This window comes from Oceanobacillus arenosus, assembly GCF_003369575.1.
GTDB classification, from domain to species: domain Bacteria; phylum Bacillota; class Bacilli; order Bacillales; family Amphibacillaceae; genus Oceanobacillus; species Oceanobacillus arenosus.
The window spans coordinates 328,718-386,388 of record NZ_PIOC01000010.1; the positions used below are offsets into that span (position 1 = coordinate 328,718).

Below are 57,671 nucleotides of genomic sequence, written 5' to 3' on the forward strand. Positions count from 1 at the left end.
ATTGATAGAATTCCCTTCGTACAAACAACAGCGATTGTTACCTGTTTATGGAGTGGAAGAAATTTATATCACGAATGATCTAGCATCGACCATTCCATTTGAATTTATTGTCGATGTAAGGTCATATTTGAAAGTGGATCAATCTATCTACTGGGATACTCCACTTAATGAACCGTTTGAAAGAATAGGGATAAATTTGATAGAAAATGTAACTGTGGCACAAGCATTTTCTAATGAACCGAGCCCTGACTCATTACTTATAACAGAGCAGGAGAAAGAAAAGTGCATAATCGCCGTCAAAGATTTTCTACGTCAAGGGTATGCGGATGACTCTGGGAAATGGAAACTAAAAACGTTACATCGAAGTAATAGCTATATTCATGCCACGCTGAGAACTAATCATCAAGATAACCATGTATTTCAAAGAAAGTTATCTGTCATGATTGATGCAAAGCGCTTTGAAGTTTTGAATTATATCGATAATAAACCGATGTTGGCGCTGTTTGACAAATTTGAAGCAACTGAGAAAGTGGAAATAATAAAAGAAGAGGCATATAAGAAAATTCAACATTTACTCGAGTTAAAGCCATATTATGTCTATGATTTTGAACAAAAACAATATATATTATGCGGGAAATTAGATTGTCAATTTGGGGTGGATGCTACTAACGGAGAGATTGTTTTATTAGAGAATCTATAGTTCTATAGCACATAAGTTAGGTAAGGATTAATATGAAATGGTTCTGATATTACTATAAAATGAGATACTAAAAGAGGGGTATTATACTTTTCATTTAGGAGGAAAGCACTATGGAATTCGCTTTCATTTGGCTAGCTGCAGGAATTGCTATTGCAGGATATTTTATTGGAGAGGGATTGAAGAATTTTAAGAATTCAGATGCGAAAACTTTCATTGATTCGTTAGATGATGATGACGAGCATGAACTAATTAAAGAAAATGACGTACATTATTTTATGGGAATATCGAAAGAGGATGCAAAATCTCTAATCGAGGAACATTCAGACATCCCTCACATAATGATTAACGGTAAGGTTAACTATCCAAAATCCAAATTGCGTAAATGGTTATTGAAGTTAGGAGATTAAATTTCCTGAAGTCACTGCATTTGTACATAGAAGTTATTATTAGGTGACAAAGATCCATTAAAGGATAAACGTAAATATTTTATGATTGATAATTTAAAAACAGGGGTACGGAATCAATAAGATCCGTATCCCTGTTTTCTTATCGTGATGTATAACCTGCATCAGCATGAATTGTTGTTCCTGTGACATAGGAAGATGCATCAGATGCTAACCATAGACTTGCTTGTGCGATTTCCTTTGGAGCGCCAAAGCGGTTTAATAAGCTTAACTGTGGAGCATATTCTTCTTCATTTAAACCAAATTGTTCTAATGCACCGCGGAGCATTGGCGTGTCAATTGCACCAGGAGCTACCGAGTTTACACGAATATTTTTTGGACCATATTCCATTGCTGCAACTTTTGTCATACCGACCACGCCATGTTTTGCTGCAACATATGCAATATTATTGGGCTGCGGACGGAATCCGCTTACAGACGAAATATTAATAATGGAACCACCATTTCCTTGCTTTTCTAATTGTTTGATCTCGTATTTCAAGCAAAGAGCAGTACCGGTTAAGTCTACAGACATTAAGCGGTTCCAGTAATCCTCATCAAATTCTGCAACCGGCTTATCATCTGGAGTTAATGCAGCATTATTTACTGCAACATCCAATCTGCCGAATGTATCAACAGCGAATTTAACCATTGCTTGCACGTCTTCCGATTTTGAGATATCTACTTTGACAAAAGCAGCTTGTCCACCTGCAGCTTTTATTGATTCTGCTACTTCATTTCCTTTTTCTTCATTAAAATCTGCAATGACAACCTTTGCTTTAGCTTCTGCAAATAGTCTAGCAGTCGCTTCACCCATACCCATTGCTGCACCTGTTACGATTGCAACCTTGTCTTCTAATACTGGAAATGTCATTATTTTACCTCCTGTGTAATTAAAGATACAATATAAGATAGGCTTACATATTCATTATATTAATAATAGCAGCACTTCTTCAATCATCAAAGATATCAAAATGTTTATTACTAAACAAAAGACCTTGTTTTGTTCAGTAAAATTGTGGAAGCATGTATGATGGGGTGAACGTACAGATGGAAGCATTTTATGATAAAAGAATTCAACGCTCTAAGACAGCTATAAAACAAACGTTTTTAACATTGCTTTATCAAAAATCGTTTGATCATATTACAATATCAGAAATTGCTGAACAGGCAAATTATAATCGTGGCACATTTTATGCTAATTTTGAAACCAAGGAAAATTTACTAGACGAGATTATCCAAGACGTTTTGAATGACATGATTATCCAAATTCGAAATCCTTACAAAGCAATGGAAAAGGTGAATATGGAGGAGCTCCAGACAGAAAATATTACACTATTTACCTATTTTATAGAAAATGCAGCACTTTTTAAATTAATGTTAAGTGATCATATCCGAGTAGATTTTCGCTATAAGATGGCTAAAGCAATTGAGGAATTATTTATAACAGAATATGAATATGAGCTAGAGGAAGGCAGTACACTTGATCCAAAATGGTTATATATTTATCGTTCCCATGGGATTGCGGGATTAATCATCCGGTGGATTGAGGAGGGGTTCTCTGCATCGCCAGAATATATGGCAAAGCAGATTGTAGAATTGATGACGACATCGACGAAGGTTTTTACTGTTAAGGGGAAGTAGGAAGCGTAATGAAGAATATTATAGAAAAATGAAGTTTCAGTTTATCTTAAATCAATTATTATCGGATTTAATTAGATAGCTGGATACTCGACAAAATTTGACAAAACTCTAGTAGTGACAGGCACCCCATCATTGCATTTTTCTGAATAAATATTATTATAGTATATGAGTGACTATGTTGAAAGCGGTGAATTTGATATTTTGAAGGGGTCAGTAAAGGAGATATAACAATTGGAAATGCTTGCCTGTGATTTAAATCGGAATAGTGATGTGCCTTTATATGAACAATTGTATCGATATATTAAACAAGAGATAGCGGAGGGGCGTTTAGCATATAATGCAAAGCTACCATCGAAGCGGAGGCTATCCGAGTATTTAAAAATTAGCCAGAATACGGTGGAAACTGCCTATGAACAACTGATTGCAGAAGGATATATTGAAGGGGTCGCACGGAAGGGTTATTTCGTGCTTGCATATGAAGATTTAGAATACGTGCAAACGACCGATACTATCTCGAAACAGCAGCATGAAAATGATGAGGCGTTTACATATAATTTTCATCCAAGCAGAATTGACACAGAAAGTTTTCCATTTGCGAAATGGCGTAAGTATGCAAAAAATGCGATTGATCTGGAAAATCATCGTTTATTATTGCTAGGTGATATGCAAGGGGAATACGAGTTACGGCAAGAAATTGCACATTATTTATATCATGCAAGAGGAGTGCGCTGCACGCCAGATGAAATCATCATTGGTGCTGGAATTGAAATTCTCCTGCAGCAGCTCGTGCTATTATTCGGTAATGAAACAATTTACGGTGTAGAAGATCCAGGGTATCATGTGATTTCGCAGATACTCAAAAGCCATCCGAATAAGGTGTTTCCACTTGAAGTGGACGAAGAGGGAGTGAAGGTGGAGCAGATAGAGAAGTCGGCAATAGATATCGTCTATGCTACACCATCTCACCATTTTCCATATGGTTCAGTGCTTTCTGTCAATCGTCGTGTCAAACTATTAAACTGGGCATTAGGTGCAGATAACCGGTATATTATAGAGGATGATTATGATAGTGAATTCCGTTATAGTGGAAAAACAATTCCGTCTCTGCAAAGTATGGATAAGGCAGAGAAAGTGATTTACTTAGGGAGTTTTTCGAAATCGCTCATCCCGTCACTACGTATCAGCTATATGGTGTTGCCGAACCGCTTACTTCAAAATTATAAAGAGAAGCTATCCTTTAATAATTGTTCAGTCTCTAGAATTGATCAGCACATCTTAAGCACCTTTATGAAAGAAGGAGATTTTGAACGACATTTGAACCGAATGCGAAAAATTTACCGGCGAAAATTAGAGCGAACCATTGAATTACTAAAGTCTTATCAGGAGAAGGTTGCAGTAATTGGGGGGCATTCTGGTTTACATATCGTTTTAATTGTTCGAAACGGCATGACCGAGCAGGAACTAGTAGTAAATGCTGCAAGTGCTAATATTAAAATATATCCACTATCCTCCTACTCAATCGAGAAAAAGGCTGAAACTCCGCCGAAAATAATTTTAGGCTTTGCTGGAATACCTGAGAGAGAGTTAGAAATTGCAATTGAGCTATTATTAAGATGTTGGAATATCATTTGATAGATTAAAAGAAACATTGTAAGTACATGTTAAAACTTGGAGAAGTTTGCAGTAAAAAAACAATTGACGTAGCATACAAAATAAATTATTATTGATTTCGGTATAATAAATATCTCTTATTAATAACCGTTGAGACGAGGGGTCGAAGATACGGTGGCAAACCAATCAAGCGTAATTTTACTTGATACTGGGTGCCGAACCTGAGCGCAAAATTCATTTGATTTTGTGAGCAATAAGAGGATAAGCAGCTGATATTAATCGAAGCTTTCCTTGGGTGGAGAGCTTTTTTTTATGCCTAATATTTTTCGTTAGGAGTGTTTAATAATGGCTGAGAAAATTTTATTTACATCTGAATCTGTTTCAGAAGGACATCCAGATAAAATAGCGGATCAAATTTCTGACGCGGTTCTGGATGCAGCATTGGCACAAGATCCTTTCTCAAGGGTAGCGTGCGAAGTATTTACAACAACAAATACAGTGATTGTTGGTGGTGAAATTAGCACTACAGCTGTATTAGATATTGAAAAGATTGCACGGGAAACGCTGATTGAAATCGGTTACGTTGACGATGCTTATGGAATTGATGGGCATACATGTGATGTAAATGTATTGGTGCACACACAATCACCTGATATTGCAAAAGGTGTTGATGCATCAAGCGACACACAGGATATTGGGGCAGGGGACCAAGGGATAATGTTCGGCTATGCTACGAACGAGACTCGCAATTTAATGCCTCTTCCAATTGAAATGGCGCATACGCTTGTTAAAAAGGCCACACGCTTACGCAAGTCTGGGGCGTTTAGATGGGCTAGACCAGATATGAAATCACAAGTTACAATTGATTATACAGATAGATTAAATCCAAAGATTGATACGATATTAATGTCTATTCAACATGATGGCGACTATATACAAGAAGAATTTGAAACGTATGTTAGAGAGGCGATTATGAAGGATACGGCTAGAGCATTTGAATTGGACGAAGATTTTCGAATGTTGATTAATCCAACCGGGCGTTTTGTTATTGGTGGTCCACATGGAGATACTGGATTGACGGGACGTAAGATTATCGTCGACACATATGGTGGCGCTGCACGACATGGCGGAGGTGCATTTTCTGGTAAAGATTACACAAAAGTGGACCGTTCCGCAGCTTATGCAGCACGCTATGTTGCGAAAAACATTGTTGCAGCTGGAATTGCGGATAAATGTGAAATCCAATTGTCATATGCCATTGGGGTCAGTGAACCAATAAGTATCGCAGTAGAAACATTTGGAACTTCACCGTACGCAACGGAAGAACTTCTACAGGCAATTCGGCAGACATTCGATCTAAAACCAGCTGGTATTGTTGACATGTTGAACTTAAGCAGACCGCAATATAAACAGGTAGCAGCATATGGTCATTTCGGCCGGGATGATGTGAATGTAAATTGGGAAAAAATCGATAAAGTTCCCGAATTACTAGCGGTATTAGGAAAAAAGGAACTTGCAGGGGTTGAACAATAATGCAGGGGGTCCAAAAGAGTTACGTGCAAGAATTGGCGAAGCACACTTTAACTCAGGAATCTACACCCTTATTTGACGCGTTAGTAAACTATGCAAAGCAAGATGTGACACCATTTGATGTACCTGGCCACAAAATGGGCGCAAAATTAACTCCTTTAAAAAAGGTATTAGGCGAAATGGTATTGCGAATGGACGTTAACTCGATGAAAGAGCTAGATTTGCTGAGTCATCCCCAATCAGTGATAAAAGATGCACAACGGTTAGCCGCAGAGGCCTTTGGCGCAGATCTGGCTTACTTTTTAATTAATGGTACAACGGTTGGGATTCAAGCTATGATAATGGCCACTTGTGCACCAGGCGATAAACTAATAGTGCCGAGAAATTGTCATAAGTCAGTAATGAACGCTCTAATTTTAAGTGGTGCTAATCCCGTATTTGTTCAACCTGAGATTGATTTTATATTTGGAATTTCGCATGGTGTATCGCTTGAGGAAATCAAAAGAAGTTTGATTGAACATCCAGAGGCTAGGGCATTATTAGTAACTTACCCGACGTACTTTGGCTCAATGAACAATCTAAAGGAAATTTGCCGTTTAGCACATCAATATGATATGGCTGTCATTGTCGACAGTGCACATGGGGCACATTTGCGTTATTTAGAACAGGAAATAATTGATCCGATTGCAGCTGGCGCAGATGCCGCGACGTTGAGCATCCATAAAACCGGAGGCTCTTTAACACAGAGTTCATTATTGTTATTGAATGAGGGTCGTATTTCCCCTTCGAAAATTCAGAAAATGCTAAACATGCTGCAAACAACGAGTGCAAACTATTTATTAATGGGTTCATTGGATGTAGCAAGAAGCGAATTAGCATTACATGGACACAGACTTTACCATAATCTCAAGCCATTGGTAACGGAAGCAATTAGATTAATTGAAAATAATTCTAACTATGAGGTATTAAAAGCGGAATATGTAGCTAATAATTTCCAACAGGCATATGATTGGACAAAGCTAGTTATTCGTGTGAACGGCATTGGCTTAACGGGATTTGAAGTATATACACTTTTAAAAGAAGAATATGGCATTCAGATGGAGCTAGCGGAAGGTTATGTAGTTATGGCTGTACTTTCCACAGCTGACTCGGAAGCATCAATTAATAAACTAGTATGTGCGTTAAAGGAAATTGAATTACTGTATGGCAAAGAAGAGGAGCATTTTGATGGTGACGTTATGTCATACAAAATGAATCGTTTGATTTGCACTCCGCGGGAAGCATTTTATGCGGATACTGAAGTTGTTGCAATTGATCAGGCAGCTGGAAGAGTTAGTGCAGATTCCTTGATGATATATCCACCAGGGATCCCGCTGGTTATTCCAGGCGAAGAAATTTCGGCCGCAACGATCCAACAATATCATTATTACTGTGAGACAATGGGGAACGTTCTAACAGAAGAAAAAGAAGTAAATCAAATAAAAGTATTGAAGGAGATGAAGTAATGGGTTTAGAGATAACGGCGCTAGGTAGGCATGTATTAATAGAATATTACGGTTGTTCAAAGGAAATTATTGAAAATAATGAGTTAATCGAGCAGTATATGAGGGAAGCAGCCGATTACTCCGGTGCGACGATTGTTGAATCAGTATTTCATCACTTCAATCCTTATGGTGTTTCAGGTGCTGTTATTATTGCAGAATCCCATTTGACAATTCATACATGGCCTGAATATGATTTTGCTTCAGTGGATGTGTATACATGTGGGGATTCCGTTAATCCGTGGAAAGCTGCTAATTACTTATCTGAAAAATTACAAGCTAAGAAAACCGAATCATTTGAAATCCCACGTGGAATGGCAGATAGGATTAAGGCATATGCAGAACGAGAAATTGATCAAATTCAAGTAAAAATAGAAGCAGAAATAGAGGGTGTAAAATGATGAATTGGTATACGGAACAATGGAGTACGGAATGCAAGTTTTCAATTAAGTACGATGAAAAATTATATAGTGAAAAAACACCTTTTCAGCAAATCGATTTTTATAAAGGAAAGGAATTCGGAACCTTCTTCACTTTGGATGGTCTCATGATGGTAAACGAGAAGGATGAGTTTATTTACCATGACATGATTGTCCATCCTGCCTTCGCGACGAATCCGAATATAAAGAAAGTCTTAATCATTGGTGGTGGAGATGGTGGAACTGCTCGTGAAGTACTAAGGTATTCATCTGTTGAAGAAGTGATAATGGCTGAAATAGACGAGCGTGTTTTTAGGCTTTGCCAGCAATATTTACCAATCACAGCAGAGACGGTTGAACAAGATTCGCGAATGACATTGCTGTTTGATGACGGCCTTAACTTTGTGAAGAATGCATCAGATGCCTCTTTTGATTTAATTTTAGTAGATTCTACAGATCCAATTTCGGTTGGAGAGGGGCTATTCACTACAGCATTTTATGAGGAATGCTATCGTGTTCTCAATAAGGATGGAATATTAATCAATCAGCATGAGTCTCCATACTTTGCAGAATATGCACAAAACATGAAAAAAGCACATAAGAAGATTAAAGATATTTTTCCGATTACGCATGTATACCAGTATCATATGCCAACATATCCTTCAGGACATTGGCTATTCGGTTTCGCATCTAAATCATATGATCCAATCAAGGACATTGATATAAACAAATGGGAATCTTTCGGATTAAAAACAAAATACTATAATACAAGTTTACACATTGGAGCCTTCAGCCTGCCTACCTATGTTAAAGAGGGGTTGGACGCAGATGAATAAAGCATTAAATATTCATACATTCATCGGCTGCGAGGCGCGATTCGATGAAGCAAATTTAGTTTTGTTCGGTGCACCATTCGATGGTACTACCAGCTTTCGACCTGGAACCCGTTTTGCAATGCAGGCTATTCGCCAAGATTCTTATGGACTTGAAAGCTATTCACCTTATCTTGATATGGATTTGGAGGAGGTTGCCATTTTTGATGGTGGTGATCTTGAACTACCTTTGGGTAATACGGTTCGAGCAATCGAGCAAATCCATGAATATTGTGAGGAAGTATTGGCAAATGACAAAAAGTTTCTAATGGTGGGAGGGGAACATTTAGTGAGCCTGCCAAGTATTAAGGCAGCATACGAAAAGTACCCCAACTTACATGTTATTCATATCGATGCGCATACAGATTTGCGGGAAGATTATCTAGGTGAATCATTGTCACACGCATCGGTTATTAGGCGCTGCCATGACTTTCTTGGTGATGGACGAATTTATCAATTTGGAATTCGATCAGGATTAAAAGAAGAGTTTGAATGGGCGAAAGAGCATACGTATATGGAGCGTTTTTCAATCGACACATTAAAGGAGAAGGTATCTGATCTGAAAGATGTTCCAGTCTATATTACGATTGACCTGGATGTACTTGACCCAGGTATTTTTCCTGGAACTGGCACACCTGAACCAGGTGGAATAACGTACCGTGAATTGTTACACGCAATCGAGGAATTTCAGGGACTTGATCATATTGTCTCAGCAGATATTGTTGAATTATCGCCATCATATGATGTATCGGGTGCTTCGACTGCGATTGCCTGCAAGACTGTTAGAGAAATGCTTTTAACATTATTAAAATAAATAGATATGAAATAAAGCCTGAACAATTAGTGTAATTTATTCCACTGATTGCTCAGGCTTTTAACTAAAAAAAATTTCTCGCCACATCAATACGGCTATGTGAGGCTATCATCTATAAACCTGATTGGCTAGGTTAGTTTTCTAAGTAAATGTTAGAAATTAATGATAGATGTAGGATGATATTAATATAATCGTAAATTTTTAAATATACCAAATTTTAATATAAAATTCTATGACTAATGTAAATTTCCTGTAAATATAATGTGAAATTTTTATTAATATTTTTGTAGATTCCTATTCTTTTCTATTCTACTATTCGATATAATAACTAAGGTATTGATATACATAGATTGCACTATGCGGTTAATGATAGTAATAAGAGTATAGTTATAGGAGGATACACATGGCTTTTAAATCAAAAAAAGATAAATTTTCTGTTGCACTTCATGAAATGTCGGAGAATCTAAAAGAGAGTGCTGATTATTTTGCAGAATATAAAATTAGAGAGATTAGTGACCTCAGGATTTTCGCAGAGCAAATGAAGGTATATGAACATAGAGGGGATGATATTGTTCACGGTATTACAACTGAATTAAACAATACGTTTATCACCCCGATTGAGCGTGAAGATATCATGTTCTTAACGAATAGCATGGATGATGTGTTAGATGGACTTGAAGAATGTGCAGCATTATTTGAAATGTACTCCATCGTGAATATTGATAAATATATGCTGGAATTTGTAAAGAATATCCGTGAATGTACATATGAAATTACAAGAGCAGTAGAGCTGCTGACATTGAAAAAGTTAAAAGATATGCGTGATCATACGATAAACATTAAACGGATAGAATCGAACTGTGATTTGCTTGAACGCCAATCAATTAAAACACTATTTGAAATTGAAAAGGACCCGATTCGCATAATCCAATACAAGGAAATATATGAAAGCTTTGAAGATATTGCCGATCATTGTGAGAGGGTAGCAAACACACTTGAAGCAATTATCATGAAAAATGCGTAAGGAGTCCTCTACGAATGGATAGTTTATTAATCATTACAATACTTATTGTCTTCTGTGCATTAGCATTTGATTTTATCAATGGTTTTCATGATACAGCAAATGCAATTGCAACGTCTGTATCAACAAAAGCGCTAAAGCCACGTCACGCAATTATTCTAGCAGCGACAATGAACTTTGTCGGTGCGATGACGTTTACAGGTGTAGCGAAAACTATTACAAAGGATATTGTTGATCCATTTACATTACCAAATGGTTCGATGGTAATACTTGCTGCACTGCTCGCTGCAATCGCTTGGAATTTAATTACCTGGTACTTCGGTATTCCGAGTAGCTCTTCCCATGCTTTAATTGGTTCCATTGCGGGGGCTGCAATTGCTGCAGCAGGATTTGCTGAAATAAAATGGAGTGGTTTCTTAAATATTCTTACAGCTTTACTTGTTTCACCTGTCCTTGCTTTTACAGTAGGATATATTGTTTATACAATAATAAAAATTATCTTTAGAAATCATAACTTAGCAAAAACAAATAAACAGTTTCGGCTTATCCAAATTGCCACAGCGGCATTACAATCCTATTCACATGGAACAAATGACGCGCAAAAGGCAATGGGGATCATTACGATGGCACTAATGACCAATGGTTATGTAATGACAGATGATGTTCCGTTTTGGGTTCAATTGGCCTGTGCGACTGCAATGGGAATTGGTACTTCTGTTGGCGGTTGGAAAATTATTAAAACCGTTGGTGGAAAAATCATGAAAATCCGTCCAGTTAACGGAGTAGCAGCAGATTTAACTGGAGCGGCAATTATTTTTGGTGCGACACTGATTCATTTACCAGTTAGTACAACACATGTTATCTCATCCTCCATCATGGGGGTTGGCTCAGCACACCGCGTTAGAGGCGTGCAATGGGGAACGGCACAGCGGATGATTATTACTTGGGTTATCACATTGCCAATATCGGCAACACTTTCTGGGCTAATATACTTGGTCTTAAATATATTTGCAGGGTAAAGAATTCCTGTTGAACTTAAAAAGAAACGCAGTAAGGCTCTACTGCGTTTCTTTTTATATTGTTTTTAATAATAGTTTTTTCAGAAGCGGGGCGAAGTGTTCTGGTAGTTCCGAGACACTTGGTATCATGAGACGCTCTTTTCCATAGATGTTTTTCATCGTCATGTCTTCCCGTTCCTTTACTTCACCATCTGCAAGGAACATACCGATGACATCAATATTTTTCTTACGTGCCTCCGATACGGCTAGATGTGTATCGATGATTCCATTTTGATCATAATTTGCTGCCGCTGGTTCCCCGTCCGAGAACACGAGGAGAAATTTATATTTCTCTCTTCTTGCAGCTAAATCCTCCGTAATGACACGAATACTAAAGCCGTCGCGATTATCTTCCTGTGGCTCTAATTGCATAATCCTCGCGCCATTATTTTGATAGAAGGAATCCTTGTGGGCATTAACGATATGGAAGTAATTCGGTTGATATCCATCCTTCACATCGTTTGCATCCTCCCAAAAACCAATAATCGAATGGGCTATCTTTAAATAGTTGAGTACCTCATGGAATAGGATAATCCCCTTTTTGGTTTCCTCCATTTTGCCGTGCATGGAAGCAGAGCAATCTACTAATAGCGTAAATACGGCATCAATCTCTTTGGATTCTTGGTTCTTTTTATAAAAGATTCGTGGGTTCTCATCGATAAATACAGGGAGCAACTTTTTCGATAAGCGACCAAATATTAAATCCTTCCTTGGAGTATTTCGTTTATGTTCCAATGTTTTTTCAATTGTGTTTGAGAGCTTACGCTTATATGCTTCGATTTCTTGTACATATTCCTGATACATTTTTTCATCTTCAACTGTTGGTGTTTCTGCATATTTTATGATCTTGACGGCATCATTATTTTCTTCGCCGTATTTACTTTCGCCATGATTCCCTTGATTCGTATCCTTTTTTGATAAGGATTCAACCTTCGAATAGTCATTTTGCTTACTTTCACCCGAAGTACCTTGAATTTGGGCCATTGCTTGGTCTGCATCCTGCGCTTCTCTTGCTCCATCCCCAATTAGACTTGTCTTCGTCCCTTGATCTAATTCAAATTGTAAGAAGGTTTGATTCGACTCGCCGTCGTTTTTATTCTCGCGATGCCAGGTAGAAAATTTCTCATCAATATATTCACCTTGATCATCTGGAACATCTTCTTCATCATCATTCACTAGATCATCTTTACGGATTAGCTCATCGAATAATGTATTACGAGTAAAATGCTCGATATTTGCGACTGGAAAAATAAAATATTCGTTCATCGAGTCCTTGTAATATCTGCTTACTTGAAAGACGATTTGCTCACAAATATTCGTAATGTCTCTTGTACTTTCCGCCTCATATAACGTATATAGAAGCGATTTGATTCGTTCTAATTGATTTAGCTGTCGGTCATTTGCCCTTGGAAAAAATGGATCTGGACTACTCGACTGCAGCTGTAAATAAATGAGGCAAAATAACTCATCTGTCGCAAAGCTTCTTGTGACATTTGTATCTAATTGCGTTTCAAAATAATGCTTAAGATAGTCTCTTCGGATTGCAAATAGCTTCGTTGTGCCAGGGCGATCTAGCTTTACCTTCTCTTCAAGCCGGATATCCTCGAGCAGCGTAAATAATTGTGCTGCAAACTTAGGGATGCCTGCCTCATCTATGCTATCTAAATACTGCTGCATCGTTTGTACATTGGAATAATGTAATGTCCCAATCGTTCGCAGGTATAAATCCGATTTATGCCCAGCTTCCTTTGCTGGTTCAATTGCAGTGTCCCAGAAGCGACTTGCAGTAACTTTATGATTGATAATATCAATAAACGATCCAAAATTATATTCGAAATTTATTTCAGGATCGCCTGACAATACAGTTGATAAATCCTGCAGCTGTAAGAAAATATTCGTATCTACTCGTGAATTATCATGAAAACGATACATCTAGCATCCTCCTACCCTAGAATAGCGTTTCTGTCAAATTCATGACAAATTCTCTTTCTCTCTCTTCGTCTAATTTATCGACAATAGAGCGGAGAATTGCTCGTTTTGCTGGGATAATGGAGCTCAAATCACATGCATCAAGTAACGCACGAATCGATGCTGCATCCTCAGAAAGCTTTCCTTGTGAAACTGCTGTTACGAGATCATTTGATAATTTGACAAATAATTCAATTGTTTTTTCATTGGTTAGTTTCGTATTGGTCTGGATTAAATTCCGTAATTGTTCGCCCTCAATGTATGGAACTTCAATCACGATAAATCGATTCTTTAATGCTTCGTTAAGTGGTACAGTTCCAATATATCCTTCATTGATTGCTGCAATCACACCAAATCCTTCTTCAGCGGTAATCACTTCGTTTGTATATGGGTTTGTTATCGTTCTTCGGTAATCAAGCACACCATTAATTAGTGGCAATGTTTCTGGTTTTGCCATATTAATTTCATCAATATATAATAAAGTTCCACTCGTCATTGCATTGATAACGGGACCTGGAACAAATTCAATTACTTGTTTTTCACCTTCATATGCTAAGGTTTTAAATCCCAGTAGGCTTTCTGCATCCAAGTCTACTGAACAGTTGACACTGAACATTGGTTGATTGAACAGGTAGGATAATGTTTCGGCGAACTTGGTTTTACCAGCGCCAGTTGGTCCTTTTAATAGGATGTTTTTTCCCATACTTAAAATCGAAATTGCATCGATTAGTAAATCCATATGTGGTGGAACATAGCCACCTTGACGGATTAATTCTGCAAATCCTGGTTTTATTTCGTTTCGTTTTGTATTTAATAGTTCTTCAATATTCTCTGGTAGTTGATAATTTATGTGCATGGTAACGCTCCTTCCATGTCATATTGTAAGCTTTTTTGACGGAAATAACAAAGAATGTTTATTGCTGCGTATTGCTTCCTGGCTAGCCGCTGCGGAAATACACTACGCTGGGTTTGTGCATAATCTATCGATATTAAATCGAAATACGCTCCCAGCATTGTCGTTAACATTCATCATAGAAAGCGACTGTTCACAGTAGAATCAACATTCTTGTAGAAAAAATTCACTCTAAACGTGCATTGAACATTGTGACGAATAGAATAAAAGTGTAGTATGATAATACAAAAGCAACAACATGGAGGGATAAGATTGAGTGAGCAAATTAGAATAGGAATTGTTGGATTCGGTAACCTTGGTAGAGGTACAGTCGAAGCAATTAAGAAATCAGCAGATATGGAGCTTATCGCTATTTTTACAAGAAGAGCGCCTGAGAGCTTAAAAATCGATGAGCCAAATGTTGAAGTTGTACATATATCGAATGTGGAAGATTATCAAGATAAAATTGATGTGATGATCTTATGTGGAGGGTCTGCGACTGATCTTCCTGAACAAGGACCGGAACTTGCGAAGCTATTTAACACGATTGACAGCTATGACACACATGCGAAAATTCCTGAATATTTCAGTTCGGTTGATGCTGTTGCAAAAGAAAGTGGCAAGGTCAGCATTATTTCCGTTGGTTGGGATCCAGGTTTATTCTCAATTAATCGTTTAATGGCAGAAGCGATTATTCCACAAGGTGAAAATTACACATTCTGGGGCAAGGGTTTAAGTCAAGGACATTCGGATGCAGTACGAAGAGTGGACGGTGTGAAGGACGGCGTGCAATACACAATCCCAGCTGATGCGGCAATTGAGAAAGTGCGCAGTGGGGTGAATCCAGAATTAACGACAGCTGAAAAGCATCGCCGTGTATGCTATATCGTTGCTGAAGAAGGTGCGGATAAGGCAAAAATCGAAAATGAGATTAAGACAATGCCGAACTATTTTGCTGACTATGATACAGAAGTAAACTTCATCACTGAAGAGGTATTAAAGGCGGAGCATTCTGCAGCGCCACATGGTGGATTCGTTATTCGCGGTGGGGAAACAGGCGCAGATCAAAATAAACAAATCATCGAATTTTCACTTAAGCTAGACAGTAATCCAGAGTTTACTGCTAGTGTCCTTGTAGCATATGCTAGAGCAGCATATCGCATGTATAACGAGGGACAAGCTGGAGCGAAAACCGTATTCGATGTGCCACCGATCTATTTATCACCACGATCTGCAGAGGATTTGAGAAGGGATTTATTATAGGATTATAGGGGGAGAAACGATTGCCTAGACCAAAGACAAAATCTGAACTCAAAGAAGTAAATAATGAGAAGTTCACAGAGTTAATGGCTTTAGTAAGCTCTATTCCAGCAAATCACCTAGAATCCGATTTTTCATTTGAAGACCGTGATCGTAATATTCGCGACGTTTTAACACATCTGCATGAATGGCATCTGATGATGGAGAAGTGGTATATCGAGGGGATGGCAGGGGAGAAGCCAATCATGCCTGCCCCTGGATATACGTGGAGAACATTACCTGCACTGAATAACGTTATTTGGGAAAAGTATCAATCAATAAATTTAAATGATGCGATGAGAAAATTAAATGATAGCCATTTACAAATGATGCAATTGATTAACAAGCATAATAATGACGAACTATTCACGAAAAAATATTATCGCTGGACGAAGACTACATCCTTAGGTACATATTTCATTGCGAATACTTCTAGTCATTATGAATGGGCGATGGAAAAGATTAAACGCTTTAAAAAAGAAATAGCAAAAGAGAAAATAGTAAAGATCTAAGCTAATGGGATAAGAAGGAAGATTTTTAGTCTATTAGTAAGCCTGAAATGAAGAAGAGACCCAATCTATAGGATGTTTGGGTCTCTTCTTATATCTAAAAGGAGCGATAATACAAATGGAAAACTATATTTTCGATTTTGACGGCACACTGGCAGATTCTAAGCTTTGCAGTGTTATTGCAACGCAGGAAGCATTTAGGGAATTCGGATTAAGTGTGCCAACCTCTGAGCAAATTGAACATTTTATGGGAATTCCAATTGAGGTATCATTTAAAGAAATGGCAGATCACGAATTCACAGCTAGTGCCTTTGATACACTTTTACAGCTATTTCGTAAATGTTATAAAGAAAATGAAAGTAAATCGCTTGCTGCTTTTCCAAAGATTCCTGAAGTATTGGAGGCATTACAATCAGCGAATAAGCAGTTGTTTGTCGTATCAAGAAAAAATCAGATGTGTTATTACGAAATTTAGAACATCTTAAGATTGGAGACTATTTCAAAGATATTATTGGTTCAGATAAAGTAAACCATTATAAACCGCATCCGGATGGAATTCTGAAATTGGTGGAGCAATACGATTTGGCAAAAGAGGAAACTGTAATGATTGGCGATGCAATTTTCGATTTGCAAATGGCCAAATCATCAGGAGTAGCGGCCTGTGGTGTGACTTGGGGTAGCCATAAGCGAGAACAGTTGTTGATGGAGAAACCGGAATACATATTAGATAGTGTGAACGACTTATTAAACCTTAAAGATTATGCCTTGATCAATTAGTTCGTATTCTAAATGTGAAAATTTAGGAGGAATATATGAAACTACATGAATATAAACCAAGCTTCAAAAGCAAAATTGAGAATTACACTTTAACTGAAGAACAGCTTCGATATACAGGGACACCGGTTGAAAATGTCGCACTAGCTGAAATTGATGCTGACAGACATGCTATTTTAGCAATTGAGGAAAATGAACTTGTTACATTTTTCGTTCTTCATGAAAATGAAGGAGTAAAACCGTATTCGGAAAATCCGAAAGCAATATTATTGCGGGCTTTTTCAACAGACTTTAATCATCAGGGAAAAGGAAATGCAAAGAAAGCATTAATGTTACTGCCACAATATGTATGTACTGAATTTCCTTATGCTGATGAGATTGTTCTAGCAGCTAATTTGAATAATTATGCCGCACAATTACTCTATAAAAAGTGCGGTTATATTGATGAAGGTCTTCGGAAAATGGGAAGAAAAGGGGAGCTAATCATCATGAGCTATTATTTAAATTAGCAAGCTCTCAAGGACTTATTGTGAATAAGACAAAAAATAACGCTAAGGTTAGGTCCTTAGCGTTATTTAGTATCACTTCAACCAATAGCAGTTTCTTCTGCTTTATTATTGTCAACCAATGCATATTTCTCCCACTTCTTACTCCGCCACCTGAAGAACATGATAACCGCCCGCGTCCATTCGTCTGCAGCAATTGCCAGCCAAATACCAGCAAGCCCCAGATCTAAATAGAAAATAAGGAAATATCCAAGTGGCAGACTCATCGCCACCATTGAGAATGCGCCAATTAATACTGGGAACTTCGCATCACCTGCAGCCCGCAGTGAGTTAATTAAGACGATATTAATTGTTCTGCCTGTCTCTAGTAGAAAACTAAGTAATAAAACGTCTGCACCTAATTTAACGATTTCTGGATTATCCGTGAATAATTCCAATATGGGTACCCTGAAGAGCACAACAAGGATAACGACAACCAATGTCGCACCGCTTGCCCAGCGAACACTTCTCCAAACGCTGCCATATGCTTCAGAGCTGCGATTTGCACCTACTAATCTACCAACAATAATCGCCGTACCCAACCCAATCGCCAGTGCGAAGAGATAGATAAACATCGAAATGTTCGTTGCATATTGCCGTGCCGCTAAAGAACTTGGACCAAGGAAGGTCGCATAGTAGAGAAAAACAATTTGGCAGGATTGGTACATTACTTGCTCAAAAGCAGATGGAATCCCAATCTTGAGGATCTTATTAATATAATCCTTTGATAATGAAAAATAATAGTTTAGCTTTACTTTTACCTCTGAAATTTTATAAAAGAGCCAGAAGAACACGAGTAGTGCAAGAAAGCGACTAAAAATTGTAGAAATTGCAGCACCTTCGACTCCAAGTTCTGGAAACCCAAAATTACCAAAGATAAGTAAATAGTTTCCGCCTACATGGATAATGTTCATACCGAGGGATACGAACATCGTAGCTTGAGTAAATCCGTGTACACGGATAATTGCCGATAACGAGTTGATTAATGCCTGTAAGAATATTGCTCCACCAACAATCCCTAAATAGCTTTTCGCATATTCAAACACATTTCCTTGTAAATTAAGAGCTTGAAGCATATAACTGCCGAATAAAAGAAAAATGATACTAATTATTATTCCGATTACTAGATTTAACGTAATTGCGGTTGCTGCAATTTTGGAAACATCTTTAAACCTTCTAGAGCCAATATATTGTGCTACAACGATGGAAGCTCCACTGCCAATAACCTGTAAAATTAATATGGCGATTTGCAGAAATTGATTGGAAGCACCAACACCAGAAACCGCATCATCGGAAACAGCGCTAAGCATGAATGTATCCGCAAGCCCCATCAGCATAAATAAAAAAATCTCAATGAAGATTGGCCATGTAAGGATAAATAAGTTTAAATCTTTCTTTGTATTATTTGTTGTCAAAAATTCACCTTCTCAACGATATTCGGTTATATTCAGATTGTATCTTACCATCTTTTGACTAATATGGATATACATAATCGATTGAAAATTATTTAATATTGAAAGCGCTGTTATTGAATTTGGAATAAAATGATAATTGACACTATATGAAATTTGCTCTATTATTATGGCAATACATTCAGTAAAGAGGGAAGAGCAACAAGGGGTATAATAAATTTCCTGATCTGAATAATCAGATTATTATTAACTTATTATGCTATGAACTGAGATATTTTCTATTCAAATGAATTTATACTGAGCCCTCATTGCGTTCATTAAAAAAGAGGCGTTCAAGTATAATGAAGTTTAGCGCCATCCATCAAGGAAGGCTTTTTATTTCTTTATAATAGACAGAAAAATATTATTCTTATAACAGTGGAGGAAAGATAATGAAACAATCAACGAAGAGATACATAATCGATCGAATGCATAAAGCGTCAATAGGACTAGCTAACGCAGTACTAGTAACATTAGGCATTGGTCTTCTAATCGAGACATTTTCTACTTTTACTGGCTGGGAAGGATTTGCAACAGTTGGTTTGGCGGCACAATTAATGCTGGCGCCAGCTATTGGTGCAGGAATGGCATATCAGCTCGGAGGAAATACGCTCGTTATTTTCAGTGCAATGGCCGCGAGTACAGTTGGTGCGAATGCCTTAACAATGAATGCAGAAGGGGCGATGGTACTTACAACGGGACAACCTATAAGTGCGGTATTAGCGGCAATTATTGCGATTTGGGTTGGAAAGCGTGTTACAGGGAAAACCAAACTGGATATGCTCGCTATCCCGTTTTCTGCAATTTTAGTCGGCGGAGTTGCAGGAGTAGGCCTAGCAGCTGTTACAACACCTTTATTAGAATCATTAAGTGCGTTAATTGCCAATTCTGTTTCCGGATCACCTTTAATCGGTTCAATCGTGATTGCACTTATTTGGAGTATCTTCCTTATGTCACCTGCATCATCAGCAGCAATCGCAATTGCGCTTCAGCTTGATCCTGTCTCAAGTGCTGCGGCATTAATCGGTTGTACAGCACAGTTTGCTGGCTGGACGGCAATGTCGTTTAGACAGAATGATTTAGGAGCAAATATTGCGCAGTCATTTTTAACGCCTAAAGTACAAGTACCGAACCTGGTAAAAAATCCGCAACTGGTTGTGGGACCATTCTTATCTTCAGTGATTTGTGCACCAATTGCAATTTTAGTATTTGATTTTGAGGTTCCATACCAGCTTGCCGGACTTGGGCTAAACTCATTTATCGCACCATTAAATATTCTTGCAAACCAAGGTGTTGGTGTATTAATTATGTATCTTGTTATTGGTGTTGTTCTTCCGGCGATTATCTCTGTTGTTGTGTACCATTCCTTCATTACAAAGGGCTGGGCTAAAACTGGCGATTTACGAATGGAAGTACAATAAGGACGGAATTTTAACAATAGTATAGAATGCTTTGTTAATCCATGTAATTCAAAATAAAGCTTGCTGAAAAATTCTACTTAACTGGAGTTTTTCAGCAAGCTTTTTGCATTGTTAGGAAATCAGAATTTAATTCTTTTTGAAAATAATCACTGCATGTTTTGCATTGCATTGTAAATAATAAAGGAAATTATCTAGAACAGGGTGAGACCATGGAGCAAATGCCGTTAGCAAAAGAAATGATTACAATCGGAAATGTTAAGATTTATTGTGAATACGTAATGAACGGCAAACCACCAATCGTATTAATTCATGGATTTGTCTCGTCAACCTACACTTTTTATCGGCTCATTCGACTATTAGAAAAACATTATTCGATCATCGCAATTGATCTGCCAGGATTTGGAAGAAGTGAAAAATCAACTGCCTTTATCTATTCCTATTCGAATTATGCAGCGATCGTTGCAGAATGTATTCAGTATTTTAAACTGGATGAGGTTTGTATTATTGGGCATTCGATGGGTGGTCAAATTGCCTTAAACACTGCAAGAATAATTCCAAACAAAATAAAAAAATTAATATTATTATGTAGTTCCGGTTATTTAAAAAGCGCCAATAGACTGCTAATATATAGCTCCTATCTGCCATTATTTTATCTTGCTGTTGAACTGCATATAAAACGAAAGAATGTAAAGGAAAACCTGCAAAATGTATTTTATAATCATGCCTTAATAACGGATGATCATATTCGTGAATTTGGCAGACCCTTAAAGGAGAAGAATTTCTATAAATCCATGGTTCGATTATTAAGGTATCGCGAAGGTGATTTAACGACAGCACAATTACAAGCGATTAAGACGCCGACATTACTTATTTGGGGGGAAGAGGATCGTGTAGTCCCAGTAAATATTGGCAAGCGCTTGGCGAAGGATTTACCAAATGCAAACCTAGTGATTTATAAAGAAACGGGGCATTTAGTATCTGACGAAAGAACGGCAGAGGTGTATGAACAAATTTTGAGTTATTTCGGATGATGATACTTTGTTCAAAAATGATAAAAGCAATTGGGGCTGATATAATAGGAATAGATATAAGAGTATAACTCTTCAGTAATCAGTGAAATGGTACTAAGAGGTTTTAATAAGCTCTGTACTACTAATCAATTGTAAGAGTTCAAATTAAATAGAGGGGAAATTATTCATGTGAAATTAATCACAAGTACATTTGTTACATTATATCATATATGGGCAAAATGACTGAAAGGAGTGTTTGAATATGAAAGAAGTAAAGTCGCCAAAGAGGCCGATGATCTTTTATTACTTCGTTGCTTTAATTTTTATCTTAGCAATCAATGCGATTATCGTCCCGTTTATTCAACAACAACAGATAGAAAAGGTTGATTATGGTACATTTTTGACGATGATTGATCAGGGAGAAATTGATCAAGTAGAGATTAAGGAGACCTATATATCGTTTACTACTAAAGAGGAGGGTGCTCCAATATATGAAACAGGAAGAGTGGAGGATTATGAGTTAGTTGACCGTCTTTATAATGCGGATGTTGAATTTACTCAGGAAATACCGAAGCAAACTTCTCCATTAATGAGTTTCTTCTTATTTTGGATCCTACCGATTATTATCTTTATCGTGATCGGGCAAATGCTGATGCGTAATCTACAGAAGAAAATGGGTGGTGGCGGAAATGCCATGACATTTGGTAAGAGCAAATCTAAGATTTATGTGGAAGCAGAATCAGGTGTAACATTTGCGGATGTAGCTGGACAAGATGAGGCGAAGGAAGCGTTGACAGAAATCGTTGACTTTCTCCACAGCCCTGACAGATATAGGAAAATAGGAGCAAAGCTGCCAAAGGGTGCATTATTAGTTGGTCCTCCAGGTACAGGGAAAACTTTACTTGCCAGAGCAGTTGCTGGGGAAGCAAAGGTACCGTTTTTCTCCATTTCTGGTTCTGAATTCGTGGAAATGTTTGTTGGGATGGGTGCTTCGAGAGTTCGTGATTTGTTCAAGCAGGCACAGGAGAAAGCACCATGTATTGTCTTTATTGATGAAATTGACGCAATCGGTAAGAGGCGTGATAGTTCTGGGATGCAAGGAAATGATGAAAGAGAACAAACGCTTAACCAGCTCTTAACCGAGATGGATGGCTTTGACAGCAGTAAAGGGGTCATTATCCTCGGTGCAACTAACCGTCCAGAGGTATTGGATAAGGCATTGCTTCGTCCAGGACGATTTGACAGAAGAATTCCAGCAGAGCTTCCTGACTTAAAGGGTCGTGAAGAGATTCTGAAAGTACATTCAAAGAATTTACTAATTGATACAGAAATCGATTTCAATGCAATTGCAAGAGCAACTGCAGGCGCATCTGGTGCAGAGCTCGCGAATATTGCCAATGAAGCAGCATTACGTGCTGTAAGATTTAATCGCACGAAAGTAAACCAATCGGATTTTGAAGAATCAGTAGAAACGATTATTGCTGGTTACCAACGAAAGGGTGCTGTTATCTCGACACATGAGAAACTAATTATTTCCTATCATGAAATTGGCCATGCACTTGTTGCCGCAAAACAGAAGAATTCAGCACCAGTGCATAAGATAACGATTATCCCTAGAACGTCGGGTGCACTTGGTTACACAATGCAGGTGGAAGAAGGGGAGAAGGTACTCTATTCGAAAGAAGATCTGTTTAATAAGATTGTTACACTTACAGGTGGTCGTGCAGCAGAAGAAATCATCTTTAAGTCGATTACAACAGGCGCATCGAATGATATTGAACAGGCGACTAAACTTGCAAGAGGAATGATTACGCGTTATGGGATGAGCGATAATTTCGATATGATGGGCCTTGAAACGGTAGCAAATCCTTATTTAGGCGGGGATACATCGTTAACAGCTTCCGCTGAAACATCTGCAAAAGTAGATGAAGAGGTGCGTAGTCTAATTCACGAAGCACATCAAAAAGCGCTGGACATTCTTAATGGAAATATCGACAAACTACATGAACTATCGAAATATTTACTGGAGCATGAGACGATTACAGGGGAAGAATTTATGCAGATCCTGGAAAGCAAAGAAATCAAAACCTTTACGAATGATGAAATTTAGTTGTAAAAAGGCAAAAAAGAAGCCCACCATCCTTTAAATATGGAATGTGGCTTCTTTTTGGTTTTATTCTACATGAAATTTCTTCGTTATTGCGGATAGGGATTTTGATAGGCCGGTAAGCTTAAGCCCGATTTCATGTGTGTTCTCCATTTGTTTATGTTGATGCTCACTACTTGCAAGCATTTCTTCCGCACTTGCTAAGGTTTCTTGGGAAATAGATGCGAACTCCTCAGCTGTTACTTCTAAATTAGGAAGAAGCTCACGGAAATCATGCAATTCGCCTTGCATGCCTTCTAGTTTTACCGTTACTTCGGTAATCTCCCTCATCAATTCATCAAATGATTCCTTGGATAGATTTGCCATCGAAATATTGTTATTGCTTTTCTTGAGCATCTGTTCAAATTCATTTGTTGCATTTGCTGTAATTTCTTCCATATGAGAAATCGAGTTCGTAATATCGTTTGCAGCAGCCGAGGATTGTTCTGCAAGCTTTCCAACCTCATTTGCAACGACTGAGAACCCTTTTCCAGCATCACCAGCACGTGCTGCTTCGATTGCTGCGTTCAGTGATAATAACTTCGTTTGTTCTGCTATTCCTTGGATCAATCCAACAAGTTTAGAAATCGACATTGAATAATCATTTACCTGCTTGATTGTCTTCGTTAAGTGTTTAAAATCCTTTTCAAATGAACGGATTGTTGAGATTAATTCAGAGATACTCTTTTCGCCATCCACAGCAGAATTCCCCATACTATCTGAACTTGTAAATACGATGTTCATATTATTCAACATTTTTTCGATACGATGCTTCATCACCATGGAATTATTAACACTATTTTCCGAGCTTGTCGCTGTTTGCTCTGCGCCAATTTTAACGACATTAATCGATTCAATTAAATCATGACTTGATTGAAGCGCATTGTCTGAGGATTGTTTCAAATCTGTTCCGGTTTGGTCTAACTCAATGGTCGTACTGTTTAGTTGATTAAGCATTGTTCGCATATGGGTTATCATCGCAGTATAGCTCTTATGGAGCGAAGTGAATTCAGGAATCGTCGTCTTAATCGATACGCTCGAATTAAGATTTCCTTCACGTACCTCACGCATTGCTTTACTCAGGCTTGAGAGTGGCTTGGTTAAAGATCTAACAAATATAATAATCAAGATAGTAGAGATTATTATACTCACCGCGCCAATTCCAATTGAGAGATATCCCATATCATTGATTGGTCCCATAAATGAATTTGTCGGAACGATTATAGTATAAATTCCATTAATCTCCTTCATCTCCTGGAAGGAAATGGAGTAGCTTTTCCCATCTATCGTTTGCAGTGTTTGTCCGTTCTTCGCTTCGGTAATATGTTTTACTAAGGAATCTGGTATCTTCGGCAATGTCTTCTCACTTATAGGAAAGGGCGTAACCGAAGAATCCGTAATATAGAAAAAGTCGGATTTCATTCCATCTTTTTCAAGTTGCTTTTTTTGGGAACGGATATTTGCGTTCAATTGTTGCATGAAATAATCATCTTGTCCAACATATGTAAAATGTAAGCTTTCGGCAATATAACCAATTAATTCTGCTTCACGAGCGAGTCTGTCTTCGATTGTCGTCATCGTGATATTCCTTGCTTGTATGTAAGAAGTAGCACCAACAGCAACAACTGCGATTACCATCAAGGTTACAAATGGTATCAATAGTCTTTTGCGCAATGATGTCTTCCCTAGTAACCTATTAAAAATAAGCCTCATGTTATTAAACTACTCCTTTATCATATGTATGCATAGGATGCAAATAGTACTTTTGGACTGGTTCTGAATAATTATAGCAGAAAAATATTAATTTATTGTAAAGAAATCATGAATTAGTAGAGAAATAATCCTAGAATTCGTAAAAAAATGAGGTATACTATTAAAAGTAGGCTTTATTTAATAGGAGGAGCGATTATGACTGCAATAAATAAAGGGGAAAATAAATTTTACATTGGAGACGATATCCGGAATCCAATCGCAGAAATGACGTTTGTGCAATCAGGAGTAAAAAGAATCGTCATTGATCATACCTATGTAACGGAGGAACTCCGTGGTCAGGGAGTAGCAAGTGAATTACTTGAGCAAGTAGTGCTATTCGCTAGAGAAGAAAAGTTGAGAATCCTTCCACTTTGCCCCTATGCTAAACATAAGCTAGAAAATAATGAGGCATACTTGGACATACTAAGTGTGTAAGGCGAGAGGTGCGATGTGATGTACCTAACGATCAAGGAAACTGCCGAGTATTTATCAACGAGTGTAGAGAAAGTAACTTCATTAGTAATGGAAGGAAAAATTCGAGCCGTTCATGACGGAACGGATTACCTTATATATAAAGAACAATTTACCACTCATTTTGAGCAGGTTGAAAAATACCAACGGATGCTTCAAGACTACTTAAATGAGCCGATCCCTGAAGATATTGATGTCAAGGATGAGGATTAAAATTTGCATATAAATATCATTATCTGTAATGTTAAGCTAAACTACATGTAGAAGTGGTTTATCTTAACTTTTTTTTCAATTAAAAGGAGTATTCAAATGCCAAATAAATATCGTCACGATGCGAAATCATTCGTATACAAAGTTGAGGAAGAAGCGGAATTATTAGCCTTCCTATTAAAAGTAATGTCTAATCGAAGCAGGAATTCGGTCAAATCCATCCTTGCACGTGGACAAGTCACTGTGGATGACCATTTAGAAACAAAATATAATTATTCCCTCTATCCAGGGCAAACGGTCAAAATCCTAAAAAACAAAGCAGCGATTCAAGAAAGTGTCTTAATCGGCATGTCTATTTTGTATGAGGATGATGACATCATCGTAATCAATAAAGAAGCGGGATTATTATCTATTGCAACCGCAAAGGAAAAGAAATCAACTGCACATCATCAATTGATGGAGTATGTTAAGAAAGAAGATCCAGAGAATCGAATCTTTGTCGTGCATCGTTTGGACAAGGATACTTCCGGTGTCATGCTATTTGCCAAAAATGAGCAGGCTAAGAAGAACTTACAACATAATTGGAATGACGTGGTCAAAGAACGTACGTACGTCGCATTAGTTGAAGGAAAGGTTACCGAGGAAAAAGGCTATATGAAGTCATGGCTTAGAGAAAGCAAGACACATCTCGTTTATTCAAGTCATACTCCAAATGACGGTTTACTTGCTGTTACGCGCTATCGACTAATCCAGGCAAATAAAGATTTTTCATTGCTAGAGCTTCAGCTTGAAACTGGTAGAAAGAATCAAATCCGCGTGCATATGCAGGATTTAGGACATCCTGTCGTTGGCGATAAGAAATACGGATCAAAGGAAAATCCAATTCGCAGACTTGGACTACATGCGAAGGTTTTGGCATTTACTCATCCGACAACAGGAAAAGTATTGTCATTTGAAGCGGAAGTGCCTGAATCGTTTTTTACGAAGTCAAAGTGATCTAGGGATATGTTTTGAAGGGTGGACTGCCCCAATTGTCGGACACAATCTAACAATTGGGGCAGTCCAATTTAATGTATGAACGCCTGATACTCATAGGAATTCCGATCAACATCTCATCGTTTAAAGAGGTGCTTTCTCCACAATCCTTCCTTTTCGACCTTTTGTCGTTTCGGAGAATTTTAATGAACGAATCACTGCTTCTTCTGTTGCCTCAATTACTGCTTGAAATAATTGATTCATCATTGGGTGATCATCACGAATGAATTTAATGGATTCTATCGGCTCAGCAGCATGATGATCAAATGTATTAGCAGTAGAAAATGCGATAGCAATATCGCCACTGCCGTTATCGATATTGCTTCCTGTTCGACCGATTCCGACTGCAGAACGTTTGGCAAGCCGTTTTAGCTGTCTATCATAAAGTGGTGCATCTGTTGCGATAATCATCATGATAGAGCCATCTGGTGTATCTAGATTTTTTAAATTTAAATTAGCAAAGAGTGCTTGCTCTTTTTTTCCAAAATTACTTAGTACTAGACAACCAACAGTATAATGATGCCCTTCAACTTCCACCATTCGGGATGCAGTTCCAATTCCGCCTTTATGCCCGAAACAGACCATCCCTTTTCCAGCGCCGATCGCACCCTCTTTAACAGGAGATGTTGTTGCGGTACGAATAGCCTCTATGGCGTGTTCAGGTTTTACCGCTTGCAGGCGTATCGAATTTAAATAGCCATCATTGCATTCGCCAATAAGAAGATTAATCGTACTCGTCGTGTCACCAATTTCTTCCGTTTGTTCGAGCATATATTGCAATGTCCCCTGCATAACAGCACCGACACTAAATGTATTGGTCAGCATAATTGGCGATTCCAATATTCCGAGCTCTTCAAGTTGGACGAGCCCTGCAGTTTTTCCGAACCCATTGATCACCGCACTTCCTGCATATATTTTTTTTCGGAATAGATTATCCGCGTGTGGGAGAATTGCTGTCACACCTGTGCAGATAGTATCCACATCATCGATTTCCTCGTATAAAGTGACATGCCCAACCTTAACTCCATCAACATCGGTAATGCAATTTTCTTTTCCCTTTTGTAATCCCATCATTTTACCTCCTATATATAAGAATTTTTTTGGTAGATAAGAAAGTAAAAAACTTTCTTAACGAATAAGTGCAACTAAGTCTGTCACCTAAAGGCATGGTTAAACCTTAGTTTTCTGAAATTAGCTAAACAGAGTATACCAACGATTGATCTAGAGATTCAATAAAATCCGCTGCATGAATAGAAATAGAGATGGACAAACTATGTTAACCAAGGCTAGTGGAGGATTATATCATGATAAAAAAACTGATATTAATGGTCATTGTTTCGACATTCATTTTATGGTTTGGGTTTGCGGATTTGTCAAAAGCTGATAATACAGTTGGAACGGAAATTGGCAATATTGCGCCGGATTTTGAAATACAGACTATAAGTGGAGAAACAATAAAACTTAAGGATCTTAGCGGGAAACGTGTAATGTTGAATTTCTGGGCAAGTTGGTGTCCTCCTTGTCGGGTGGAAATGCCGGATATGCAGAAACTCCATGAAAATGAGGATATAATAGTGCTCGCAGTTAATTTAACAGATTCGGAAATGAGCCAAAAGGACGTTACTTCATTTGTAAATGAGTTTGGATTAACATTTCCAATAGGACTAGATAAGTCTGGACAAATATCGAAATTATATAAAATTAACCCAATTCCGACGACCTTTATGATTGATTCCGATGGCAAGATCCGTTTTAAACTATTCGGTGCGATGAGTTATAAAATGATGACTGAAGAGCTTGAAAAGATGGATTAAAGCGGTATAGGGAAAGCCCTTATAGCGCTTTTTTTAAGATAACTAGGATAGGCTAGACTTGCTGGGAATAGGTGGAGGAGCACGAATCTATGATTGCAATGATGATATCATCAAGAGGATTGCTTTTATCAGCAGTAGCGTGGGTATATCGTCGGGAGAAAAATTAAATCAGCAGGAGCGCGAAGATATCGGCAGGGGAAAAATTAAATCAGCAGTAGCGCGAAGATATCGTCGGGAGAAAAACTAAATCAGCAGGAGCGCGAAGATATCGGCAGGAGAAAAATTAAATCAGCAGGAGTGCGAAGATATCGTCGTGAGAAAAACTAAATCAGCAGTAGCGCGAAGATATAGGCAGGAGAAAAACTAAATCAGCAGTAGCGCGAAGATATCGTCGGGAGAAAAACTAAATGAGCAGGATCGCAAAGATATCGTCGTGAGAAAAACTATATCAGCAGGAGCGCGAAGATATCGTCGTGAGAAAAACTAAATCAGCAGTAGCGCGAAGATATCGGCAGGAGAAAAATTAAATCAGCAGTAGCGCCCTAATATTTTCCCTAGAGCAAACTTTTTGGATATTTAACGTTAATCGTGCTATACTCATATTGTTCTAAAAAATTTAATATGCAATATTCCTTCGGGGTCGGGTGTAATTCCCAATCGGCGGTGATGATTCAATATCTAAGTCCGCGACCTGTATGGTTTTCTAACCGTATGGCTGATCTGGTGCAACTCCAGAACCGACAGTTAAAGTCTGGATGAGAGAAGGAATTTTAGGCATGCAATTATTTGATGATGAATTGTATTGGTTATTCGCACCTAAAGTTAGTACGAATAAAGCAGTATATTTCTGTTATTCATTTTATTTAGATTACATGCTAACTAAAATTCTAAATCTTCAAGCCCCTGAAAATGCTCAGGGGCTTTTCTGTTGTTCCTATCAAAACCCTCGTAATGGATAGCTGAACAGGAAGGAGGAAGATCATGTTTACCGGAATTGTAGAAGAAAAAGGAACCGTAAAGCGGGTCCACCAAGTATCAATGCAGGCGGTGCAATTAACAATTGAATCAAAGATAGTAATTAAAGACGTGCAAATTGGCGATAGTATTGCAGTCAACGGAATCTGCTTAACAGTTACTGATTTTAATGCCAACAGTTTTCAAGTTGATGCGATGCCAGAAACACTGAAAGCAACGACATTGCATGAACTAAGGACTGGATCGAGTGTGAACCTGGAAAGAGCGATGGCCGCGAATGGCAGGTTTGGTGGTCATTTTGTTTCAGGTCATGTCGATGGAACCGGCGAAATTGCAGCAAAATATAAGAAAGAAAATGCGATTTATTATGAAATAAAAATACAAGAAGAGTTGGCAAAATTTTTGCTGTATAAAGGCTCGATTACAGTCGATGGCATAAGCTTAACCCTGTTTGCAGTGAATAAGGAAAAGTTTACGATATCGCTAATCCCGCATACAGCGTCGGAAACAATCTTGGGTTCAAAAGGCAAAGGCGATTTCGTAAATGTTGAATGTGATATGCTCGCGAAATATGTACAGAACATGTTACATAATCAGTATTTGCAACCAAAGGAAGGCATTAATCAAGCATTTCTAATAAATAATGGATTCATGTAGGGAGTGATCATGATGGTTGATACGATTGAAGAAGCAATCATAGATTTAAGAGATGGCAAGCCAATTATCGTCGTGGATGATGAAAATAGAGAAAATGAGGGTGACTTTATCGCACTTTCAGAAAAGGCAACACCAGAAGTAATTAATTTCATGATTACACATGGAAAAGGACTTGTCTGTGTTCCGATAGAAGCGGATCATGCAAAAAATATCGGCCTAACAATGATGGTAGATAAAAGTACGGATCCACTTGGAACTGCATTTACCGTTTCGGTTGATCATATCGATACAACGACAGGGATAAGTGCATTGGAAAGATCTAGAACGGTTCAAGCTCTAGCAAACCCAGCAGCAAAAATTACCGATTTTAAACAGCCGGGGCATATGTTTCCACTGATTGCGAAAGATGGTGGAGTGTTAACTCGCCCTGGTCATACCGAAGCAGCAGTTGATTTAGCAAAATTAAGCGATTCATTTCCATCCGGAGTCATTTGCGAGATTATTAAAGAAGACGGGAAAATGGCGAGACTGCCGGAGCTAAAAATGATGGCAAAAGATTTAGGATTAAAAATAATTACCATTGCGGACCTCATCGTGTATCGTAAAAAGAAAGAGAACGAGGCAACTTTAAACGCTTAATGAAAAAATAGATTATGAAATAGAGGAGAATGGAAAATGGGAAACATATTTGTAGGTAATGTAGTTGGAATAGATTTAAAGGTTGGTATTGTTGTCGCTAGATTTAACGAATTCATTACGAATAAATTATTGGATGGTGCAATCGATACGCTAAAAAGACATGGTGTAAGTGAAGAAAATATTGATACTGCCTGGGTGCCAGGAGCATTTGAAATTCCATTAATTGCTGGCAAGATGGCAGCAAACAAGAAATATGATGCGGTTATTACGCTCGGAACAGTAATTCGTGGGTCTACTCCACATTTTGATTATGTATGTAATGAAGTGGCAAAGGGTGTTGCAAAAGTATCCACTGACACTGGAAAACCAGTAATATTCGGCGTATTAACAACTGAGTCAATAGAACAAGCAATTGAACGCGCGGGAACAAAGGCTGGAAATAAAGGAGCAGACGCTGCTGCATCTGCAATCGAAATGGCGAATTTAGTTAAGGCATTCGAGAATTAATCACATAATGATGTACACATAAAAAAGGACACTCTATTTTTCATTATTTATCCCGAATTAACTGGCCGTAAAATCCCCACTTCAAGAATTTGAGAAAAATCAAGAATTGTAAGTGGGTGATCAACAGAAAGTCAAAATCCCGATTCGTTCAACTAACATTCAGTGTGGAGGAAAGGAACTTCCCACTGAATGAAGTTTAACTTTATCTTAACTAGAAATTACGTGTAAAAAAAGGACATGCAAATCGTTAAAATGATAAACATGTCTTTTTTTCTTACTTCAATTTTTGTTAAATGTTTTACTGAAGTTAAGATAAGATGGAAATAGTTATTTAAATAAACCTGCTCGAATAAATTTCCTTTTCCAATCAATAGAAATAAAGCTTGTTAAGATAGAAACAGCAAACATTATAATTACGATAATAAATACCGCATAGTAAGAGCCGGTGGTGTCAAAGATAAATCCGAATAAGGTTGTCCCCAATGCAACGCCTAAAGTCGATGCACTCATAATACTTGTATAGATAGGACCATAATCACGATTTCCAAAAACAGCAGTAATTACGGTTGGGGGAAGAATAGTACTTGCTGAAAAACCGATGCCAAATAGCAATCCTCCTGCATATAAAGCAAAAACACCTAAATTATCGCTAAATAGTAAGAAGAGGATACCGGCCACTCCGCCGCCAATCCCTGAAGTAACAGCCCATCTAGCGCCAAGTTTATCATTTACCCAGCCTAATATAAATTTACCAGCTGTTTGTCCAATCATTACACAAGTTACTACAGTTGCCGCTAAAGTTGGCGTAAAGCCAATCGATTGGACGAAGTTTGGAACATGGAAACTAACAGTTGAAACAAGTCCAAGTAGTCCAGTAAAAATAATAATAAGATAAAATGGAAACGACTTTTGTGCATCTTTCTTTTTAACTCCTATAACTTCTACAGTCGCTGGTTTGTTACTAGCTGTATCTGAATCATAAGGTTGCATGTTCAAATCCTTTGGTTTCTCTCTTATCACAAAAATTGTGAATGGAAGAATCAAGATAGCAACTATTATCCCAAGAAAAATATATGTCGGTCTCCAACCAAATGATTCAATAAAGTTACCGGTTATTGGTGCAAATATTGCTCCGCCTACACCCATAAATGCCATCGCAGCACCCAATGCAGTACCCATTTTTACTTTAAACCAGTTGTTGATAATTAAAGGTATGGTACCATAAATTAGAAAAGTACTTCCAATGCCTAAAATAAAGCCTGAAATATAGAATTGGTATACGGATGTGTATGTTCCCATTAAACCAAAAGCTAGTGCATTCATAATTCCAGCAACGCTTAAGATAATTCTTAGATCGAACTTCTTAAGAATTTTGCTAGAGAATGGAAGTGCGACGGTGATCGTTAAATACATAATTGTCGTGTACAGACTTATATCAGCAATACCTATACCAAGGTCTAAACTAACAGCATTGTACAGTAGCCCCGCACAACTAACGATGATACCAACACTTGCAGCATAAATAGCTGCACTTGCAATCATAATCCACCATGCATAATGTAAGCCAAATCTTTTGTTGTTCATGTTATTTTCTCCTTATTGTTCTATTGAAAAAAAGATCTGAATTTCATATTTCTCAAAGAATGAGTCCATTCTTATAGAAAATAGAAACTTCAGATCCTCAATCCACATGAAATGTATATATAATTATTGAATAGTAAATCCGCCATCAATTGGAACAACGACACCATTCATAAACTTGGCCTCGTCAGATTCAAGGAATATAGCTAATTCAGCAACTTCATTAACTTGTCCGAAACGTCTTGCTGGTACGGTATCTTTTGGTATATTTGCGACAACATCTTTGATTAATGGAGTCTCAATTGTTCCCGGTGCAATTGCGTTAATTTTTAAGCCATATTTTGCATATTCGGAAGCAAGGTTCTTAGTTAAACCAACAACACCATGTTTTGTTGCAGTGTAAGCAGCTCCACCTTTTCCAGCAACTAATCCCGCAACAGAAGCAATGTTAATAATTGATCCGCTTTCACGTGCAATCATGTCTGGAAGGACTTCATTGGTAACTTGAAATACACTAGTTAGATTGATATTAATAAAGAAATTCCATTTATCAAGCGGTGTTTCTAAGCTAGTTGCATACTTATCAAATACACCAGCATTATTTACAAGAATATCAATTTGTCCAAATCCTTCTTTTGCTTGTTGAACCATCGCTTTAATATCTTCTGTCTTGGTAACATCGACTTTTACCGCCAGTGCTTGTCCACCGTTGTCCTTAATTTCTTGTACAACTTCTTTTGCACCTTCTAAATTTAAATCAGCAACTACTACTTTAGCTCCTTCCTTAGCAAAGGCTAAAGCTTCTCCTTTTCCCATACCTGACGCAGCACCCGTTATTAATGCTACTTTATTTTGTAGTCTCATTACAAAACTCCCCCTTATGATTAGTATATATTGAATTAAATTATTATTAATTCAATATAATTGTATCATTGGTGATTAATAAAGTATAATACATATTATCTATGAATTAATAACTACAGATTATGAATAGGGTGGTGTTATGATTGGAAGCTTCTAAATTGAAATATTTTCAAGCGGTTGCCCATATTGGTCATATGACAAAAGCAGCCAGTAAATTAAATATATCTCAACCAGCTTTAAGCAAAGCAATACATCACTTAGAAGAGGAGCTAGAAATAAAATTATTTAATCGAGAAGGAAGGGAAATTCAATTAAACGAATTCGGAGAGATTTTGCTTGAACATGTTGATCGAGCTTTTATAGAGATAAAAGAAGGGGAGAGGATAATTAAGGATTTAGCAGGCCTAGAAAAAGGATATATTTCTGTTGCTGCTACATTCCCACATGTTTTTCCGCTTTTGATGGGTGAATATTTAAAATCATATCCAAATGTACAAATTAAACAAATTCAATCTTCTTCTACACAGATGAAGCTTTTGATAAAGAATGACAAAATCGATTTTGGCATATCTACTTTCCCAATAATCGAAGAAGGTATTGAATGGATTCCGTTAGCGGATGATGAAATATTTTTGACTGTGCCAGTGGATCACCCGTTTTCTAATAGAAAGTCCATCTCGCTAAAAGAAACAGAAAATGAAAGATTTATTGGATTAGTTGAGGGATATGGATTTCGTGATATTACAGATAAATTTTGTAGGGAGGCTGGAATCGAGCCAAATAATTTAATTGAGGTTGAAGATTCAGGAGCAATTCTTAAACTAGTAGAAATGGGTTATGGGATTTCATTTACCCCAAGGCTCTCGATGCTATCTGAACATCCAGGTATCATTGCTATTCCAATTAGTTTCCCAAATTGTAAACGAACAATAGGGGTTGCATATAAAAAGAAGCATTATTTCTCGAAAGCGTCTGAGAATTTTCTTCATTACATCATTGATTATTTTAAAAATTATTCTGCAGAAAAAAGCTAACTTAACATACAAGTTATTGTTAGAAACTATTGCGGGACAAATTATGTTTATCTGATGATGTATTAGTTCAGAAAGAGATGTTGAAAAATGGCCATGCAGCCGTCAGAAACGTATTTAGCCAAATAACACATTGAAAATGAATTTTAGGAGTTCGAAGTATCAAAAATTATTTCCAGAAAGACGGATTCCATCCAGAGATCTTTGAACAGTAATAGGAAATGAATGAAGTATCCCAAAACACATCACTAAGATAAATATACGTGACAGCATTAGCCTAGGTGGAATTTTCGCAACGACTAGGCTAAACTAGAAGATAGAGCGTTTCAAACACGGGGGAGAAGACATGAAACTATTACTTGGACAGCTTGCAATAATTGCACTGATATGGTTGGGAATGGCTTTTTATTTTCCAGATATGAACGAAGGCAGTAGAGTAATCTTTTACTTAGTGACATCGTGGATGTTATTCTTAATCGTTGGGGTTGTAAAAACGTGGTTACATAAGCGTAAAGAACAATCGAAATAATTGCTTGAATATAGTGCGAGGAAGGAATGCATATGCTTACAATAGAGAACTTAACTAAATCGTATGGCGAGAAGGTATTATTTAATGATATTACATGTACGATTTCTGAATATGAACGAATCGGTGTTATTGGCGTCAACGGTACGGGTAAATCCACCTTTTTGAAAGTAATTGCTGGAATCGACTCAGCTGAAAAGGGTACGATTAAACATTCAAAGGACTATCAAATTGAATACTTGGCGCAAGATCCAGTGCTTGATAGTGATTTAACCGTTATAGAACAGATCTATTACGGGGAATCAATAATTATGAAGACTTTACGTGCATATGAAGCGGCATTACTCAAACTTCAGAAGGATGCTGCGAATCAGCATGCACAGCAGCAATTACTAAAAATGCAGGAACAGATGGATAAGGAAGAGGCATGGGAAGCAAGTACAACAGCAAAAACGGTATTAACCAAATTAGGGATTACCGATTTTGATAAAAAAGTTACCGAGCTTTCTGGTGGACAACGGAAGCGTGTAGCGATTGCCAAAGCACTCATTCAGCCAGCCGATTTATTAATATTGGATGAGCCGACAAACCATTTGGATAATGAAACGGTTGAATGGCTGGAGAAATTCCTGCAAACATATAAAGGCTCCCTATTACTGGTGACCCATGATCGCTATTTCTTAAATCGGGTAACAAATCGAATTTATGAGCTTGATAAAGGAAATTTATATGTTTATGAGGGAAACTACGAAATATTCCTTGAGAAAAAGGCTGAACGGGAAGCATTAGAGCTGAGCAGTGAGCAGAAGCATGAAAATACATTGCGACGTGAGCTTGCATGGCTAAGACGAGGTGCCAAGGCACGGTCAACGAAACAAAAGGCGCGGATTGAACGTGTAGAAGAAATGAAAGAAAAATCATTTGATACGAATAAACAAAACGTGGAGTTTCAAGTGGGATCAACAAGACTTGGCAAAAAAGTAATTGAAATTAAAAATCTTGAAAAGTCCTACGACGACAAAATGTTGCTGCATGATTTCAGTCATCTTGTTGTACCAGGTGACCGAATCGGGATAATTGGGGCGAATGGCTCGGGAAAGACAACATTATTAAATATGATGGCCATGCGAATATCCCCAGATAAAGGTGAAATTGAAATTGGTGAAACGGTCAAGATTGGTTACTATACGCAAGGTGATGAGGAGCTCGATGGTAGCCAGAGGATTATCGACTATATAAAAGAAATCGCTGAAGTCATTTATACAAAAGATGGGCAAACAATCACAGCAGAGCAAATGCTGGAGCGTTTCCTATTTAATAGGTCTGAACAATATAATTATATTCGCAAGCTTTCTGGTGGAGAAAGACGTCGTCTCTATTTATTAAAAGTGTTAATGACTGAGCCAAATGTTTTATTCCTCGATGAGCCGACAAATGATCTAGATACACAGACATTAAGTGTGCTTGAAGAATACCTCGATCATTTCCCTGGCGTCGTAATTACGGTATCCCATGATCGATATTTCTTGGATCGTGTCGTGGATCATCTATTTGTATTTGTTGGAAACGGTAAGGTTAACCATTACTATGGCAATTATAGTGAGTATTTGGAAGAGAAGCAGCAAAATGAAGTAAAACAGGAAAAATCTGTGAAAGTGCAATCTCCTCAAAAGAAAACGAAAAAGAAACTTTCTTATAACGACCAAAAGGAATGGGATAAGATAGAGGACGAAATTATGGAGCTAGAAGAAAAGATTGAAGCATTAAAAGCAGGTATCGTTGATGCTGGCAGTGATGCTGAAAAGGTGCAAACATTATTTGCAGAACAACAAACCGTAGAAGCACAGCTTGAAGCAAAAATGGAACGATGGGAAGAACTATCGTTGATGATTGAGGAATTAGAGAATAATTAACTTAAAAAAATGCAACTCGAATTTTCGAGTTGCATTTTTTGGGTAAGATACTATTCGGTTAACCCTTCAATTGTAAGAGACTCAACAATTGCTGTTCCATTATCTAATACGTTAGCCTCAAGTGTTACCTTATCATCAGCCTGCATGAATACAGCAAGAGGTGCTTTCGAAGCATTTATCGTATAAATTGTTTGGTCTCCTGCTAATAAAAATTGGATCAATTGCCCGGTTTCTTGTGTTGTGACAACAACACGATTTACTTTGCCATTAATCGTTTCTAACGTGGAAGCTTCGCCGGTTGAGCCAACATTACTAGGGTCTTGAACAAGTGCAAGTCGATAGGCATCAAGTGTTTGACTTGCGGTATCGCCGAAGACAACAAAGTCAGAATCGGCAGCCTTGATATAGGCATAATGCTTAAAGAGACCATTTGGATCAAGTACATTGACTACCCATGTTGGATTGCCATCAATGTTATATAAGATTGGCATGGAACCCTTCCAATTCTTCTCTGGGAATTCCTTATCTACGATTTCTCTTGCGCCTTTACTATCCATGATTCCATTGTTTTGGTCCCCATTATAGTAAACGAGTTCCCCGCTTCGAGCATTAATTAATGTGTAGCCTAAAGCCGAATCGATATTTTCCTTAGGTGAGGACATATCGGTGAAGTAGTGCATCTGTCCATCATTATCAAATATTGGTGTCACATTACTTTCGGTACCAGATTCGTTTGGAATTTTAACATCCTTCTTACCGAAGATGGAATTCAACCAACCATGAACAAATTTACCGAAGTACTCATTTTCATCGGAAGCCATTTCCGAGCTAATTGACCCATCAATGAATTCAGGTGCTTCTGCCGTATCGTATAAGGATACATTACTTGTTACAGGGTCGACAACTGCAACATTCAGCTTCGACATATCTGGTTTATTTGTTAAGCCGATTGGTTTATAAAGTGTTTGCACATACCATGGTTTTCCATCTTCATCCACTTCGATTTGTGCCTCACCACTTTGAATATAATTTGGATAAGCACTATATATTACACGTTTAATACTATGATTGAAAAAACTCGAATTTGTATAACGCATCTTGCTTTCAACAAACTTCGGCTGTGCATTAATATCAGTAGCAGAAATTGTGAAATATCCTTCTGTTTCTTTGCCGCGGAAATAGCGCCAGAAGTCTGTAAACTCAACAGGTGCAATGAAGACAACATCCTCTCCAACTTTCTGAACCTGAAGCTTTCCTAAATCATAGAATTGCGTGTTTGGTACGACACTCATAGATTTTTGTACTTTATTACGTGCAGATTCTGGTGAAACAACAATCGGTGTTGCGCTTTTATCAAGCGGTTTTGCCTCAGGTACTTCATTTTTTGCAATCGAATCATACGTATCATTTAATGCGAAGATTCCAAGTACGAAAAAGGCTGGCATTGCTAGAATTGCTACAATGACAATAATGATCGCTACCGAATCCAATTGTCTGCTCGCCTTTGTAAATGGCTGGGTCATTGTAATGCCATAAAGTGAGAGCATCCCAACAAATCCAATAATAAGATTAGCAATCGTTATATTTGGAATCGTTATTGCCGGCATTGCGAAGTAAACAATTACTGCCTCTACAATAAATAAGATAATAAATACAATGCCAATGCCTTTTAATGTTGTTGCGCGATCTTTATTTTTAAATACAAAATACAATGCTACGATAAAGAATAAAATAAATGACAGCAATGCAGTTGTTAAAATTCCGATCATATATTCATCTCCAATCTTTCTTTCAGATAGTATTCATACGTTTGGGTGGTGAAAAGGTTTCGAAATAGTGGATAATTCATTCCTATAAAAAACTTCGTTAAGGAAAACAAGTGAATGAATAAATAAGCAATTTGATAATTATGAAAATATAAAGTGAAACTTCATTAAGTAGGGGTAATATCGGTCCCCACTTAATGTTAGTTGAACAGAATCGGGATTTTGACTTTCTGTTGATCCCCACTTACTATTCTTGATTTTTCTCGAATTCTTGAAGTGGGGAAGCGTCAGAAAAATACGGATATCCAACGTTAAGGAAATTTCAATATTAAAAAGCCTAATTTCTCAGCATAAAAATGAGAAATTAGGCTTTTCATTGCTCCATTAAAGCGCCCTTTTCTGGAAAATCTAAAATATGATCTCAATCTCAAAATCAAATAATATTTCTTCAACCAATGTTGCCCTAAGCAAATATATCTATGCTAATTCAAAACGACTTATTTTTATATGAGTAAGTTCTGCTACATCTTTTGTATTCTCAGGATCTTTGAGGTTTAGACGGAGTAAGGCTTTACTTAATTCTTTATCTTTTTCAAAAAATGTTCGGTATTAATGATAATAATCTAATACCTCTGGATAATCCTTTGCTAATTTTTCAATTTTAACAATAATTTTATATTCATTCGTTCCCAAGCCTAGAGACACATATAAGCCAATGAGGAAGTCAATAATAAAATCTAAAAGCAGAAACATCTGTTACTCCTCATTAAAATCTAAATTACTTGGTTGTTTTGGTAGATGTTCAACGTCAAGCATATTGGTTGTAGGTACTTTTTCCGATACTTCCTCAAAACGGAATCCATCCGACCAAACATTTCCCTTTCCAAACAGTAAAACACTAAAGTGGATAGAAGCACTATCTTCTGGGACATCTAACACGATTGAATCGTATCTCCATTGGCATTATCAATACGAAGCCAAGCACCGCATTTAAACACATTCTCCGTTTTTAAGAAACAAGAAAGCTTTAATCGCTTTCCTTTATAGTCATGTGCTTGGAAACCTTGCATCATTGTAGCAAGGTGTTGCTCGGTTGCTTCATCTTTTGCATAGAGTAACCCTGATTTTGTTCCCGTTCTTTTGTTGCTCCGGAAACTTTTTCTTCAAATCATTTTTGAGACACTCTTAACTATGATTTTATCAGTCTGTGTCATTTTAGAAATTCTGTACACGAAGTGACTTCAACCTAAATAAAGTCGAATTCCATACGCGAAAGATTCGACTTTTTAAGTTTAGCTTATTCCCCTAAAGCACCATTTAGCTTAACAAGATTTTATATTATGATGGCTTAATTTATCTACAATTTAAGGTAATTGTTTTAAATCTTCCACTATGAAATCTGCTTTAACGTTATTCCCAATGATTGTCTCTTTTCCATACACATTTCATACCGACCTTTTGAGCAGCCTTTACATCTTATTCTGGGTGGTCGCCAACAAATATACTTTCGGAAGGTAAAACATTAAGTTTATCAAGGGCGATTTGGAATATTTGAGGTTCAGGTTTTTTCGTTCATTCCCATTCAGATATAAGAATTGTTTTAAAGTATTTTGAATATCTAATGCCTTAATATTATTCATTTGGAAATTCACCTTAATATCCGAGTGGTTAATTGCATCAAAGAAGCGGTTAGTGTCACTTTAGGAAATGATGTCCGAAATTCTGAACCTCTCGAATGCACTTCGAGAGGTTCAAAATGTAATGAGGATTTGTCGCTTACTTCGTATTTTTAACTAAATTTACCATAGCACCTGCAAGCGCCTGTTTTTGGCTATCATCTGCCGCATTCCAGAGATCAGAAAGCACTCTTTGCTCCTCGTTTTTCGGATCTACGTTTTTCGCTAAATAATCTCCAATCTGCGTAGCAATATTATTGATGGCTCCTTCAGTCATGCCACCTTGCTCTGCATTTTGCAGACGATCTCCAAGAAAATCTTTCCAGCCGTCAAAATTATCCAATACTGACATATTTCATTCCTCCAGAGTTTGTAATGCTTATTGTACAAACAACGACAATTTTTGTCGCTCACAGTTATTATGGAGTTGGCTCAATTATTTATACAATAAATCTATCCCGTTTAATTATAAAGTATTTTACCAAATCCTAGGGCACAATTAAAAGGTGAACATAGAAACAATTCAAGGTGATAAAATGAGTGCATCTAACAATGACCAAAAGAAGAATATAAGATTTTCTTATGCAAATGATAATCAGGTGATTCAAAACGCATTGGATGAAGCAGGTTATCCACTTGGATTCATCATTGCACCCATTTATCTACATGACGGATGGAAAGAAGGATATCTCGAGATGTTTGAAAAGCTGGAAGCAACTTTACCGATTTTGCACGAAATGATTTGACGTTTGAGATGATCCAGTATCGTTTTACAAAGCCGGCAAAACGTGTGATTCAGGAAAACTATCCAATGACAAAACTTGAACTTGATGAGTCGAAACGTAAAACAAAATGGGGAAGATATGGTATTTACAAATATGTTTATAAAGATAATGAACAAGATGATATCAAGGATACAATCGACGGATATATCCAACGCTTTTTCCCTGAGTCAAAAATTGAATATTTCACGTAAACAGTACCTTCTTTTTTTTCTAATCATAGGCTAAAATATGAATCTGGAAGGAGAGAGGAAGATTTATGTTTTCTGCTGGTGCATTTTTGCAAGCCATGATTCCTTTGTACGTCATGGTCGCCATTGGCCTTGGTGCCCGTAAAATAAATATACTCAGTGATCATGCCAACCAGGTCATTACACAACTGATGCTGTATATCACCTTGCTAGCATTGATTTTATTTTCATTTGTCGATGATGTTAATTGGTAGTATGCTTGCAGACATTCGCCTGCAAGATTTAAGGCAATATAATAAAAATATCTATATTTGGATTGCCGTTTTATATAAATTACGCATTATTCCCTTGTTCTTACTTGTGTTTTAATTTCTACATGTACCTTTCCCACTACTCATCATTCGAAGTCATGCTTTCTACACTTCTATGTATGTTAATCATTCCATGTTTGTATAGCTTACTGAAATGATATACGTTTATCTTTATTAGGGATAGCGTCAGGAAAATGCGGATTTACAACGCTAAGCCCATTTTCGAGACGATTTCCCATTTTTAACAACATTAAAAGAGTTTTAGTGGTCTTAAAGAATCTTTTGATCCCACTTTCTCCGATTTAAAATGGTATTATCCTAATAAATTTATATGTTCTCATCTAAAGGTAACATATGATGAAATAAGTCTTCATTAAAACTACCTACCCGTTTTTGATATTCAACTGCTTTTATTAAATGTAGAGTATACCAAATATTGATGGCATTAATAATTATGTTTAAAGTACTGGCTCTTTGTAAGAAAAGATACCCTATTTTATCTATTCAAAAGGTATATGTTCCATGCTAAATACGTAGCAAAGGTAGACCATAAGACGTAAGGTATTAGTAGTACGGCTCCTACAACTGAATAAGGAAGGGTTACAAAAATAAGCAATAAAGAAGTTAGAGCAACTATTGCTGTATCTAAAACAGCTAAATCTAGTCTTTTTGCTTTAAACTCAAAAAAGCCAAAAGCTTGATTGGTTAGATAGTTAATTATCCAAAAAGTAATAAAAGTTAAGCTCGTATTTTTCAAACCAATCTTATACTCAACAATTGCAAGAGACAGCGCGATTAGTGCATACAACACTCCCCAAATAACTCCTATTACCTTTCCTGAAGGAGTCCAAATTGGTTTTTTCAGCTTAGCATACCATGAACGGTCAATAGGGAATAAGAACCCGGAAATAAGAAATAATAAATAAACGATAATAAAGACCAAAATAGCTGGAAAAATGATTTTTCACCCCCAGTATACCTGTCTGAATTTATTTTATGCAATGAAACGAATTTTATTATTCAAATGCCAAGTGTGTTGAATACTAGTTATACAAAGAAGGTGATTTGTTGAAGATCTTTCTAGTTCTAATAAGTATTGTTCTTCCCTTAAGTATGTTCTTCCTACAGAAACTCTGGATAAAGTCCCGTATTATTTTTAATTTAGGTGCCATTGTATCGATACTCATTTTTGGAAATATTGCTTCTTTAGCTATTTATGAAATCATTAAAGATAAAACCGTATTTATGACAAATATTCATGCTATCTTCTTAAATCCCTTTTTCCTTATAACTGGGGGTTATTTAGGGATATATATCATTTATCGATTAATAATCATTTACATAAAGGAAAGGTAAATTATGTGTCTTTTTTTTATGTAGATTTAAAATAAAGTTTGATTAAATCCAGGATAAATTTAGACAGGATTTTTCTTTTATATGTTCTTGCCGGCGTTGTAAAACTTCAATTGAATTCGGTGAGGAAACAGATTTATCAAAATCAAAGGACGATTAGTATCTAACCATTCAAAAACTAAATCAAGTTCAATAATGCATAAGAGCCAAGCATTCGCATGGCTCTTATGTCTCTAATTGAAATTATAAACTTGAGTTACTTAACTCTTTTTTCCGTTTCAACTTGCCTTACATTCATTTGCTTCGAAGGCCAAAATGCCCACTTTCCAAAAAGGCTAGTAATAGCTGGAACTAGGAGGGGACGAACAATAAAAGTATCCAATAGTACGCCAATTGCTGTTATTAGTCCAAATTGAACGAGTACTTGGATTGGTAGTGTCGTTAAAACGGCAAATGTTCCTGCGAGTATGATACCAGCAGAAGTAATTACGCCTCCACTTTGGCCTACGCCTTCGCGAATGGCATCCTTCAAAGGCATCGTTTTTCGCCTTTCCCATATATTAGAAATCATAAAAATATTATAATCCTCACCTAGAGCTACAATAAATACAAAGGCGTAGATAGGAATTAAACCTGAAATAGCAGGGACCCCGAATCCATAATGCAGGATAATCCAACCAAGACCTAGCGCACTTGTAAAAGAAATGAGGACCGTAGCAACAAGGTAAAGCATGGCGGTAATTGATCGTAAGTAAACGAGTAACAATACGGAAATAATAACGATAACTAGTGTAATAATCATTGTCTCATCTGATTCAACGACGTTACGCTGATCTAGCTGCTCCGCTGTTTGTCCCCCAACCCATAAACCATTTAAATCTTCCTCTATGTTCATAAGGTCTATATCTTCTTTTAACTGAGCAAGATCGTCCATCCCTTCATTGCTGTAAGGGTTCTTTTCAAGTTCGATTTGATACATGACAAAGTGATCATCTTCCTCGCTAACTTGAGGTTCCTCAGCATGACTTACACCTTCCAAACCACTCAGTTTGTCTTGTAAGTTGATATTCTTTCCACCAGTGTCAAACAACACTTGAACTGGTGCAAGGTCGCCTGAACCAAACGCATCAGAAATAAGCTCAAACCCTTGACGAGACGGAGTATCCTCTGGAAACGAGGAGAGTATGTCATAGGAATAATTTACTTGAGTCACAAAAGCTGAACTACCTAACAGCAGTAGAAGCGTTAGAATAGCGGTCCGAATTGGTTTCTTCGCTGCAAACTCACCTATATGATGCCAGAAACGTGACTGTTTATGCTTTTTGACCTTCTTATTCTTTCGCTTTGCTCTCCTTTCTTCCATATCGTTCGTTCTCGGAATAAATGGGAAGAATGATGTTCTACCTAATATACTGAGCAGCGCAGGAACAAGCGTTAACGAAGAAATCATCATAATAAAAATCGACAGTCCAAATGGAATTGCGAAATTGTGAATCGTAGCGTACTTTGATATTAGTAGCGCCATAAGCGCTGATGCAACAGTCAAACCACTAATTGCTATTACACCTGACGTATCCATAAATGCTTTCTTTAATGCTTGAAAATTGTTTTGTTCCTCATATAGAAACTGTCTAAATCGCGAAATTAAAAATAGACAATAATCTGTCCCTGCACCGAATAAAAGCACAGTCATAATGGCTATCCCTTGCGAATCATAGCTGATATAACCTGATTGCGCTAGCCATCCAAGAATTGGAGTTGTGACTGCATAAGCTGCTCCCACGGCTATAATTGGGATAAATGGCAGAATTGGCGAACGATAAATAAGTAAAAGGATTACAAGTACGAGCAATACCGTTCCAATTAACAGGGAAACATCTGCGTTTTCAAACAATTCGGTCGCATCTACGCTAATCCCTGCTGGACCTGTAACGCGAGCAACGAGTTCAGCAGAATCGATATCCTGATTAAAGGGGACCACATTAAACTGCGTCTCTACACGCTCTTCTAACTGGACTAGATCGCCTTTAACATCTTCAGGTGATGTGCCGTTTTGAAATAAGATAGGTTGTAAAAATGTCGTTCCATCTTCAGAAACCATCTCCTGTAGAGCTGGAATTGGCATTTGATTGTATGGAACTGCAAATTCTTGATACTGCAATTCATTGTTCTCTAAGCTTTTTGCAAGCGATTGAATCAACTTAAGGTCTTCTTCTGTAATACCATCTTCCCTGTACCAAGTAACTAGAGCAGGAAACCCATCATTATTTGGAAACTTCTCCTCAATGACGGTTGAAGCCTCCATTGATGGCGCATTGCTTGGCAACGGCTCAATCGTATCGTCTGTATATTCACTTGAATTTGGAAAGAATAGTTGAAGAATGACAATAAGAACAACCCAGACCGCAAGTGTAACCCATCTTCCAACTCTTCCCCCCACTAATTGACTGAACTTCTGAATAACATTTTTCATACCCAGGCTCCCTTTTGTTTATTTAGTTATCGATTGATAAGCGAACACTATAACAATCTCTATGCCAATTATAATCATAATATAGTTCATTTATCAATCGATAAATGAGAAATTACGAAAACGTGCAATTAATTTAAACTTATGTAAAATGGAAGATAAGGTAAATAAAAGGGAGTACTTTTACATGAAAAAACCACTAACTAGAAAAGAAGAGCTAGCACTGACAAGAGAACGTATTCTGAAAGTGTCCGAGCAGCTATTCATGCAGAAAGGGTACCGGGCAGTGACTACTAGGGAAATTGCTGCAAAGTGCAATATTACTCAACCTGCTCTTTATTATCATTTTCCAGACAAGCAATCCCTATATATTGCGATGCTAGAAGTTTTTGTTACAAACATACGGTTGAAAATAGAAAATATTTCTAAGGAAACCATTTCCGAGCGCTTAGAGGCTATGCTGGAAGTATTATCAAATGAACATCCTACAAGTATCATGATGATGATTCATGATATTGCGGTTGAATTTAAAGAGGAAAATCGTCGCTATATCTTTTCATTATGGAAACAGACGTATTTAGAGCCATTTATCAACATTTTTGAAGAGTTGAAAGAGGAAGGAATGCTAAGAGATACCATTACTTCAGAAGAAGCTGCGCGGTTTTGCTTATTAACAATGGGGCAAACAATGTCCACGTGGAAGAGTAAACCTAAATCTTTGGCAGGGCAATATACCGTACTTGTGGATTTAATTTTGCATGGGACTAAAAAACCTTGATGAAGGTTTCCCATGCATTTTGCTCATCGGTTGATAAGCAAAATGCATCTATGTAATAAATAAACTGTTCCCTAATACACTTCCTGTTGTAAACAAGTCAAATGAAATGTTCAAAGATTAACCTAATGTTTGTCGTTCGTATGTCGATTGTATCTTCTCTTTGGAATGGATTAACTTTTGATAAGGAGAGGTTTCTTTGGATATGTTTCTCTATTTATTTTATTCTTTTGCTTATCTATCATTACTTATTTGGAGTACAAGTGTTTCTCCTCAAAACAAACTTTGGTCATTCCTTTCAATTATTTATTTGGTCCTAATTGGATTGATTTTAGATAATACGGTAATTGCAGCTGGTAGGATTATTGGAGAAGGGGACTTCTTAGAAACTCTTAATCTATTACGTTTTTGGAGTCATGCACTTATTACACCAACACTGGTTCTTTATTCATTTGGTGTTTTGAGAGCTGCTGAAATAAAAGGAATGAATAAAAAGCGTGCACTAAATATTGCAATGTTGTTTACATTGATACTAATCTTTATTGAAATTCGTACCGAAGTTATCGGATTGGAGCTGGGGCCCTTATGGGAATATGGTGTATTACGTTATGTGCCTATAGAAGCTTTGAATGGAGCCCCCTTTATGATTCTTCTGGTAACATTGACACTTATTGCCGCTGGGATTCTTTTATGGATAAAAAATGGTTGGGCTTGGATGTTTATTGGTGCATTTGTAATGACACTGGGTAGCATGATCCCTATTCCTATCAATAGTTCGGCGATAACTAATGGATTCGAGCTTATATTACTTATCCTATTAGTCGCAACGAAGAGACATCTAGAGCAGACAAACAATTTTCAGATCTAAGGTCTTTAATGATTTCAAAAACAGATTTTAGGTTAATGAGAGTGAAATACATGAAGAAAAAAGTAATTGTAATTGCGCAGGTGTAGCTGGATTAGCAAGTGCGATCCGATTACAGAATGCAGGATATAAAGTTGAAATATATGAAAAAGAAGCCATTCCAGGAGGTCATAATGGAATTTTATAAATTTAATAAAGAGAGCGGTAACAAGATATCAAAATTTAATTCGGATTTTGTTATGTCTCGTATAATTCAAACAAATAAGCCAACAAACATTGGCTGTATGCACTTAGATCAAAATGGTTTGGTGGGCTACCACCAAGCAGCAGTGCCACAACTCCTATTAATTTTGAACGGAGAGGGTTATGTTCGTAATGAAAAAGACGAATACTTTAAAGTTCAATCTGGGGATGCTGTCTTTTGGGACAAAGATGAGTGGCACGAAACTAAAACCATTGTGGGATTAACTGCTATCGTTATAGAAAGTGAGGAATTGACTCCTAAATTATTTATGCAGTTAAAGAAATAGGCGCTATTCAACAAACGGCTGCATTACTGAAAGAACACAAATGCTTCTAACCAATTCAAGTAACGTGGCAGGACTGTTAGAGCATACGGACTAACATTTTCTAAGAGGAGGTAATTTGTTGGAAAGAAAATATAATTTAGGCTCATTCTTCTTATGCTTATTATTCCTGGTGCTTACACTATATTCGTTATATGCCTCTAGGAATCAAATTTGGTCTGTGGCACCACCTGTTTCTATTTTTTGGCTATTAACTGGTATTACCTTTGTTATGGGGTGTCTTGGATTTAAAGATAATAGAAACAGGGGAGCAAGGTGGAGAAGCTGGCTCACGGTGATCATTTCATTTTCTCTGTCAGCAATTCTCTTGTTAGGGGTAGCAGTGAATATAATTACAAGAGAACACATTACTAGTACGCAATCACCCGATTCTAAAATCACGATTGACTTTTATACTGTAAATGGAGGAGCGGCTACATCCATTAGTGTATTAGGAATAGTAGATGGCCCACTTTGGTTTAAGAAGAATATTTATAATGATATCAATATGCACAAGGCAGATGTGGAATGGACAAATAACCATACAGTCACAATTAACAATCATACTTTGGATTTGAATAAGGGAGAAACTTTTTCAGATTAAAAAACGCTTATTGCACTAAATTGTGCAAGATTTAACCAACGGAACGATCTTTCCATATCAAGAAATGCATTAAAGCAATAAAACTTACCTAATGGAGGTGCTCAAATGAGCGAGGAAAGAGAGACTCCTGAAAGAAGAAGAGAAAGATTGAGACAAGAAGAATTAAAAAGGAATCCTGCTGGTAGTATTCACGGTGGAGGACTTCCTGATTTAGTTGGGGGAATGGGTTGGAAATTTACTGGAATACTTATTCTCTTATTAATAGTAGGCTTCTTAATTTATTCCTTATTCTTTCGCTAATTGATGCTTTATCAAAACAAAGAGATCGTCGTGATTGTCGATCTCTTTGTTTCATGAGGATTTATAATGATGGTGAAGAAGCGTATTTCAAAACTGTAGGATCTTAATAATTTTTTCTGTGATGTTGTTAAACGATTTGGTACGTCAGTTGAACAAATATTAAAAATCAAGACTTAGAGATAAAATTTCTCCAAGCCTTAATGTGCAATGCCTTTGTTGCTTATCATGAGCCTTATAAGAGGAACCCCATTAGGGCGATAACAGAGGCTAGCAAATTACAAAATCCCAACTGATCCTAAAAATACGAAGATAATTGTAATTGGCACGAGCCAGCGCATTAGCTGGAACCAGACTTGATACGTACCGTTGGATAAGTTATTTCCATACGAGAACTCATTCTTAACAAGGGTCTTGTCCATTTTATAGCCAATAAACAGGGCGATAAATAAACAACCACCAGGGAGCATAATATTACTTACTAGGTAATCGGATGCATCAAAGATAGTTAAACCAAAAATTTTAAAATCAGCGAGGGCATTCGATGACAATGCAGCAGGGATACCAGCGATAAAGATGAGGATACCAGCAATGCTTGCGACCTTTTTCCGTGATCTCCCTTTCTTTTCTGTGAACGCTGCTGTAATGATTTCCAGCATACTAAAGGATGATGTTAAAACAGCAAATAAAAATAGTAAGAGAAACAGACTAAGGAATACTTCTCCGAAAGGCATTTGTGCAAATGCTTCTGGAAGGACGATAAATAATAGTCCAGGACCCTCTGTTGGCTCAAGTCCGAACGCAAACACGACTGGGAAAATTGCCAGACCAGCTAGGAGTGAAACAAAGATACCCATAACAGCCACAGAACTAGCGGAAAGTGGTAAACTGACATCCTTCTTCAAATAAGAGCTATACGTTACCATAACGGAAATACCGACAGCAAGTGAGAAGAAGGATTGCCCGAGCGCATATAGGACGTTACTGGCATTCAGCTTGGAGAAATCTGGCTGAAGGAAAAAGCGAATTCCCTCAAGCGCACCCTCAAACGTTACCGCCCGAATGACTAGGATAATGAAAAAGATAAAGAGTAATGGCATTAAGATTTTACTCGACTTTTCAATTCCGTTTTGAATACCAAAGGAAACGACAATAATATTGATTAGTAAAAACAGTGCGAGACCTAGGATAGTATAAAATGGACTCCCAGTTATCGTTGCGAACAGCTCTGGATAGTTCGCAGTATCCTTAATGATCAGTCCAGGAATCGATAGTGCGCTATAAATAAGTACCCACCCACCGACAACACTATAAAACGACATAAGTAAGAACGCACCAACAACACCCCATTTACCAATAAAGGTCCAAAGTGAATTTGGTGCAAGTTTTTTATATGCGCTGACAGCTTCCTTCTGAGCACCCCTGCCAATGATGAATTCTGCAATTAATATCGGTAAACCAATAATGACAGTAAAGGCGATAAATAATAAGAAAAAAGCACCCCCGCCATTCATTCCCGTCATATATGGGAATTTCCAGATTGCACCAAGGCCAATTGCGGCTCCAGCAGATGATAAAATAAAGCCGATTTTAGATGACCATTGTTCTTGTTTCTTTTGCATGCTTTCCCTTCTTCCCAGTTGATTCTTGGTTGAAAAATATTGTTTCATTATAACACTTCTTCATGGCATTTAATAATAGTCCTAAAGGGGGTGTAGCCAATCATTAAGTCCTAGAAATTATATTCTTCGATTAACCCAATTTAACTATCTTTTAAAAATAATTGTAAAAGTGAAAATAGTCATCTATAATAATGGTGAAGTTGTATTACGGAGGAGAGATCATTTTTATTCAATTAAAGGAAAGCGGTTACAAATTCCAGTATGCCACGACAAAATATTAGGGGAGGGATTTTTTTGGCAGTACTGTTGGAGACAGAAAAATTAGCAAACTATATTGACGGGGAATGGGTAGAAGTAATGGATGTTGCCCCCGTTTTTAACCCTGCGACAGGAAAGACGATTGTTCAGGTTCCGTTATCAAATGCGAGTTATGTTGATGATGCTGTTGCAGCAGCTAAAAAGGCACAAAAGGAGTGGGCACTAGTACCGGCGCCACAGCGGGCGGAGGTGTTATATCGTGTCGGCTATCTTTTGAAAGAACGTAAGGAAAGGCTTGCACAGCTTTTGACCCAAGAGAACGGCAAGGTGATTGAAGAGGCACGTGGTGAAGTACAAGAAGGAATAGATATGGCATTTTATATGGCTGGTGAGGGAAGAAGATTATTTGGGCAAACAACACCGGCGGAACTAAAGGATAAGTTTGCGATGAGCCAGCGTGCACCGGTTGGAGTTGTTGGTATTATTACGCCATGGAATTTTCCAATTGCAATCGCCACATGGAAATCATTCCCGGCTATCGTTGCTGGAAATGCTGTCGTGTGGAAACCAGCAACGGAAACACCGATCATGGCATACGAATTGGCAAAAATCTTTGAAGCGGCTGGTCTGCCAAAGGGTGTTGTCAATGTTGTGTTCGGATCCGGTCGTACTGTAGGGAATGCCATGGTTCAGCATCCAGATATTCGGGTTATTTCTTTTACTGGATCAAATGATGTCGGGCGAAATATTGCAGCAGAATGTGGCAGGCAGTTGAAGAAGGTTTCCCTTGAAATGGGCGGAAAAAACGCGGTTATCGTAATGGACGATGCGGATTTAGATTTGGCAGTAGAGGGGATTTTATGGAGTGCCTTTGGAACAAGCGGGCAGCGCTGTACGGCATGTAGTCGCGTAATCGTTCATGAAACGGTCAAAGGTGCATTGGAGGAACGTCTTCGCAGTGCAATGGAAAAGCTAACAATTGGTGATGGATTGGATGAATCAATCAAGGTTGGACCGATAATTAATCAATCAGGACTGGATAAAATTAAAAACTATATTGAAATAGGGAAAAACGAAGGTGCAAATTTACTTGAGGGCGGATATGAGCTAACAGGTGGACAGCACGGGAAAGGATATTATTTTGCACCAACATTGTTTACGGATGTGCGTGCTGAGATGCGGATTGCACAAGAGGAAATCTTTGGTCCGGTAGTTTCCCTAATTCCTGTAAAAAGCTTTGAAGAAGCAATTGAAGTGAATAATAGCGTGGAGTATGGTCTATCAAGCTCGATCTATACGAATGATATTAATCGTGTGTTTAAAGCACAGCGTGATCTAGATACGGGAATTGTTTATGTAAATGCAGGCACAACTGGCGCAGAGATTCATTTGCCATTTGGCGGGACAAAAGGTACGGGAAATGGACATCGTGATTCTGGTATTCAGGCACTTGATGTTTTTACGGAATGGAAAGCAGTTTATGTGGATTATAGTGGGAAGCTGCAGCGTGCGCAAATAGATGTAGAGTAAAGTTACTGGAGGGGTTCAGGTGAAGGTAGGGGTACTCGGTTCTGGTCTAATGGGAAAAGAAGCAGCACGTGATTTGGCCGGAAGTGCTGGTGTTACGGAAGTTGGAATAGCGGATATCGATTTTGAACGTGCACAAAAGGTTTGTGAGCATTTGAAATCACCAAAGCTAACAGCATATCAAGTTAATGCAAAAGAGGAACAGGAGCTTAAGCAATATATTCAGAAATTCGATGTCATCATCAATGCGCTGTTCTATTCATTTAATGAAATCGTGGCAAAGACCGCAATTAAAGAAGGGGTAAATTCTGTTGATTTAGGCGGGCATATTGGTCATATGACGGACAGGGTGCTTGCCTTGGGGAAGGAAGCAGAGAAAGCAGGGGTCACGTTAATTCCTGATCTTGGTGTTGCACCAGGGATGATTAATATTCTGGCAGGGCACGGAGCAAGTAAACTGGATAAGGTAGATTCGATTAAATTATATGTTGGCGGAATTCCGCTGAAACCCCAGCCACCATTAGAATATTATCACGTTTTTTCAATGGAGGGTGTATTCGATCATTATACAGACCCTTCTTTAATTATTCGGAATGGGATGAAGCAAGAGGTTCCATCATTATCTGAAGTAGAAACCATTTATTTTGAGAGATTTGGACCACTGGAGGCCTTTCATACATCAGGGGGAACCTCAACACTATCCTTAACATATCCAAACCTGCAAACATTAGAATATAAAACAATCCGATATCCAGGGCATGCAGAGAAATTTAAACTACTCATTGATTTGAATTTGACGAAAGCAGGCTATAAAGTTGAATTAAATGGCGAACAAATTAGTCCGCGCGAGGTTTTCTTAAAAGTATTAGATCCAATTGTTGAGCTCGGCGATAAAGATGATGTCGTATTATTACGAGTCATTGTATCTGGTGAGAAGCAAGGCGACCACCGAACCTATGAATATGAAATGACAACCTATAAGGATAGGAAGACGAATGTAACAGCGATGGCAAGAGCAACTGCAAATACAATATCTATTGTTGCACAGATGATTGGCAGTGGAACGATTGTAGACAAAGGTGTCCATCCGCCAGAAAAGATTGTGCCAGGCGATGTCTATATCAATGAAATGGCAAAACGCGGTGTTATCATTAGGGAAAATGTCCTGAATTAAATGGAAATAGAATTATTTATTTGAAGCAGAAAGCAAATCTAGTGCGGATTAGAGTGTTCATAATTCGATATTATCCATTACTATATAAAAGGATCTGAATAAAGATGAATACAATATTTATCGCCGGCCATGCACGCCTCCCATCCGGAATGGCTGCCAAAAGCGTATATGAAACATTAACAATCACAGCAGAAATTGATAAAAAATACGGCGTAATTATTGCTGCTAGCTGTACTCTAGCAACGGAGCATGGAAGAGAATTTGTTGGCCAATTGCTTAAAGGCTACAGTTTGCGAGATGGGATAGAAGGACCAGTTAATCTAATAAAAGAGCATTATCTAGGGAAAGCAGGAAATGCACTGGTATCCGCATTAAAGGATCTATATAAGCAATACGAGGGGATCCCTCAAAAAGAATAAGCGCGCCGCCCGCCTTAATCGATTATATCAGCGTAATTTACAATATTTCAGTATTTCCCTCAGATTCGCCGCTGAAAAAATAAACCCGCATGAAATTTGGTTGAAAAACCATTCATGCGGGCTTATTAATGAGATTTCTTATTCAATTCCAATGGATACAAATTTCTTTTCTAAAAATTCGTCCATGCCGTGATGTCCGCCTTCTTTGCCGACGCCGGATTGCTTGATACCGCCAAACGGTCCTTCTGCAATTGCTGGATAGACATCATTGATGCCAATAATGCCATACTCTAATTGTTCCGATACACGAATAGCACGATTTGTGTTTTCAGTGAACAAGTAAGCAGCAAGCCCATAGTCTGTGTCATTTGCTTTCTTAATCACTTCATCTTCTTCATTAAATGTTTGGATTGGAAGTACAGGCCCAAATGTTTCCTCATGCATTACTAGCATATCATCCGTAGTATTTGCTAGAATCGTAGGATTGTAGAAATAACCGTCGAGATCACAATCCCAAGCGTCCCCGCCGTAAGCAATTTTAGCTCCTCTATTCACTGCGTCCTCTATATGTGATTTGACCTTTTCGGATGCCTTCTCATTAATTAATGGCCCAATTTCTACTCCATCTTCCAGTCCTGAACCGAGCTTCATTTGTTTTACCTTTTCAGTCAGTGCTGCAGTAAATTCTTCGGCAATGGATTCATGTACATATAGTCGATTCGTACAAATACATGTTTGACCAGCATTTCTAAATTTACTTCCTAATACGAGGGTTGCTGCTTTATCAATATCTGCATCTGCATATACAATACTCGGGGCATGCCCGCCAAGCTCGAGTGAGAGTTTCTTCACATGCTCTGCACTTTCACGCATTAAATATTTACCGACACCTGTTGAGCCTGTAAACGTAATTAATCGCACTGCTTTATTTGTAAGCAAGCTTTGTCCGATTGCTTGTGCGTCACCAGTCACTAAATTGACAACACCATTAGGGATTCCTGCTCTCTCCATAATTTTCATAATTTCAATTGCTGACAAAGGTGTTTCCGATGCTGGTTTTAGCACAACAGTACAGCCAGCAGCTAATGCAGGGCCAATTTTCCTTGTAATCATGGAAGATGGGAAATTCCATGGGGTAATTGCACCAACAACACCAACCGGCTGTGGAATCACGAGCAGGCGCTTCGATTTATTAGATGAGGGAATCACTTCACCGTAAGCACGGCTCGCTTCTTCCGCATACCATAATAAATAATTCGCACTGATTTTTATTTCACCGAGTGCTTCAGCTAATGGCTTTCCTTGCTCAATGGTTAAGATTTTGGCTAATCGATCAGCATCCTCGAGCATGAGCTGCGATGCTTTGTATAAAATACTGCCGCGCTCTCGACCAGTCATTGTGCTCCATTGTGGAAATGCGTTACTGGCGGCCTCTATTGCTTCATCCGCTTCAGCTGTAGCTCCCAGTGCCACTTCGGTGATTGTTTCAAGTGTTGCGGGATTATAAACTGTCTCTGTCTTTTGATCATCAACATCTTTCCATTCACCATTAATAAAGATGCTTTTCGTTAATTTATCAAACATATAGAAACCTCCCTTTTGCATTAAGCATATCTCATTACACCACGCAATATCAATTGATTCGAATGGAGAAAGTTTAATTTTCCCAAGGTGGGAGTGTTTTGTTCAAGGGCTTATCCTGCCGATATCCGAGCACATACTCTGCTTGCATTATTGTGTGTACTTCGCGTGTGCCTTCATATATGACAGGAGCTTTGGAATTCCGCAAATAACGTTCGACTGGATATTCATCTGAATAGCCATATGCACCGTGAATTTGTACGGCATCATTTGCAGCCGCATTGGCAAAGTCGCATGCCTGCCATTTTGCAAGCGAAGTTTCTCTCGTATTGCGTTTTCCTCGGTTTTTTAATTCTCCTGCACGATAAACGAGCAAGCGGCTCATTTGAAAGCCGGCCTCCATTTTGGCAATCATTTGTTGCACTAATTGATGCTTACCAATTTCCTTTCCAAAGGTTTCCCGCTCATGGGCATATTTGATGCTCGATTCTAAACAAGCCATAATTTGCCCTACAGCTCCTGCTGCAACAGTAAAACGTCCATTATCGAGCGCGGCCATTGCAATTTTAAATCCTTCACCTTCCTCGCCAAGGAGGTTTTCTTTTGGCACTTTTACATTATCAAAAAATATCTCACCAGTATTACCGGAACGAATGCCATGCTTCCCTTTAATTGCTTTTGAAGAAAAACCGTCCCAGGTGCGCTCGATGATGAAGGCAGAGATTGCTTTATGCTTTGCTGATTTCTCTCCTGTGTATGCAAAAACTAAGAAATGATCTGCAATATCACATAACGAAATCCATGTCTTTTGCCCATTTAATATATAGTGATCGTCTTGTTTAGTTGCAGTTGCTTGCAGTGCCGCAACATCTGATCCAGCGCCAGGTTCTGTCAGTCCGAACGCACCGATTTTCTCGCCTTTTGCCTGTGGGACGAGGTATTTAAGCTTCTGTTCCTCGGTTCCCCATTGAAGTAATGTCATGCTATTTAAGCCAATATGAACAGAAACAGCGGTACGGAATGCTGTGTCTCCACGCTCTAATTCTTCACAAACAATTGCAAGTGCATTATAATCCATGCCGCTCCCGCCATACTTTTCAGGAATGCAGACACCCATCAATCCAAGCGCAGCCAGCTTTGGCAATAGACTAGGATCAAAATATCCCCGTCGATCCCATTCAGCAATATATGGCAGAATTTCTTTATCTGTAAAATCTCTTACGGTTCTCCGCAGCATCATTTGTTCTTCAGTAAAATCAAAATTCATTTTTCCATCTCCTCATCTTTTAATTTGGATAAAATGGCTTCATTATGTTCTCCGGCATTTGGTGGGTGATGCCGCATCGTTACAGGGGTCCGTGAGAGCTTCAATGGACTACCAATTATTTTGATAGATCCAGCTGTTGGATGCTCGTAATCAATAAACATATCTCTCTTAATGAGCTGCGGATCCAGTGTTACCTCTTTAAGATTTTGAATCGGTCCACAGGGAATATTGTTTTCATGACACTTTTCCAGCCAGTGAACGCTTGTTTTTGTTAGCAAGACTTGCTGCAGAATGGGGATTAATTGCTTCCGATGCATTACTCTATCTGGATTTGCAGTAAATCGCTGATCCGAGCTAATCGTCGGAATTGCCAAAATAGAGCATAGTGCCTGAAACTGCCGATCATTGCCAACTGCGATCACCATTTCTCCATCACTTGTTTGGAAGGTTTGATATGGTACAATATTCGCATGCTGATTCCCCAGAGCAGTAGGGATCTTGCCTGACATTAAATAGCTGCTGCC

Annotated in this window: 53 protein-coding genes, 6 pseudogenes and 1 riboswitch (2 of these 60 running past the window's edge); of the genes and pseudogenes, 39 read left to right on the top strand and 20 right to left on the bottom strand. The window is 37.8% G+C overall.

The window, feature by feature from the left end; translation table 11 throughout:
* A protein-coding gene (locus CWR48_RS06345; RefSeq protein ID WP_115772382.1) for a hypothetical protein crosses the window boundary here: on the top strand, positions 1-700 show its 3' portion. Its footprint begins 569 nt before the window's first position; the window shows 700 of its 1,269 coding nt (coding positions 570-1,269); its start codon lies beyond the left edge, outside the window; the stop codon is at positions 698-700.
* Between the two features lie 110 nt (positions 701-810).
* Positions 811-1,107: a DNA-binding protein gene (locus CWR48_RS06350; protein ID WP_115772383.1), complete on the top strand. Its 297-nt coding sequence runs from the start codon at positions 811-813 to the stop codon at positions 1,105-1,107.
* Positions 1,108-1,246: 139 nt separating this feature from the next.
* On the opposite strand, the gene CWR48_RS06355 is transcribed toward CWR48_RS06350, so the two are convergent.
* Positions 1,247-2,017 (bottom strand): SDR family NAD(P)-dependent oxidoreductase, encoded by a 771-nt coding sequence (locus CWR48_RS06355; protein ID WP_115772384.1) that lies wholly within the window; start codon positions 2,015-2,017, stop codon positions 1,247-1,249.
* Positions 2,018-2,193: 176 nt separating this feature from the next.
* On the opposite strand from CWR48_RS06355, the gene CWR48_RS06360 reads away from it, so the two are divergent.
* The 9 genes from CWR48_RS06360 to CWR48_RS06400 all read left to right on the top strand — a co-directional run bounded on the left by CWR48_RS06360 (position 2,194) and on the right by CWR48_RS06400 (position 11,614).
* Positions 2,194-2,787, top strand: coding sequence for a TetR/AcrR family transcriptional regulator (locus CWR48_RS06360; RefSeq protein ID WP_115772385.1), 594 nt, complete (start codon positions 2,194-2,196; stop codon positions 2,785-2,787).
* 231 nt (positions 2,788-3,018) lie between these two features.
* Positions 3,019-4,419 (top strand): MocR-like pyridoxine biosynthesis transcription factor PdxR, encoded by a 1,401-nt coding sequence (gene pdxR / locus CWR48_RS06365; protein WP_115772386.1) that lies wholly within the window; start codon positions 3,019-3,021, stop codon positions 4,417-4,419.
* A 324-nt stretch (positions 4,420-4,743) separates the two neighbouring features.
* The gene (metK, locus tag CWR48_RS06370; protein WP_115772387.1) at positions 4,744-5,931 is read left to right on the top strand and encodes a methionine adenosyltransferase; all 1,188 of its coding nucleotides are present in this window, start codon (positions 4,744-4,746) and stop codon (positions 5,929-5,931) included.
* Positions 5,931-7,433 (top strand): aminotransferase class I/II-fold pyridoxal phosphate-dependent enzyme, encoded by a 1,503-nt coding sequence (locus CWR48_RS06375; protein WP_115772388.1) that lies wholly within the window; start codon positions 5,931-5,933, stop codon positions 7,431-7,433. The genes metK and CWR48_RS06375 overlap by 1 nt, the downstream gene beginning before the upstream one ends.
* Positions 7,433-7,870 (top strand): adenosylmethionine decarboxylase, encoded by a 438-nt coding sequence (gene speD / locus CWR48_RS06380; RefSeq protein WP_115772389.1) that lies wholly within the window; start codon positions 7,433-7,435, stop codon positions 7,868-7,870. The genes CWR48_RS06375 and speD overlap by 1 nt, the downstream gene beginning before the upstream one ends.
* Positions 7,870-8,724 carry a polyamine aminopropyltransferase gene (gene speE / locus CWR48_RS06385; RefSeq protein ID WP_115772473.1) on the top strand — a complete coding sequence of 285 codons (855 nt, stop codon included), beginning with the start codon at positions 7,870-7,872 and terminating at the stop codon, positions 8,722-8,724. Before speD ends, speE begins: the two co-directional genes overlap by 1 nt.
* On the top strand, positions 8,717-9,574 hold the full coding sequence (gene speB / locus CWR48_RS06390) for an agmatinase (protein ID WP_115772390.1): 858 nt from the start codon (positions 8,717-8,719) through the stop codon (positions 9,572-9,574). Before speE ends, speB begins: the two co-directional genes overlap by 8 nt.
* A 403-nt stretch (positions 9,575-9,977) precedes the next feature.
* Entirely contained in the window at positions 9,978-10,598 is a 621-nt protein-coding gene (locus tag CWR48_RS06395) for a DUF47 domain-containing protein (RefSeq protein ID WP_115772391.1), read from the top strand.
* A 14-nt stretch (positions 10,599-10,612) separates the two neighbouring features.
* On the top strand, positions 10,613-11,614 hold the full coding sequence (locus CWR48_RS06400; protein ID WP_115772392.1) for an inorganic phosphate transporter: 1,002 nt from the start codon (positions 10,613-10,615) through the stop codon (positions 11,612-11,614).
* Between the two features lie 54 nt (positions 11,615-11,668).
* On the opposite strand, the gene CWR48_RS06405 is transcribed toward CWR48_RS06400, so the two are convergent.
* Positions 11,669-13,585, bottom strand: a complete 1,917-nt coding sequence (locus tag CWR48_RS06405; RefSeq protein ID WP_115772393.1) for a vWA domain-containing protein — start codon at positions 13,583-13,585, stop codon at positions 11,669-11,671.
* Between the two features lie 16 nt (positions 13,586-13,601).
* On the bottom strand, positions 13,602-14,477 hold the full coding sequence (locus tag CWR48_RS06410; RefSeq protein WP_115772394.1) for an ATP-binding protein: 876 nt from the start codon (positions 14,475-14,477) through the stop codon (positions 13,602-13,604).
* A 309-nt stretch (positions 14,478-14,786) separates the two neighbouring features.
* Here CWR48_RS06410 and CWR48_RS06415 point away from each other — a divergent pair, with 309 nt between their 5' ends.
* The 4 genes and pseudogenes from CWR48_RS06415 to CWR48_RS06430 all read left to right on the top strand — a co-directional run bounded on the left by CWR48_RS06415 (position 14,787) and on the right by CWR48_RS06430 (position 17,604).
* Positions 14,787-15,776 carry a diaminopimelate dehydrogenase gene (locus CWR48_RS06415; RefSeq protein ID WP_115772395.1) on the top strand — a complete coding sequence of 330 codons (990 nt, stop codon included), beginning with the start codon at positions 14,787-14,789 and terminating at the stop codon, positions 15,774-15,776.
* A gap of 20 nt (positions 15,777-15,796) precedes the next feature.
* On the top strand, positions 15,797-16,324 hold the full coding sequence (locus CWR48_RS06420; protein ID WP_115772396.1) for a ClbS/DfsB family four-helix bundle protein: 528 nt from the start codon (positions 15,797-15,799) through the stop codon (positions 16,322-16,324).
* A 115-nt stretch (positions 16,325-16,439) separates the two neighbouring features.
* Positions 16,440-17,098, top strand: a pseudogene (locus CWR48_RS06425) (HAD family hydrolase).
* A 35-nt stretch (positions 17,099-17,133) separates the two neighbouring features.
* Positions 17,134-17,604 carry a GNAT family N-acetyltransferase gene (locus CWR48_RS06430; protein ID WP_115772397.1) on the top strand — a complete coding sequence of 157 codons (471 nt, stop codon included), beginning with the start codon at positions 17,134-17,136 and terminating at the stop codon, positions 17,602-17,604.
* Between the two features lie 77 nt (positions 17,605-17,681).
* Here CWR48_RS06430 and CWR48_RS06435 read toward each other — a convergent pair whose 3' ends face one another.
* Positions 17,682-19,055: an MATE family efflux transporter gene (locus tag CWR48_RS06435; RefSeq protein ID WP_245976739.1), complete on the bottom strand. Its 1,374-nt coding sequence runs from the start codon at positions 19,053-19,055 to the stop codon at positions 17,682-17,684.
* Between the two features lie 428 nt (positions 19,056-19,483).
* On the opposite strand from CWR48_RS06435, the gene CWR48_RS06440 reads away from it, so the two are divergent.
* The 3 genes from CWR48_RS06440 (at position 19,484) to ftsH (ending at position 23,632) form a co-directional block, all read left to right on the top strand.
* The gene (locus tag CWR48_RS06440) at positions 19,484-20,512 is read left to right on the top strand and encodes a PTS sugar transporter subunit IIC (protein ID WP_115772398.1); all 1,029 of its coding nucleotides are present in this window, start codon (positions 19,484-19,486) and stop codon (positions 20,510-20,512) included.
* Positions 20,513-20,721: 209 nt separating this feature from the next.
* Entirely contained in the window at positions 20,722-21,543 is an 822-nt protein-coding gene (locus CWR48_RS06445) for an alpha/beta fold hydrolase (protein ID WP_115772399.1), read from the top strand.
* 241 nt (positions 21,544-21,784) lie between these two features.
* Positions 21,785-23,632, top strand: coding sequence for an ATP-dependent zinc metalloprotease FtsH (ftsH, locus tag CWR48_RS06450; RefSeq protein ID WP_115772400.1), 1,848 nt, complete (start codon positions 21,785-21,787; stop codon positions 23,630-23,632).
* 63 nt (positions 23,633-23,695) lie between these two features.
* On the opposite strand, the gene CWR48_RS06455 is transcribed toward ftsH, so the two are convergent.
* Positions 23,696-25,342 carry a methyl-accepting chemotaxis protein gene (locus tag CWR48_RS06455; RefSeq protein ID WP_342772438.1) on the bottom strand — a complete coding sequence of 549 codons (1,647 nt, stop codon included), beginning with the start codon at positions 25,340-25,342 and terminating at the stop codon, positions 23,696-23,698.
* Positions 25,343-25,576: 234 nt separating this feature from the next.
* On the opposite strand from CWR48_RS06455, the gene CWR48_RS06460 reads away from it, so the two are divergent.
* From CWR48_RS06460 to CWR48_RS06470, 3 genes are all read left to right on the top strand, one after another.
* Positions 25,577-25,855 (top strand): GNAT family N-acetyltransferase, encoded by a 279-nt coding sequence (locus CWR48_RS06460; RefSeq protein WP_115772402.1) that lies wholly within the window; start codon positions 25,577-25,579, stop codon positions 25,853-25,855.
* Between the two features lie 18 nt (positions 25,856-25,873).
* Complete coding sequence (locus CWR48_RS06465) at positions 25,874-26,104, top strand: excisionase family DNA-binding protein (protein WP_115772403.1); 231 nt, start codon at positions 25,874-25,876, stop codon at positions 26,102-26,104.
* 96 nt (positions 26,105-26,200) lie between these two features.
* Complete coding sequence (locus CWR48_RS06470) at positions 26,201-27,097, top strand: RluA family pseudouridine synthase (RefSeq protein ID WP_115772404.1); 897 nt, start codon at positions 26,201-26,203, stop codon at positions 27,095-27,097.
* 123 nt (positions 27,098-27,220) lie between these two features.
* Here CWR48_RS06470 and CWR48_RS06475 read toward each other — a convergent pair whose 3' ends face one another.
* A complete protein-coding gene (locus tag CWR48_RS06475; RefSeq protein WP_115772405.1) occupies positions 27,221-28,207 on the bottom strand; it encodes a DmpA family aminopeptidase in 987 nt (328 codons plus the stop codon).
* A 233-nt stretch (positions 28,208-28,440) separates the two neighbouring features.
* Between CWR48_RS06475 and CWR48_RS06480 the strand changes: the two genes are divergently transcribed.
* The 4 genes and pseudogenes from CWR48_RS06480 (at position 28,441) to ribH (ending at position 31,728) form a co-directional block, all read left to right on the top strand.
* Positions 28,441-28,950 (top strand): redoxin domain-containing protein, encoded by a 510-nt coding sequence (locus CWR48_RS06480; RefSeq protein WP_245976740.1) that lies wholly within the window; start codon positions 28,441-28,443, stop codon positions 28,948-28,950.
* Positions 28,951-29,576: 626 nt separating this feature from the next.
* A riboswitch (FMN riboswitch) is annotated at positions 29,577-29,721 on the top strand.
* Between the two features lie 210 nt (positions 29,722-29,931).
* Positions 29,932-30,582, top strand: coding sequence for a riboflavin synthase (ribE, locus tag CWR48_RS06495; protein WP_115772408.1), 651 nt, complete (start codon positions 29,932-29,934; stop codon positions 30,580-30,582).
* A gap of 12 nt (positions 30,583-30,594) precedes the next feature.
* Positions 30,595-31,197: pseudogene (gene ribB / locus CWR48_RS06500) on the top strand (3,4-dihydroxy-2-butanone-4-phosphate synthase); the annotation flags it as partial.
* A gap of 60 nt (positions 31,198-31,257) precedes the next feature.
* Entirely contained in the window at positions 31,258-31,728 is a 471-nt protein-coding gene (gene ribH / locus CWR48_RS06505; RefSeq protein WP_115772410.1) for a 6,7-dimethyl-8-ribityllumazine synthase, read from the top strand.
* A 327-nt stretch (positions 31,729-32,055) separates the two neighbouring features.
* On the opposite strand, the gene CWR48_RS06510 is transcribed toward ribH, so the two are convergent.
* Both CWR48_RS06510 and CWR48_RS06515 read right to left on the bottom strand, forming a co-directional pair.
* Positions 32,056-33,312: an MFS transporter gene (locus CWR48_RS06510; protein ID WP_115772411.1), complete on the bottom strand. Its 1,257-nt coding sequence runs from the start codon at positions 33,310-33,312 to the stop codon at positions 32,056-32,058.
* A gap of 123 nt (positions 33,313-33,435) precedes the next feature.
* Entirely contained in the window at positions 33,436-34,173 is a 738-nt protein-coding gene (locus CWR48_RS06515) for an SDR family NAD(P)-dependent oxidoreductase (RefSeq protein WP_115772412.1), read from the bottom strand.
* 143 nt (positions 34,174-34,316) lie between these two features.
* Here CWR48_RS06515 and CWR48_RS06520 point away from each other — a divergent pair, with 143 nt between their 5' ends.
* The 3 genes from CWR48_RS06520 to CWR48_RS06530 all read left to right on the top strand — a co-directional run bounded on the left by CWR48_RS06520 (position 34,317) and on the right by CWR48_RS06530 (position 37,643).
* Positions 34,317-35,207, top strand: a complete 891-nt coding sequence (locus tag CWR48_RS06520) for a LysR family transcriptional regulator (RefSeq protein ID WP_115772413.1) — start codon at positions 34,317-34,319, stop codon at positions 35,205-35,207.
* 343 nt (positions 35,208-35,550) lie between these two features.
* Complete coding sequence (locus CWR48_RS06525) at positions 35,551-35,733, top strand: hypothetical protein (protein WP_115772414.1); 183 nt, start codon at positions 35,551-35,553, stop codon at positions 35,731-35,733.
* Positions 35,734-35,765: 32 nt separating this feature from the next.
* Complete coding sequence (locus CWR48_RS06530) at positions 35,766-37,643, top strand: ABC transporter ATP-binding protein (protein ID WP_115772415.1); 1,878 nt, start codon at positions 35,766-35,768, stop codon at positions 37,641-37,643.
* A gap of 50 nt (positions 37,644-37,693) precedes the next feature.
* Here CWR48_RS06530 and CWR48_RS06535 read toward each other — a convergent pair whose 3' ends face one another.
* The 5 genes and pseudogenes from CWR48_RS06535 to CWR48_RS06550 form a co-directional block, all read right to left on the bottom strand.
* Positions 37,694-39,412, bottom strand: coding sequence for a DNA-binding protein (locus CWR48_RS06535; RefSeq protein WP_115772416.1), 1,719 nt, complete (start codon positions 39,410-39,412; stop codon positions 37,694-37,696).
* Between the two features lie 606 nt (positions 39,413-40,018).
* On the bottom strand, positions 40,019-40,162 hold the full coding sequence (locus CWR48_RS20385) for a hypothetical protein (protein WP_170140717.1): 144 nt from the start codon (positions 40,160-40,162) through the stop codon (positions 40,019-40,021).
* 3 nt (positions 40,163-40,165) lie between these two features.
* Complete coding sequence (locus CWR48_RS21255; RefSeq protein WP_484213794.1) at positions 40,166-40,348, bottom strand: hypothetical protein; 183 nt, start codon at positions 40,346-40,348, stop codon at positions 40,166-40,168.
* A gap of 425 nt (positions 40,349-40,773) precedes the next feature.
* Positions 40,774-41,055 (bottom strand): annotated as a pseudogene (locus CWR48_RS21185) (HAD family hydrolase); the annotation flags it as partial.
* 130 nt (positions 41,056-41,185) lie between these two features.
* A complete protein-coding gene (locus CWR48_RS06550; RefSeq protein WP_115772417.1) occupies positions 41,186-41,437 on the bottom strand; it encodes a DUF3243 domain-containing protein in 252 nt (83 codons plus the stop codon).
* Between the two features lie 271 nt (positions 41,438-41,708).
* Here CWR48_RS06550 and CWR48_RS06555 point away from each other — a divergent pair.
* Both CWR48_RS06555 and CWR48_RS06560 read left to right on the top strand, forming a co-directional pair.
* Positions 41,709-42,061: pseudogene (locus tag CWR48_RS06555) on the top strand (spore photoproduct lyase family protein); the annotation flags it as partial.
* Between the two features lie 65 nt (positions 42,062-42,126).
* Positions 42,127-42,312: a hypothetical protein gene (locus CWR48_RS06560; RefSeq protein ID WP_115772418.1), complete on the top strand. Its 186-nt coding sequence runs from the start codon at positions 42,127-42,129 to the stop codon at positions 42,310-42,312.
* A gap of 373 nt (positions 42,313-42,685) precedes the next feature.
* On the opposite strand, the pseudogene CWR48_RS20775 reads toward CWR48_RS06560, so the two are convergent.
* The 3 genes and pseudogenes from CWR48_RS20775 to CWR48_RS06575 form a co-directional block, all read right to left on the bottom strand.
* A pseudogene (locus CWR48_RS20775) lies at positions 42,686-42,849 on the bottom strand (Tn3 family transposase); the annotation flags it as partial.
* A 16-nt stretch (positions 42,850-42,865) separates the two neighbouring features.
* Positions 42,866-43,330: a TspO/MBR family protein gene (locus tag CWR48_RS06565; RefSeq protein WP_115772419.1), complete on the bottom strand. Its 465-nt coding sequence runs from the start codon at positions 43,328-43,330 to the stop codon at positions 42,866-42,868.
* A gap of 648 nt (positions 43,331-43,978) precedes the next feature.
* Complete coding sequence (locus CWR48_RS06575) at positions 43,979-46,195, bottom strand: MMPL family transporter (protein ID WP_115772420.1); 2,217 nt, start codon at positions 46,193-46,195, stop codon at positions 43,979-43,981.
* Positions 46,196-46,379: 184 nt separating this feature from the next.
* Between CWR48_RS06575 and CWR48_RS06580 the strand changes: the two genes are divergently transcribed.
* The 6 genes from CWR48_RS06580 to CWR48_RS06605 all read left to right on the top strand — a co-directional run bounded on the left by CWR48_RS06580 (position 46,380) and on the right by CWR48_RS06605 (position 49,302).
* Complete coding sequence (locus CWR48_RS06580) at positions 46,380-46,970, top strand: TetR/AcrR family transcriptional regulator (protein WP_115772421.1); 591 nt, start codon at positions 46,380-46,382, stop codon at positions 46,968-46,970.
* Positions 46,971-47,172: 202 nt separating this feature from the next.
* Complete coding sequence (locus CWR48_RS06585; RefSeq protein WP_245976752.1) at positions 47,173-47,835, top strand: hypothetical protein; 663 nt, start codon at positions 47,173-47,175, stop codon at positions 47,833-47,835.
* Positions 47,836-47,938: 103 nt separating this feature from the next.
* Positions 47,939-48,019, top strand: a complete 81-nt coding sequence (locus CWR48_RS06590; protein WP_281270251.1) for a hypothetical protein — start codon at positions 47,939-47,941, stop codon at positions 48,017-48,019.
* Positions 48,006-48,362 carry a cupin domain-containing protein gene (locus CWR48_RS06595; protein WP_115772423.1) on the top strand — a complete coding sequence of 119 codons (357 nt, stop codon included), beginning with the start codon at positions 48,006-48,008 and terminating at the stop codon, positions 48,360-48,362. The genes CWR48_RS06590 and CWR48_RS06595 overlap by 14 nt, the downstream gene beginning before the upstream one ends.
* 118 nt (positions 48,363-48,480) lie before the next feature.
* On the top strand, positions 48,481-49,002 hold the full coding sequence (locus CWR48_RS06600; protein WP_245976741.1) for a DUF5412 family protein: 522 nt from the start codon (positions 48,481-48,483) through the stop codon (positions 49,000-49,002).
* Positions 49,003-49,107: 105 nt separating this feature from the next.
* On the top strand, positions 49,108-49,302 hold the full coding sequence (locus CWR48_RS06605; protein WP_115772424.1) for a DUF6366 family protein: 195 nt from the start codon (positions 49,108-49,110) through the stop codon (positions 49,300-49,302).
* A gap of 275 nt (positions 49,303-49,577) precedes the next feature.
* On the opposite strand, the gene CWR48_RS06610 is transcribed toward CWR48_RS06605, so the two are convergent.
* Entirely contained in the window at positions 49,578-50,921 is a 1,344-nt protein-coding gene (locus CWR48_RS06610; RefSeq protein ID WP_115772425.1) for a sodium-dependent transporter, read from the bottom strand.
* Positions 50,922-51,278: 357 nt separating this feature from the next.
* On the opposite strand from CWR48_RS06610, the gene CWR48_RS06615 reads away from it, so the two are divergent.
* From CWR48_RS06615 to CWR48_RS06625, 3 genes and pseudogenes are all read left to right on the top strand, one after another.
* Positions 51,279-52,709, top strand: coding sequence for an aldehyde dehydrogenase family protein (locus CWR48_RS06615; protein ID WP_245976753.1), 1,431 nt, complete (start codon positions 51,279-51,281; stop codon positions 52,707-52,709).
* Between the two features lie 13 nt (positions 52,710-52,722).
* Positions 52,723-53,880: pseudogene (locus CWR48_RS06620) on the top strand (saccharopine dehydrogenase family protein); the annotation flags it as partial.
* 104 nt (positions 53,881-53,984) lie between these two features.
* Positions 53,985-54,299 carry a DUF3870 domain-containing protein gene (locus CWR48_RS06625; protein WP_115772428.1) on the top strand — a complete coding sequence of 105 codons (315 nt, stop codon included), beginning with the start codon at positions 53,985-53,987 and terminating at the stop codon, positions 54,297-54,299.
* Between the two features lie 138 nt (positions 54,300-54,437).
* Here CWR48_RS06625 and CWR48_RS06630 read toward each other — a convergent pair whose 3' ends face one another.
* The 3 genes from CWR48_RS06630 to CWR48_RS06640 all read right to left on the bottom strand — a co-directional run.
* A complete protein-coding gene (locus CWR48_RS06630; RefSeq protein ID WP_115772429.1) occupies positions 54,438-55,883 on the bottom strand; it encodes an NAD-dependent succinate-semialdehyde dehydrogenase in 1,446 nt (481 codons plus the stop codon).
* Positions 55,884-55,956: 73 nt separating this feature from the next.
* Positions 55,957-57,147, bottom strand: a complete 1,191-nt coding sequence (locus tag CWR48_RS06635; protein ID WP_115772430.1) for an acyl-CoA dehydrogenase family protein — start codon at positions 57,145-57,147, stop codon at positions 55,957-55,959.
* Positions 57,144-57,671, bottom strand: the final stretch of a protein-coding gene (locus tag CWR48_RS06640) for a CaiB/BaiF CoA transferase family protein (RefSeq protein WP_115772431.1). It continues 633 nt past the right edge of the window; the window shows 528 of its 1,161 coding nt (coding positions 634-1,161); the start codon falls outside the window, past its right edge — the gene reads right to left on this strand; its stop codon occupies positions 57,144-57,146. The genes CWR48_RS06635 and CWR48_RS06640 overlap by 4 nt, the downstream gene beginning before the upstream one ends.

Excerpts from the sequence above, each read along its gene's own strand:
- CWR48_RS06445 (WP_115772399.1), top strand. The coding sequence starts at position 20,722 with ATGGAGCAAATGCCGTTAGCAAAAGAAATGATTACAATCGGAAATGTT.
- CWR48_RS06610 (WP_115772425.1), bottom strand. The coding sequence starts at position 50,921 with ATGCAAAAGAAACAAGAACAATGGTCATCTAAAATCGGCTTTATTTTA.
- CWR48_RS06580 (WP_115772421.1), top strand. The coding sequence starts at position 46,380 with ATGAAAAAACCACTAACTAGAAAAGAAGAGCTAGCACTGACAAGAGAA.
- CWR48_RS06510 (WP_115772411.1), bottom strand. The coding sequence starts at position 33,312 with ATGAACAACAAAAGATTTGGCTTACATTATGCATGGTGGATTATGATT.
- CWR48_RS06560 (WP_115772418.1), top strand. The coding sequence starts at position 42,127 with ATGTTTTCTGCTGGTGCATTTTTGCAAGCCATGATTCCTTTGTACGTC.
- metK (WP_115772387.1), top strand. The coding sequence starts at position 4,744 with ATGGCTGAGAAAATTTTATTTACATCTGAATCTGTTTCAGAAGGACAT.
- CWR48_RS06410 (WP_115772394.1), bottom strand. The coding sequence starts at position 14,477 with ATGCACATAAATTATCAACTACCAGAGAATATTGAAGAACTATTAAAT.
- CWR48_RS06460 (WP_115772402.1), top strand. The coding sequence starts at position 25,577 with ATGACTGCAATAAATAAAGGGGAAAATAAATTTTACATTGGAGACGAT.
- CWR48_RS06395 (WP_115772391.1), top strand. The coding sequence starts at position 9,978 with ATGGCTTTTAAATCAAAAAAAGATAAATTTTCTGTTGCACTTCATGAA.
- CWR48_RS06625 (WP_115772428.1), top strand. The coding sequence starts at position 53,985 with ATGAATACAATATTTATCGCCGGCCATGCACGCCTCCCATCCGGAATG.
- speE (WP_115772473.1), top strand. The coding sequence starts at position 7,870 with ATGAATTGGTATACGGAACAATGGAGTACGGAATGCAAGTTTTCAATT.
- CWR48_RS06550 (WP_115772417.1), bottom strand. The coding sequence starts at position 41,437 with ATGTCAGTATTGGATAATTTTGACGGCTGGAAAGATTTTCTTGGAGAT.
- CWR48_RS06605 (WP_115772424.1), top strand. The coding sequence starts at position 49,108 with ATGAGCGAGGAAAGAGAGACTCCTGAAAGAAGAAGAGAAAGATTGAGA.
- CWR48_RS06405 (WP_115772393.1), bottom strand. The coding sequence starts at position 13,585 with ATGTATCGTTTTCATGATAATTCACGAGTAGATACGAATATTTTCTTA.
- CWR48_RS06355 (WP_115772384.1), bottom strand. The coding sequence starts at position 2,017 with ATGACATTTCCAGTATTAGAAGACAAGGTTGCAATCGTAACAGGTGCA.
- CWR48_RS06635 (WP_115772430.1), bottom strand. The coding sequence starts at position 57,147 with ATGAATTTTGATTTTACTGAAGAACAAATGATGCTGCGGAGAACCGTA.
- ftsH (WP_115772400.1), top strand. The coding sequence starts at position 21,785 with ATGAAAGAAGTAAAGTCGCCAAAGAGGCCGATGATCTTTTATTACTTC.
- CWR48_RS06360 (WP_115772385.1), top strand. The coding sequence starts at position 2,194 with ATGGAAGCATTTTATGATAAAAGAATTCAACGCTCTAAGACAGCTATA.
- CWR48_RS06515 (WP_115772412.1), bottom strand. The coding sequence starts at position 34,173 with ATGAGACTACAAAATAAAGTAGCATTAATAACGGGTGCTGCGTCAGGT.
- CWR48_RS06350 (WP_115772383.1), top strand. The coding sequence starts at position 811 with ATGGAATTCGCTTTCATTTGGCTAGCTGCAGGAATTGCTATTGCAGGA.
- CWR48_RS06595 (WP_115772423.1), top strand. The coding sequence starts at position 48,006 with ATGGAATTTTATAAATTTAATAAAGAGAGCGGTAACAAGATATCAAAA.
- CWR48_RS06535 (WP_115772416.1), bottom strand. The coding sequence starts at position 39,412 with ATGATCGGAATTTTAACAACTGCATTGCTGTCATTTATTTTATTCTTT.
- speB (WP_115772390.1), top strand. The coding sequence starts at position 8,717 with ATGAATAAAGCATTAAATATTCATACATTCATCGGCTGCGAGGCGCGA.
- CWR48_RS06475 (WP_115772405.1), bottom strand. The coding sequence starts at position 28,207 with ATGGGATTACAAAAGGGAAAAGAAAATTGCATTACCGATGTTGATGGA.
- CWR48_RS06585 (WP_245976752.1), top strand. The coding sequence starts at position 47,173 with ATGTTTCTCTATTTATTTTATTCTTTTGCTTATCTATCATTACTTATT.
- CWR48_RS06480 (WP_245976740.1), top strand. The coding sequence starts at position 28,441 with ATGATAAAAAAACTGATATTAATGGTCATTGTTTCGACATTCATTTTA.
- speD (WP_115772389.1), top strand. The coding sequence starts at position 7,433 with ATGGGTTTAGAGATAACGGCGCTAGGTAGGCATGTATTAATAGAATAT.
- CWR48_RS06375 (WP_115772388.1), top strand. The coding sequence starts at position 5,931 with ATGCAGGGGGTCCAAAAGAGTTACGTGCAAGAATTGGCGAAGCACACT.
- CWR48_RS06440 (WP_115772398.1), top strand. The coding sequence starts at position 19,484 with ATGAAACAATCAACGAAGAGATACATAATCGATCGAATGCATAAAGCG.
- CWR48_RS06465 (WP_115772403.1), top strand. The coding sequence starts at position 25,874 with ATGTACCTAACGATCAAGGAAACTGCCGAGTATTTATCAACGAGTGTA.
- CWR48_RS06530 (WP_115772415.1), top strand. The coding sequence starts at position 35,766 with ATGCTTACAATAGAGAACTTAACTAAATCGTATGGCGAGAAGGTATTA.
- CWR48_RS20385 (WP_170140717.1), bottom strand. The coding sequence starts at position 40,162 with ATGTTTCTGCTTTTAGATTTTATTATTGACTTCCTCATTGGCTTATAT.
- ribE (WP_115772408.1), top strand. The coding sequence starts at position 29,932 with ATGTTTACCGGAATTGTAGAAGAAAAAGGAACCGTAAAGCGGGTCCAC.
- CWR48_RS06630 (WP_115772429.1), bottom strand. The coding sequence starts at position 55,883 with ATGTTTGATAAATTAACGAAAAGCATCTTTATTAATGGTGAATGGAAA.
- CWR48_RS06525 (WP_115772414.1), top strand. The coding sequence starts at position 35,551 with ATGAAACTATTACTTGGACAGCTTGCAATAATTGCACTGATATGGTTG.
- ribH (WP_115772410.1), top strand. The coding sequence starts at position 31,258 with ATGGGAAACATATTTGTAGGTAATGTAGTTGGAATAGATTTAAAGGTT.
- CWR48_RS06400 (WP_115772392.1), top strand. The coding sequence starts at position 10,613 with ATGGATAGTTTATTAATCATTACAATACTTATTGTCTTCTGTGCATTA.
- CWR48_RS06615 (WP_245976753.1), top strand. The coding sequence starts at position 51,279 with ATGGATGTTGCCCCCGTTTTTAACCCTGCGACAGGAAAGACGATTGTT.
- CWR48_RS06470 (WP_115772404.1), top strand. The coding sequence starts at position 26,201 with ATGCCAAATAAATATCGTCACGATGCGAAATCATTCGTATACAAAGTT.
- CWR48_RS06430 (WP_115772397.1), top strand. The coding sequence starts at position 17,134 with ATGAAACTACATGAATATAAACCAAGCTTCAAAAGCAAAATTGAGAAT.
- CWR48_RS06575 (WP_115772420.1), bottom strand. The coding sequence starts at position 46,195 with ATGAAAAATGTTATTCAGAAGTTCAGTCAATTAGTGGGGGGAAGAGTT.